This is a genomic window from uncultured Bradyrhizobium sp. (genome assembly GCF_936943645.1).
Taxonomy (GTDB): domain Bacteria; phylum Pseudomonadota; class Alphaproteobacteria; order Rhizobiales; family Xanthobacteraceae; genus Bradyrhizobium.
On record NZ_CAKZJO010000104.1, the window covers coordinates 55,789 to 105,075 of the forward strand.

Consider the following 49,287-nt stretch of genomic DNA (forward strand, 5'->3'; position numbering starts at 1 on the left):
CGTGCAGATCGCCGAGCCCGGTGCGCTGATCGGTTTTGCCGGCGCGCGTGTGATCGAGCAGACCATCCGTGAAAAGCTCCCCGAGGGCTTCCAGCGCGCCGAGTACCTCAAGGATCACGGCATGGTCGACATGGTCGTGCATCGCCACGAACTGCGTCCGACCCTGGCGCGGCTCTGCCGCCTGCTGACCAAGGCACCGGCGCAGGAAGGCGTATCGAAGTCCGTGCAGCCGGTCGCGAGCCCGGCGCAGATCGTCTCGGCCGCCGAGACGGCGCCGGCTGCGCCCCACGCGTGAACGCGTCCCCTGACAGCACCAAGACGCCGCTCGGCGAATTGATCGGGCGGCTGTCGGCCCTGCATCAGAAGCGCATCGATCTGGGGCTGGAGCGGATGCACCGCCTGCTCGAGCGGCTCGGCCATCCCGAACGCAAGCTGCCGCCGGTGATCCATGTCGCCGGTACTAACGGCAAGGGCTCGACGGTCGCCTATCTGCGCGCGACGCTGGAGGCGGCGGGTTTGCGCGCTCACGCCTACACCTCGCCCTATCTCGTCCGCATCAACGAATGTTTTCGCCTTGGCCGCGTCGGCGGCGGCGTGCTCGTGGGTGACGACCAGTTGCGCGCCGCGCTGGAAGAGGTCGAGCGCGTCAATGCCGGCGAGCCGGCAACGGTGTTCGAGCTGAAGACCGCCGCGGCGTTTCTTTTGTTCGCGCAAAACCCGGCCGATGTGGTGCTGCTCGAAGTCGGCCTCGGCGGCCGGCTCGACTCGACCAATGTCGTCGATGCGCCTGCGGCCTGCGTGATCACCCCCGTCAGCATGGACCACATGGATTTCCTCGGGGACACGCTGGCGTCGATCGCGGGCGAGAAGGCCGCGATCATCAAGCGCGGGGTGCCCGTGATCTGCGCCGAGCAATGGCCGGAGGCGATGGCCGTGATCGAGGCGCAGGCCAAGCGCATGCGCGCGCCGCTGTTTGCGGCGAACGAGAGCTGGCACGTCAATGTCGAGCGGGGGCGCCTGGTCTATTCCGACGACCGCGGCCTGATGGACCTTCCGGCGCCGCGTCTGTTCGGCCGCCACCAGTTCGCCAATGCCGGCCTTGCCATCGCAACGCTGCGCGCGATCCCGCATTTCAAGGTGAGCCAGGCCGCGTTCGAGGCCGGCATCGTCGGTGCCGAATGGCTGGCGCGGATGCAGCGCATCACCTCGGGTGAGTTGCTCGCGTGGGGCCCGCAGGGCTCCGAGATCTGGCTCGACGGCGGGCACAATGCCGAGGGCGGCCGCGTCGCGGCCGCTGCGCTCGGCGATCTCGAAGAGCGGGTGTCGCGGCCGCTCGTGGTCGTCGCCGGCATGATGGCCAACAAGGACGCGCAAGCCTTCCTCCTCAATTTCGCCGGCCTGACCCGTCACATCATCGCGGTACCGATCCCCGACACCGAGAACGTGATGCCGGCCGATCGCCTCGCAGACGCCGCGCGGAGCGTCGGCATGCACGTCGAGATCGCACCCGGCATCGAGGCCGCGCTGCGCGCGCTGGCGAAGCTCGCCTACGAGACGCCCCCGCGCATTTTGATCACTGGCTCGCTTTATCTTGCCGGGCATGTGCTCGGCCTCAACGGCACGCCTCCTGCATAGTTTTCGTCCCGGACGCGGTGCAGCGTGCAAGGCTGCCCCGCAGCCGGGACCCTGAGGCCACATAGATGGGCCCCGGCTCTGCAGCGCACCACTACGTGCTGCGCGGCGTCCGGGGCACGAGAGCGAGAATCCCAATGCGTTTTGCCGCCATCGCCGACGTCCACGGAAACTACCTCGCGCTGGAGGCGGTGCTCGCCGACATCCGTGCTACTGATATCACCGACATCGTCAATCTCGGCGACATGCTGAGCGGCCCGCTCGACGCACGCCGCACCATCGAGATGCTGATGCCGCTCGATGCCGTGCACGTGCTCGGCAACCACGATCGCTATCTGCTCGACCGTCCGCCGGAGAAGATGGGGTCGTGGGATCGTCCCGCCCATGCAGCGCTCAACGCCACGCAGCTCGACTGGTTGCGCGCGCAGCCGATGACGCGCGTGTTTCGCGACCAGGTGTTCCTCTGTCACGCCACGCCAGAGAATGACGAAATCTACTGGCTCGACACCGTGCACGCCGACGGCACGGTCGCGCTGTCGCCGCTCGAACGCATCGAGCGGTTTGCGCAAGGCGTCACGCAGTCGCTGATCCTCTGCGCCCACACCCATCTCGCCCGCGCCGTCCGCTTGCGCGACGGCCGATTGATCGTCAATCCCGGCAGCGTCGGCAGCCCCGGCTATCGTGACAAGCACCCGTTCCCGCATGTCGTCGAGGCCGGCACGCCGCACGCGCGTTATGCGATCCTCGAACTGGTGAATGGAAGTTGGCAGGTGACGTTCCGCCATATCACCTATGATCACGAAACGATGGCCGCGCTCGCACGCCGCAACAACCAGCCGGAGCTGGGACACGCGCTGGCGACCGGCTGGATCAAGTAGGGTAAAACAAAACGGCCGGCGATGAGCCGGCCGTTGCAGAATTTGCTCGTCACTGCGCCGCGGATCAGACCGCCGATGTAATCCACTGCTGCAGCTTCGCCTTGGGCGCTGCGCCGACCTGGCGGGAGGCCATCTCGCCGCCCTTGAAAATCATCAGGGTCGGGATCGACATCACGCCGTATTTCGACGCGGTCTTCGGGCTCTCGTCGACGTTCAGCTTCACGATCTTGACCTTGTCGCCCATCGCGCCGGCGATCTCGTCGAGGGCGGGTGCGATCATGCGGCAGGGGCCGCACCATTCGGCCCAGAAATCGACGACGACAGGGCCGTTCGCCTTGAGCACTTCGGCTTCGAAATCGGTGTCAGAAACCTTGCCAACGGCCATTTGAGTACCTCACTCGGTTAAACGAAACGGCGCGATACGGAATCGCGCCCGGGATCATCGTGCCAACCTATGAACGGCCCCTTGCCGGGTCAAGGACGCTCACGCCGAGATGAAGGGATGCCAGCGCCGCGTCCAGCGCGGGGGCTGAAATCTCCATATATTCAAGGGCCTCGGTCCAGAGCAGGACGGCCCGGATGGGCTTTTGGGGATAAAGCCGCGCCAGCACCGCCCGGTACAGCGCAAGCTGCCGGACATAGGCGACAGGCGCTTCAGCCGCGCTCTTGGGCGCCGCCTGATTGGTCTTGAAATCGACGATCAGAACCTCATCCGGGCGAACGACCAGCCGGTCGATCTGCCCCGAAACCAATGCCGGAGGGTGGCCCGGCCGCTCCAGTCGGCCGGCGATGGCGACTTCCGCCCGGCTGCCGCTGGCAAAGACCGGCGCAAACCGCGGTTCGGTGATCAAAGCGAGCACCTTGTCGGCCAGCGCGGCGCGGTCGGCCTCGGCCCAGACCGAAGCATTGCGCGTCATGAAGCCGAGCGCGGCCTCGCGCCGGCGCTCCGGGGCGATCTCAGGCAGGGATTGCAGCAGCCGGTGCACCAGCGTGCCACGCTGCAATGCGAGCGCGCGGGACTGGACCGACTCGCCTGACCGGACGCTGCGCCCCTCCTCGGCCGACTGGCCGGACGGGCGTACGGGATCGTCCTCGACGGCTTCACGCGGGGCCCGCGTTCGCAGCCAGTCCGGCAAAGCGACAGTTGCGTCAACGGACGCCGCTGGCGAGCCCAGCGCCGCCACATCCTCCGGACGGGCGAACCGGGTGACCTTGCCGAGCGGCGTCTCGATGATTTGCTTGTCCAGGCCCGAGCCCGCGAGCCCGGTGTCGACCAGGTCGTACCAGCTCAGCTTGCGAACCGTCCTCATATTGCCCGGCATGCAGCCGCCGACGATCAGCCGGTCGGCCGCGCGCGTCATGGCGACATAGAGCAGGCGGCGATACTCGTCCTCGGTTTCCTCAAGCATGGCTTTGCGCGCGTCCGCGACGGGCTTTGGATCATCCGCCTTGCGCCCGGCCCAGACCACGACCTCGCCGCCATTGCCGCGCGGCACGTGGATCAGCCGCACCCGCTGCGAGTCCGCCGGCGACGACGTCGTGTCGACCATGAACACGACCGAAGCTTCGAGGCCCTTGGCGCCGTGCACGGTCATCACCCGCACCTCGTCGCGCGAGATCTCCATGTCGCGCTTCACCTCGGTGTCGGCCGAGCGCAGCCAGGCCATGAAGCCCTGCAGCGAGGCCGGCGCCTTGCGCTCATAGTTCAGCGCGAGCTCCAGGAATTCGTCGAGCGCGTCGTTGGCCTCATGACCGAGCCGGCGCAGGATGCGCGCGCGCCCGCCGTCGCCGCCGAGCAGCCAGGCGTAGAACGCGAACGGCGTCTCCTCGCGGGCACGCATCTCGCAGGCTTCCAGGCGCCCCAGCACGGTTGCGAACTTCTCGCTTCCGGCGGCGTGCTCGCCGAGCGCGCGGCGCAGCGATCCCTTGCGATCATGGGCGAGCACGAACAGATCGTCGTCATCGAGACCGAACAGCGGGCTCTTCAGCGCCACCGCCAGCGCGAGGTCATCCTGCGGCAGCAGCAGCGCATCCGCGAGGTTCATCAGATCGATGATGCCGATATGCTCGGTCAGCTTCAGTCGGTCGGCGCCCGCGACGGGAACGCCAGCGTGCTTGAGTGCCTGGATGACGGCGTCGAAGGCGTTGCCGCGCCGGCGCACCAGGATCAGCATGTCGCCATAGCGCAGCGGCCTGCGCTCGCCGGCGTGCCCGGTCAGCGTGCCGCTCTCGACCAGCCGCTTGATCTCGGCCTGGATACGGCGGGCAAGCTTGACCTCGGGGCTGGTGGCGGCGACGCCGTCGAACGGCGCGCGCCAGCCTTCGATCTCCTGCCGGTCGTCGGCTTCCGCGAGATCCCACAGCTCGATCACGCTGGGGCCGGCGTCAGTGAGCGCATTGTGCAGGGGATGGCCGATCTCGACCGAATGGATGCTCTTGTAGATCTGGGGATCGCGGAAGACGTGGTCAACCGAGTGCAGGATCGTCGCGCCCGAGCGGAACGAGTAGGTGAAGGCCACGGGATCGAATTTCAGTCCGGCGGCTGTGAACTTGCGGTGCAGCTCGCGCCGGCGCGCGTCGAACTCGTGGGGAGCTGCGCCCTGGAACGAGAAGATCGACTGCTTCTCGTCGCCGACCGCGAAGACCGTGCGGTTCAGTCCCTCGCGCGCGCCTTCGCCAGCCGTGAATTCCGAGATGATGTGCGCAACGATGTCCCATTGCCGTGGGCTGGTGTCCTGGGCTTCGTCGATCAGCACATGGTCGACGCCGCGGTCGAGCTTGTAATGCACCCAGCCCGAGGAGATGCGGTCGAGCATCGCCAGCGTCTTGTCGATGAGGTCGTCATAGTCGAGCAGGCCACGTTCCTGCTTCTCGCGGCGGTAGTTGGCCGCAGCTGCGGTCGCGATGTGCAGCAGGGCCGCAGTGCGGTCGCGCATCGTCACCGCGCGGCGCTTCTCGACCAAGCCACTGACGCGCTGCGCCTCGTTCTCGAACAGGCGCGCGACGGACGGATTGTGCTCGCCGAACTTCTTGGTCAGCACCGCCTTGCGCGGCAGCTTTTCATCAGTGAGGAAGACGGACAGATAGGCATCGACCTGCGCGCTGCCGGAAAACACCTTGGCCTCGCGAAGGCGGGAGGCCTGATCATTATCGGACTTGCTGCCGTCCTCCAGCGCAAAGGCAATGTCGTCCCAGCGCGAGCGTGGCAGGTAGGGCCCATCGAGGATGTCCGTCTCGACGTCCTCGATGTTGTCGCTCGCATCGACACCCAGCGCCACCGCCATCTGTGCCGCCGCGGCTTCGACGTTGCCGGCCCCGTCGGTCCAGGCCATGAAATGATCACGGCTGAGACAGGCCTCGCGCACGACCTCCTTGAAGGTGACGTCGGCGGCGTTCGCCATCGCGGTCAGCAGGGCGCGGCCCGTGACGCTGTCAGGCGCGCGCGCGGCCTCGAGCAGCACCTTCAGATTGGCGCGCTCCATCATGTCGTTCTGATCGCGCTCGTCGATGACGGAGAAGCGCGCGGGGACGTTGGCCTCGAACGGGAACTGCTGGAGCAGGCGTGTGCACAGCGCGTGGATGGTCTGCACCTTGAGCCCGCCCGGCGTCTCCAGCGCGCAGGCGAACAGCTTTCGCGCCTCACGCCGCAGCTTTGCGCCGGGGTGCGGGATGCCGACTGCCCTGATCGCCGCGTCGAGCGCGGTGTCGTCCAGCGTCACCCAATGGCCAAGCGTCGTAAACACGCGCTCGGCCATGTTGGCGGCGGCGGCCTTGGTGAAGGTGATGCAGAGAATTTTCTCGGGCGGCACCCCCGACAGCAGCAGGCGGATCACGCGCTGCACCAGCACGTGCGTCTTGCCCGAGCCGGCATTGGCCGACACGAAGGCCGACGCGGTCGGATCGGATGCACGCGCCTGCCGGGCGCGCACCTCGTCGGGGATGGGGCGCGGGACCTTCACCATTCCTCGATCCCCAATCCGCCGGCCGCGGACCATTCCTTGATCCGGGCGAGGTCGTCATAGGCACCGTAGCGGTTCGTCCACATCGGCAAGTTCAGCGAGGTGTACGGCTGGTTCTCGTCGTCGAAGGCGCGGATCAGCGCTTCCAGCTTGGCCCGTGCTTCGGCGGCTGCCGTGTCCGGTGGCTGCGGCTCGTCGCCCTGCTTGTATTTGAGCTCGAGGATGCGTTCTTCGCCCGGAGGATTGTTGCCACTGAGGCGGACATAGACGAGCTGGCTCACGGAAGAACCTGCATCGATGCCAGGAAAGCCGCCCTCGCGCAGGATCGCCGCCTCCAGCGTCAGCTGTGGTGAGAGGCCCATGCGGACCTGCTTGCCGGTCGGCGGCTGCCCGGTCTTGTAGTCGAGGATGGCGTAGCCGCCGCCCTGGCGCCGCTCGATGCGGTCGGCGCGGGCGGAAAGGCGAAAGCTGCGCTCGTTGTCGAGCCTGATCGAGATCTCGCCGCGGGTCTCCGCATTGATTGCCTCGATCGCCGCGCGGCGCGCCGTCTCCCATTCGCCGAACCAGCGTGCGATGCGCTGGAACCGCGGCCACCACAGCGCCCGCGCCTCCGGACGTTCCATCAGCGGTGCAAAATGCTTTTCACCGATGGCGCGCAGCACGCGAACGGGATCGTCGGGCAGGCGCGTTGCGTAGCTTTCGGTGAACTCGCCGATCGCCTCGTGGATCGCCGAGCCCCGGTCGGCGGCCGAGAGCGGCATGTCGACGGGGTCGAGCGCATCCAGCCGCAAAATGTACTTTGCGTAGATCGTATAGGGATCGCGCAGCCAGTCCTCGATCGCGGTCACCGACATCTTCAATGGCCGCGTCGCGCGCGGCGGCCGCGGCTCGGGCTGCTTGATCGGCTCGACCTTGTCGGGCTGGTCCAGCGCACCCGCGAACTGCACGTACTTTTCGCCGGCGCGAACCGCTGCCTTCCAGAGCTCGTCGCCCGCGACCGCCTCCAGTCGATGCAGGAAGCGCGAAGCCACCGCCGGCGCGCCGCCGGCCTTGGCGGAATGGGTGAGGATCACTTCGCCGCCGCCGAGCAACTGCGCGAAGTCATGGGCGGAGAGGCCGATGCGCCGCTCAGGCAGGTCGAGACCAAGCTCATGCCGCATCGGCCGGCTCAGCCAGGGATCGATCCGCGGCGCCGGCGGCCAGACGCCTTCGATCAGCCCGCCAATGATGATTCGGTCGGCCTGCATCAGGCGTGATTCCAGCGGGCCGTAGATCTGCAGCCGCGCGCCGGGCTTCTCGCGCCGCCGCACCGCGCGATCGCTGAACGCGGTCTGGAAGACGTCGGGATAATCGGGCAGCGGCACCATCAATCCGCTGGTGGTGCCGCCGCGCAGGAGATCGTCGAAGGCGGCAGCGAGCGCAAGGCCTTCGCGCTCCTCGAAAGCGAGCGGGATGCCCTGCTCGTCGCGCGACAGCGCGATCAAGGTCTCGCGATGCCGGTGCGCGAGCTCGGCGAAGTCGTATGGCTTCGACGGCGGCAGGCTCTCGATCGGAATGAGCGCCGTCTGCAAGGCATCGATCAGCGCCTGGATGCGATCGAGGTCCTCGGCCTTGAGCCGTGCGCGCGGCTCGGCGCGGTGCAACGCGGAGGCCTCGCTGCGCCACAGCTTTGCCAGCTCCTCGCGAAACCGGTTGAACTCGCGCAGGAGGCCGGCGGTGCCGGCAGGCGGGCGCGTGCCGCGCAGGACTGCAAGCTCGAGGTCTTCGATCGCCGTCTTCCACGCACCAGGGGCGCGACCAAGCCGGCACAGCGGATGCTTGAGCATCGCCAGCAGCGTTGGCGGCTCCAGTCCTTTCGTTGCTGCCTCCGCCGCAAGGCGCGCGAAGACGCCGGCAGAGGTTTCCATCAGCACGTCGCCGCCGGAATCGTCGAAGCTGAGACCCCATCGGGTCAGCGCAGCCATCACGCGTCGCGCCAGCGCGCGGTCGGGCGTCACCAGCGCGGCGGATTTGTCGAGATGCCGTGCTTCGCGCATCGCGATGGCGATCGCGAGCGCTTCCATCTCAGGATTGGGAGCCTCGACGACCGAAAGGCCGGTCATGCCACCTGATATCTTTGCGGCGACGTCGGGCTGCTTCAGCCGGTCATGCCATTTCTCGGTTGCGCTGGACGGCCGCATCGATTCGGAAGCAAGGAGATCGCGCCCATGCGGTGCAGCTGGCTCCAGGATCTCGACGTCGCCGCGCTTGATGCCGAAGCGCTGGAGCAAGCCGTGCATCGCATATTGCGGATGGTTCGAGGTGGGATTCTCGGTGACGCCCAGCAGGTCCCTGCTGCCGCCGATGATCCGCCAGGCATCCTCATCGAGATCGGTGTCGAGGCCGGGCAGCACCACCGCACCGTGCGGCAGCGCGGCGACCGCGTGCAAGAACTTCGCGGTCGCCGGCATCGAGCCGGTCGACCCGGCCGCGATCACAGGTCCGTGCGGATGCGCGGTCAGCCGTTTGGCTTCCGCCGCGATCAGGAGATCGCGCCGCGCCGCCGGTTCGATCCGGTTGATCTCGGCAAGATGTTGAGGCCAGGCGATGCGCGCGATGCGCAGGAATTCGAGCGAGTGCTGCCAATAGCGATCGAGCATGTCGGGCACGAGGCCATCGAGCGCGTTCCAGTCGACGCCGCGCGTGACCATGTCGTCGATCAGGCGCGCAAGGTCGCCGGCCAGCGCCAGCGTCGAGGCGGGGCCGCCGACCACCAGCGGCGACAGCACCGGGCCCTTGGCCCAGGCGGCGACGAGCTGCGCCAACGTCAGCCGCCGTTCGAGCTCGCCGAGCCGCGGCGGAATCTCGAGCGGCGTCGCGCCGGAGAACTGCTCGGCTTCATCGGCGAAGGCGAGCTCGTCCTCGTCGATGTCGCCGAGCGCGACGATCCGCGGCAGCACGACGGCGTCCCTCTTCATCTCGTCGAGGAAGATCTCGCGAACGACGCGCATCGCGCGCCGCGTCGGCAGGTACAGCGTCGCGTCCGCCAGCCGCGCCGGTTCCTTGCGCGCCTCGAATCCCTCGACCAGCCGTCCGTCCAGCAGGGCCGCAACGACCGTGCGCAGGAACGGAACTGAGATGGGAACGCTGAAGACGCGCATGGACTGCCTGATTCGAAGGATCAAGCAATATAGGGAGGCGGGGTCGAATGGTCATGGGGCGGGGGGAGATAGTCCCCGTTGTTCGTGGGACGCCGCTCTCGTGCCCCGGACGCAGCGCAGCACGCAGTGATGCGCTGCTGAGCCGGGGCCCGGTCTGCTTTCCGCAAGTGAGGATGGAGTGGGTCCCGGCTCTGCGGGGCGGCACTTCGCGCCGCACCGCGTCCGGGACAAGAGAGCGGCCCTACGCCACGCTCTCCAGAAACGCCTCTTCCGCGGCGTGCACGGCATCGGGGGTGCCGACATGCATCCAGACGCCGTCGAGGCGGAGACCGAACAGCCGCTCCTGCTCGTTGGCACGGTCGAACATCTTGGTCAGCGAGAACTCGCCCTGGGGCGCGCCTTCGAAGATCGACGGCGACAGGATCGCTGCGCCCGCATAGACGAACGGAACGACCTCCTTTTCCTTGCGCTTGCGCAGCGCCCCGTCCGGCAGCATGCCGTAATCGCCGCGGCCGCTATAGCCGATGCTGGTCGCCGTCGGCGCCATCAGCAGCAGGATGTCCATGCGCTCAGGGTCGAAATTCTCGGCAAGGCGCGTCAGGTTGGAGCGCACGCCGTCGATCCACAGCGTGTCGGAATTGACATGGTAGAACGGCGCATCGCCGAGCAGCGGCAGCGCCTTGACCACGCCGCCGCCGGTGCCGAGCACCTGGTCGCGTTCGTCGGAAATGGTCACGCGCGGATGCTGGCGCGAGGCGGTGTGTTCGATGATCTGGTCCGGCAGGTAATGCACGTTCACCACGGCGTCGGTCACGCCGGCCTGGCCGAGCTTGTCGAGCACGTGATCGAGCAGCGGCTGGCCGGCGACCGGCACCATCGGCTTCGGCATCTTGTCCGTCAGCGGACGCATGCGCAGACCGAACCCTGCGGCGAGCACCATGGCTTTGGTCGGTTTGACGGACATCCCTTGCTTTCTCAGACCTTTCGCGTTCGCAGCAATCCTAACACGAGGTTGGATCAGCCGCATCGCATCTCAACCGCCTTAGCCAGCCGCCGTGACGGTTGTACGACGGGTGTTGCCCTCATGCCCCGACGGCTGTGGAACGCGCCTTTTTCTTCTTGTCGCCGACTTTCAGGAAATTGACGCCGATCTGGTCGCCATTGACCCAGGCGAGCTCGCAACGCCGGTAGGCCAGCCCGGTTGACGACAGCAGCAGGAAGAACTCCTTCAGATGCAGGCCTTCGACCGAGCCGTCGATGGTCAGCTTGGCGCCGCTGTCGGAGACGTCCTCCATGGTGCATTCGCGCCGCCAGGTCCCGTCGATGCCCATCATCTGGGCCGGGATGCCACGCTCGAAAACAACCCGGCTGTTGCCGCGCTGGTCCGTCTTTACCGCCATCTGCCCGCTCCAGCCCGTAATTTCCCGGCTGCCTCGCCGCCAGAATACCGACGTCTTGGCTAACAGCCGGTAAATCGGGGGCCGAATCAGGCCTGTGGCAAGGTTTGGGGCGGGGGGACGTTGGCGAGATACCAGTCGCGCAGGAAGCTCAGCGCGGGATGGGCCAGCGAGCGCTGCAGATAGGTCCAGATCCGCGGCTGGTGCCGCAGATAATGCGGCTTGCCGTCGCGGCGGTTGAGCCGGGCGAAGGTGCCGAGCAGCCGCGTATTCCGCTGCGCCGACATGATGGCGTAGAGCTCGGCGAAGCCGGCGGCGTCGAACCCCGCATCAGCCGCGCGGCGCGCCTTGATGTAGCGCGACAGCAGCGTCAGCTCGATGTTCTCAGGCACGTCGATCCGGGCGTCCTGCAGCAGCGAGACCACGTCGTAGGATTGCGGACCAAGCACGGTATCCTGGAAATCGATCACGCCGACACGTTCGATCCCGGTGCGATTGCCGAGCCAGATCAGATTGGGCGAGTGATAGTCGCGGATGATCCACGTCCTCGGTGCGGCCAGCGGCTTCTTCAGAAGCTCGCGCCACATCGCGAAGAACTCGGCGCGTGCCGTCTCGCTCAGCGGTGCGTTGCGGTCCGGCAAATACCATTCCGGCATCAATCCGATTTCGATCAGCATCGCCTCGACGTCGAAGACGGGGATATCGTAGGCCTGTCCGTCCAGCGGCAGCGTCTCGGGCAACGTCTTGCCGTGCAGCGCGGCCAGTGCGTCGGTCGCAACCTCGTAGCGCTCGGCGATCGGGCGCGGCGGATCGCCTTCGATCACACCCTCGCTGCCGAAATCCTCCGAGATCAGGAAGCCGTGGTCGAGATCGAAATGATGGATCGCCGGCGCCGAGAGTCCCTGCGCGCGCAAGCCTTCGTCGATGGCGACGAAGGGCTTGATATTCTCGGCGAGATGCACCGCGGCGCTGTAGGATTTTCCGTTGTAGACCGCCGCACCATCGGGCCGTTGCGGAGAATTCATCAGGATGACGACGCCGTCGTCGCGCAGCAGGCGCGCATAGGAGCGCGTCGAGGCATCGCCGGCCATGCGCTTGCGCGTCGCATCCATGCAGCCGGATGCGTCGAGGAATTCGCGCAGTGCCTTCAGCCGCGCGACGGTGGCAGCAGACTTGCCGTAACCGGTGATGTCGGCGGCGCGCGCGTTGGAGCCCAGCGCCGGCCGATGCGTCAGCGCGATGTCGATGCGATCGGCGGGCATGGCCGACGGCGCGCGTTCCGGCCATTCGATCAGGACCAGCGTGGCGTCGGGCAAGGGCGACAGGCCGATCTCCTCGAGCTCGCTTTCGTCCTCGACGCGGTAGAGGTCGGCGTGCAGCACCGGGAAGGGCGGAAGCTCATAGCCCTGCACCAGTGTGAAGGTCGGGCTCGGCACCTCCAGCTCTTCGTCGCCGGCGAGATAGCGGATCAGGCTGCGGGCCGCCGCGGTCTTGCCGGCTCCGAGATCGCCGGTGAGGGTGATGACATCGCCCGGTCCGACCAGCAGCGCGAGATCGGCCATCAATTGCGCAGTGGCCGTCTCGTTGTGGAGCGCGACGGAGAGTTTGGCGGGCTCTGTCATTCGGCGGCGTCGCGATGCGCCGCCTGGTCGGTGGGGAAGTCGCAGATCACGACCGTGCCGCGGCCGACGATCGAATCCACCCGCACCTTGCCGCCATGCAGCTCGACGAAGGAGCGCACCAGCGACAGGCCGAGCCCGGCGCCGCGGTGACGCGAGCCCTGCGAGCGGCTTTCGAACCAGTTGAACACCTTGTCCTTCATGTCGGCAGGTATTCCAGGTCCGGAATCTGTCACGGTGAAGACCACGCTGCGTTCGGTGCGCCGCGCACTGATGCCGACGGTGGAATCCTGTGGAGAAAACCCGACGGCGTTGGCGAGGAGGTTATAGAGCACCTGCACCACGCGCTTCTCGTCGCCGACGAAGCTGCCGACATCGGGGGCGATCTCGACCTTGAGGCGGATGCGGTCGGTGGCGAGCCGGTCCTGGATGCCCTCGGCGGCGAGCTCGATGGTCTTGCTGACGTCCACGGGGCCGAGTTCCAGCTTCATCGCGCCGGCATCGATGGTGGCGAGATCGAGGATGTTGTTGGTGAGCGCCAACAGCGCATTGGTCGATTTGGTGACGTAGTCGAGATACTCGGCCTGTTTCGGCGTCAGCGGGCCGGTCGAGGGATCGCTGAGGAAATGCGCGAAGCCAATGATGGTGGTGAGCGGCGAGCGCAGCTCGTAGGAGACGTGGTGGACGAAATCCACCTTCATCTGGTCGGCCGTCTCCAGCGCCTCGTTGCGCTCGCGCAGCGCGCGCTCGACGTTCTCGGTGTCGGTGATGTCCTGGAACGTCAGCATGGTCGCGCCGTCATGCAGCGGCCGGATCATGCCGTCGAGCACGCTGCCGTCCTTGCGCTCCAGCTTGAGCGGCACGTCGGCGCGGTTCTCGATCGAGGTGATGGCCTCGCGGATCTGGCGCCAGACCGCGGGGTCGTCGAACAGCTGATGGCACCAGCCTTCCACGGTCTGGATGTGGGGCTCGTCGCGCATGGCATCGCTCGACAGCTTCCACATCCGCACGAAGGCCGGATTGAACAGCTGCGCCTTGCCGTTGCTGCCGAACACCGCAACACCTTCGGCGAGGCTGTCCAGGGTCTCGCGCTGGACGCGGATCATGCCGTCGAAGCGGCGCGCGAGCTCGAGGCTTTCGGTGACGTCGTCGAACAGGTAGGTGACGCCGCCTTCCGGGTTCGGCGTGGTGACGACGGAGAGCGCGCGGCCGTCGGGCAGATACCAGGTGTCCTTGGCGGCCTCGACCGCGCGGTAGGCCTCGTGCAGCTTGGCCTTCCACTCCCGGAAGTTCGGCTGCTCCTGCAGCTTGCGCGCGGCGCGGAGCTGGTCGAGCACGCTGGAATCGTCCGGATGGGCGTCGAGGAAGTTGCGGTCGAGGTCCCACAGCCGGCGATAGGAATCATTGTAGAAGGCAAGGCGGCGCTGGCCGTCGAACACGGCAACGCCCGAGGAGAGCTGGTCGAGCGTGCGGCGATGCGCTTCCGCCATCCGCACCAGCGCCGAGCTGAGCGCATCGGCCTCGCTGGCATCGATGGCGACGCCGACGCTGCCGCTGCCGACATTGACGGCGCGCACGTCATAGATGCGCCGCTCGCCGCCGATCACGATCGGCAGCCGCGAGGTGAAGCTCGCGGTATCCTTCAGGCCCCGCTCCATCGCGGTACGGTCGGCGCTGTCGAGCAGCTCGAGCTTGCGCTCCTGTGCATCGGTGACGCTGGCCGCCTCGGTCGCGCGCACATAGGCCGGGTTGGCGAAAGTGAGCGCGCCGTTCTCGGCCTTGGCCCAGATCGGCCACGGCGCGGCGGCGGCAAAGCCGCGCAGCATCTCGGTCTCGTCCGAGAGCGCCCTGTAACGCAGATTGGTCTCGGCGAGGTCGCGCCGGAGCCCGGAGAGTTCGCGAATTCGGACGATGGCCTGGCCGCCGATGGCGCGGCCGATCGCTTCCAGCGTATGGCCATGCGCGGTGGTCAGCGTCAGTTGGAACCCGTCGCCGCGGTCACGCAGCGCGTCGACCGCGTGGTCCATCTGCAATGCCGGTTCCGGCGGCAGCCAGGTTCCGAAGGCAAGCACGCGTTGCGGCGAGGAGTCGCGCGGCAGCACCATGGAGATGTCGCCGGAGATCTGTGCGCGATTGTCGCCGGCCGGCCAGGAAATCAGAATCTGCGGCTCGGCGAACAGCAGCGCGCCGAAGCGGTCGGCCTGCAGCTGCAGTTCCCCGATTCGCGCCCGTAGCCGCGCCTCGTTCTTCGCCGTGCGCACCCTGGTGCGCATCAACAGGATCGCGGCCATCACCGAGAAGCCGAGCAGGGCCAGCGCGGTGGCGAGCACCGCGAGTTCCTGCCGGTTGAAATCCAGCATGATGGAGAGGGTATCGATGAGGTCGGCCGCCTCGGCCGGCGCAGCCGGCAGCAGCGCTGCAAGAGCGCCTCCCAACAAGCCGTTGCGCGCCAACGATGTGCACGACAGCAGCGTCCGACGCATCGACACGATCACGCCTGACATAGTTGCCCCAAGACCGCACGAATTTACGCGCGGCGACCCCCGTCGCGCGCGAATCAAAAGACAATACCCTCACCGTGACTCCGCCGGTAAGAGTCCAGATCGTGAACGTAAAAGCGGTCCCTAAAAAATGCCGGGCGGGTTGTTCCGGCGCACGTCATTCTTCGGGATGATTCGCCCGGGATTGCCGCGTGTTAGCGGCCGGTCGAACCGAAGCCGCCGGCGCCGCGGTCGGTTGCCGACAAGGTGGCGACGGGAACCAGCGCGGCCTGCACCACGGGCGCGATCACCATCTGGGCGATGCGCTCGCCGCGCTTAATCACGAAGGGTGCCGCACCGTGATTGATCAGGATGACCTTGATCTCGCCGCGGTAGTCGGCGTCGACCGTGCCCGGTGAATTCAGCACGGTGATTCCGTGCTTGGCGGCAAGCCCCGAACGTGGCCGCACCTGGGCTTCAAAGCCGGGCGGCAAGGCGATCGCAAGCCCTGTCGGCACCAGCGCATATTGGCCCGGCGCGAGCGTCATCGGCTCGCCCTCCGGCACGGCGGCCATCAGGTCGAGCCCGGCGGCTTCCGCGGTTTGATAGGCCGGGAGTGGCAGGCCTTCGGCATGCGCCAGTTGCTGCAGTTCGACCGTGATTGTCGTGCTCAAGATGCCGGCTCCAGGGATTTGCCGGTCGCGCTCTTTGCGATGTGCGCGACCAGTTCGATGGCGACCTGTTCCTTGGTCATCACCGGCCAGGAATCAACTGCAATCTCGCCGTCCTTGCGGCTTATCAAATGCACGGTATTGCGGTCGCCGCCCATCACGCCGGTGGCGGGAGAGACGTCGTTGGCAACGATCCAGTCGCAGCCCTTGCGCGCGAGCTTGGTCTTGGCGTTGTCGATGAGATGCTCGGTCTCGGCGGCAAAGCCGATCACCAGTGGCGGGCGCTTGTCGGCCAGCCTGGAGATCGTGGCGAGGATGTCGGGGTTCTCGACCAGCTGCAGCGGCGGCATGCTGCCTGCGGTCTTCTTCAGCTTCTGCTCGCCCTCGTTGGCGACACGCCAGTCGGCGACGGCGGCGGCGAAGATCGCGATGTCGGCGGGCAACGCGGCCTGCACCTGCTCAAGCATCTGCCGCGCCGATTCCACGTGCTTCACCGTCACGCCGGCGGGATCGCCGAGGTCGACAGGACCGCTCACCAGAATCACCTCGGCACCCGCGGCCTGCGCGGCCGCGGCAATGGCAAAGCCCTGCTTGCCGGAGGAGCGGTTGGCGATGTAGCGCACCGGATCGATCGGCTCGTGCGTGGGGCCAGCGGTGATCAGCACGCGCTTGCCGGCGAGCGGCTTCGGCATCGGCGGCCGTAGCAGCCGCTCGGCGGCGGTCGCGATCTCGATCGCTTCCGACATGCGGCCGACACCGGCTTCGCCCGCTTCCGCCATCTCGCCGGAATTGGGGCCGATCAGCACGACGCCGTCGCGCTGCAGCTGCGTGACGTTGCGGCGCGTCGCCGCGTTGTTCCACATCAGCGGATTCATCGCCGGCGCCAGCAGGATTTTTCGGTTGGTCGCGAGCAGGATGGCGCTGGCGAGATCGTCGGCATGGCCGTTCGCCATCTTCGCCATCAGGTCGGCGGTGGCCGGCGCCACCACGATCAGGTCGCACTCGCGCGCCAGGCGAATGTGGCCGGCGTCGAACTCGCTCTGGGGATCGAACAGGTCGGTATAGACGCGCTCGTGCGACAGCGCGCTCACCGCCAGCGGCGTCACGAATTGCTGCGCCGCCTTGGTCAGCACGCAGCGGACCTCGATGCGCCGCTCCTTCAGCCTTCGGATCAGGTCGAGCGATTTGTAGGCCGCGATACCGCCGCCGATGATCAGGGTGACGCTGGCCTCGGGAAGGGCGCCGATGCGCTGGGGCGTTGCGGTGGCTGATGGTGTCGGCGGCGCCGAAAACGGCGTCAGCGGCTCCTCGCGGCCCTCGATCAGCTCCCGCAGGATGACCCGGACCTCTTCCTCGACCGACCGGTGATTCTTGGCCGAGCGCAGCCGCAAATAGGTTTTGACGGCGTCGTCGAGCTTGCGGATGGTCAGGCTTGCCATGACGCCCCTCCAGCACGGAATGATAGCGATGCTATCACTCGCATGATTGCAGTGCAATCATAGATTCCGGACGGCGATCAGGATCCCGATGAAGGTCGCGGCAATGATCCAGAGCGCGACGGTGCGCCAGCGGTTCTTGCGGCCCTCGCTGCGGCCCATCGCGGCGATGCTGTCAGGCGACAGCCTGATGCCCTCCCGCGTCATGGTTTCGAGCTGCTCCAGCACTTTCACCGACCGCTCGGCAATCTCGGGCAGGCGCATCAGCACGCGCGCGATGTTTCCGGTCCCGGCGAGTGCGCCCTCCACCCGGCCGATCGGTCCGAGATTGCGCTCGATCCATTCGCGCACCACGGGGTCGGCGACCTTCCAGATGTCGAGCTTCGGGTCGAAGCCGCGTGCCACGCCTTCGACCACCACCATGGTCTTCTGCAGCAGGATCAGCTCGGGCCGCGTCGTCATGTCGAACAGCCCGGTGACCTCGAGCAGCAGTGTCAGGAGCCGCGCCATCGAGATCTCTTCCGCCGTGCGGTTGTGAATCGGCTCGCCGATGGCGCGGATCGCCTGCGCGAAATTCTCCACCGAGTGATGCGCGGGCACGTAGCCCGCCTCGAAATGCACCTCGGCCACGCGGCGATAATCGCGGGTGATGAAGCCGAGCAGAATTTCGGCGAGGAAGCGCCGCTCCTTCATCCCGAGCCGGCCCATGATGCCGAAATCGACCGCGACGAGTCGTCCCGCGTCATCCAGGAACAAATTGCCCGGATGCATGTCGGCATGGAAGAAGCCATCGCGCAGCGCGTGCCGCAGAAAACTCTGGATCACCTTGCGGCCGAGATCGGGCAGGTCGACCTGCGACTCTTCGAGGCGCTTGTGATCGTTCAGCGCGATGCCGTCGATCCACTCCATCGTCAGCACGTTGTGCGTGGTGCGGTCCCAGTCGACCTCAGGCACGCGGAAGTCGGGATCGCCCTGCGTGTTCTCCGCCATCTCCGACAGCGCGGCCGCCTCCAGGCGCAGGTCCATCTCCATCGCGACCGAGCGCGACATGGTGTTGATGACCTCGATCAGGCGCAGCCGCCGCGCCTCCGCCGAATAGGTCTCGGCCTTGTGTGCGACGAAGAAGAAATCGGAGAGATCGCGGCGGAAGCGCGCGGCGACGTTCGGCCGAAGCACCTTGACCGCGACCGATTTGCGGATGCCATCGTGCAAGACTTCGCCGCGATGCACCTGCGCGATCGAGGCGGCCGCGACCGGCGGGCCGAATGTCACGAACACGTCCTTCAGCGGTCGCTCCAGCGACGTCGCGATGGCGGCCTCGGCTTCATCCTGCGGAAACGGCGGCAGGCGGTCCTGGAGGCTTTCGAGGTCGCGCGCCATGATGACGCCGACCACGTCGGGGCGTGTGGCCAGGAATTGTCCGAGCTTGAGATAGGCGGGGCCCATCCGCGTCAGCGCGCGCGAGATCCGCGGGCCGTGCTTGGCGCCGCGTCGCTCGACGAGGCGCGCCAGCTTCAGCGCAAGCTGCCCGGGGGGCGGCACCAGGCTCGGATCGACGGAGCCGAACACGCCTTCGCGCGCGAACACGAACGCGGCGCGGATCAGGCGCGAAATGTGGGTGAAGGCAGAGATCACAAACGCCAGCCCGAATGCAGTGCGACGATGCCGCCGGAGAGCGTCTGCCAGCTGACGCGGGAAAAGCCGGCGTTGCGGATCATGTCGGCGAAGGCGTTCGGCTTTGGAAACTTGCGGATCGATTCGACGAGATATTGATAGGATTCGGCGTCGCCCGTGACCATGCGGCCGAGCGGCGGGATCACCTTGAACGAGAACAGGTCGTAGATCTTGTCGAGGCCGGGCATCTCGACGGTGGAGAATTCCAGGCAGAGGAAGCGGCTGCCGGGTTTGAGCACGCGATAGGCCTCGCGCAGCGCCTTGTCGATCTGCGGCACGTTGCGGATGCCGAACGCGATCGTATATGCGTCAAAGCTGCGGTCGGCGAAGGTGAGCGCCTCGGCGTTGCCCTCGACGAAATCGACCTGGGTCTCGAGATGGCGCTTGGCGGCGCGCTCGCGGCCCACGGCGAGCATGTCGGAATTGATGTCGCAGACGGTGGCATGGAAGCCGGGGCCCGCGGCCTTGGCGGCGCGGAACGAGATGTCGCCGGTGCCGCCGGCAACGTCGAGCAGCGCGAACGGCCGGTCGCCCCTCGGCGGGTCGAGCGCCGTGATCATGATGTCCTTCCAGACCCGGTGCAGTCCACCGGACATCAGGTCGTTCATCAGGTCATAGCGCGACGCCACGCTGTGAAACACGTCGTTCACCAGCGTCTGCTTGTCCCCGAGGGGAACGTCCCTGAAGCCAAAATGCGTGGTTTCGCCCGGCCGATCCATTACTCTACTCCACTGGGCGGACCATAGCGCGCCCGCCGCAATGGCGCTATCACACCGCCCTCATAAGGTGAATGCCTGACCATGCCCGAATTGCCCGAAGTCGAGACCGTCCGCCGCGGCCTTCAGCCTGTCATGGAGGGTGCGAAAATCCTGGTCGCGGAGGCCCGCCGGCCGGATTTGCGCTTTCCGTTCCAGCCGGATTTCGTGGCCCGGCTCAAGGGCCAGGTCGTCACGGGCCTGGGCCGCCGCGCAAAATATCTCATGGCCGATCTCGCCTCGGGTGACGTGCTACTGATGCATCTGGGCATGTCGGGCTCGTTCCGCGTGATCAAGCCGGACAACGGCACGGTGCCCGGTGAGTTTCACTATCCGAAGGGCAAGGATTCGGTACACGACCATGTGCTGTTTCGGATGTCCTCCGGCGCGGACATCGTGTTCAACGATCCCAGGCGTTTCGGTTACATGAAAGTGATCACGCGCAACGCGCTCGACGACGAGCCGCTGCTGCGCGGCCTCGGCCCCGAGCCGCTCGGCAACGAGTTCGACGCCGCGATGCTGGCGCGGTCCTGCGAAGGCAAGACCACGAGCCTGAAGGCAGCGCTGCTCGACCAGCGCGTGGTGGCGGGGCTTGGCAACATCTATGTCTGCGAGGCGCTGCATCGCTCGCATCTGTCGCCGCGCCGGATCGCTGCCACGCTGTCGACGAAGGCCGGACAACGCAAGGGCGTTGCTGGGGGTGAGCCGACCGATCATGCGAAGCGATTGGTCGGCGCGATCCACACCGTGCTGAACGATGCGATCAAGGCCGGCGGCTCCAGCCTGCGTGACCATCGCCAGACCTCGGGCGAGCTCGGTTACTTCCAGCATTCGTTCAAGGTCTATGATCGCGAAGGCGAGACATGCACGACGCCCGCTTGCGGTGGCACGATCAAGCGCTTCACCCAGAATGGCCGCTCGACCTTCTGGTGTCCGAAATGTCAGAAATAGCCGGCCATGCAGACGCCGCAGCTTGAAACCGAACGGCTCATTCTGCGACCGCTCGCACTGTCCGACGTGCCGGCGATCCAGCGCAATTTCGACAATTGGAACATCATCCGGCATCTCGCGGCCGTCGTGCCCTGGCCCTATCCGGCCGATGGTGCCGAGACCTTCGTCAGGATGCAGCTCGACAAGATCTCAGCCGGCGAGGAGCTGCACCATTGGGTCCTGGTGCTGAAGGGCGGCGCTGGCGAGGCGATCGGAAACATCCATTTCCGTCCCTACGCCGACGGCGCCAAAGGCAATCGCGGCTTCTGGCTCGCCGAGCCCTATTGGCGGCGCGGATTGATGACGGAAGCCATCACCGCAGTGAACGACTTTGCCTTCGTCACGCTCGGCCTCGATCATTTCCACGTCTGCAATGCGGCCACGAACCAAGCCTCGCGCAGGGTCAAGCAGAAGACCGGTGCGGAGTTCGTCGGCTTCATCGAGCTCGCCCATCACGGCGGGCAGACGAAGTCCGAGAAATGGATCGTGCGGCGAGAGGCCTGGCTGCGCGATAGGACGTGAGTGCGATCGATAGCTCGTTATCGTCATGGCCGGGCTTGTCCCGGCCATCCACGTTCTTCTCCGCCGCCAAGACGTGGATGCCCGGGTCAAGCCCGGGCATGACGGATGGATAGAAGTAAAGAAACGCGAAGCGAAGCAATCCGGCCGGGCTGGTGGCCGGATTGCTTCGTCGCTGGGGCCCTTCCGGATGGTGAAGGGCCGACGGACGTCTGAGCGATTGCCCCGCTCAGGACGCCAGGGTCGTGGTCTCGTCCGCCGCAAGCTCGGCGGCGGCGTGCAGCATGCCGTCGGCAACCGACATCACCTGGTCGATCAGGACATTGGTCGTGGCTTCGAGCTCGAGCCGGGTCTCGATCCAGCGCCAGAGGCCGCGGATCTCGTCCGCCGACTTGCCGTTCGGTGCGAACTCGCTGACGGCAAGGCCATTGGCGAGTGAGTCCTGGTGGTCGTTGCGCATCACGATCAGCGGGCGCGCGAGCACCTCGGCCAGGTCGAGCGAAGCTTCCTCGGCGAGCGCGCCTGCGGCATTGTCGATGCGCTGGCCGCGGATCGGGGTCTGGTTCAGCACGAAGCTGTAGGGCCGCTTCCAGGCGCGCGCGACGCTGAGCGTCGAGACCGTCGCCTCGATGTCGGCAACGCTCGGGCGGGCCGGGATCAGGCAGAGATCGGAATGACGGATCGCCGCGGTGGTGGCGGCGGACAGGCCGGCAGCAGTGTCGACGATCGCGAGCTGCAAGCCGCTGTCGGCCAGCATCTTCAGACGCGGCTCGATGTCGGCGGCATGATAGATCGGCTCGACGACGACATCGTCGTTGCTGCGGCGGCGTGCCCAGTTGGACAGGGTGCCCTGCGGGTCGGTCTCGATCAGGCGGACGGTGAAGCCGGCCTGCTTGGCTGCCAGCGCGAGGCCGATGGCGAGCGTGCTCTTGCCGCTGCCGCCCTTTTGGGTGGCCAGAACGATCGTGTGCATTTGAAGATCAATCCTTTGGAGTTTCGGGTCAGGAATACGCCACGCGAACGTGCATCGATCTCGATGCTGAGCTCTTCTCGCTCAGGACGTGCCGGCCCGATCCAAAGGGGATCGCGGAGGTCCGAATCAACGGTCATGATGATGGCGGAATAGGGAATGCCAGCTAATCCGTACCATTACTGGACCAGTAGTCGTACGTATGATGTGCTCGCTGCCGTGCATGGAAAGGGCAGCGAGATGAGCAGCAACTGGCGCGACCGGACGGCAACCAATTTTGATTGCCAGAAGATGCCGGCGGTCTCGAGCCGCGGCATGGTGGTCAGCAACCATCCGCTGGCTTCCAGCGCCGGCGCCGAGATGCTGGCGGCCGGCGGCAACGCCATCGATGCCGTGATCGCCACCCTGTTCACGCTGACCGTGGTCGAGCCGATGATGGTCGGCATCATCGGCGGCGGCATGGCCCATATCCGACTGGCGGACGGCAGCCATCGCATTATCGATGGCCAGAGCACCGTGCCCGCGGCGGTTCGCGACACAACCTACACCTCGAAGCCCGGCTCGGCGCATGACGTGTTCGACACCGTCGGAAACGAGAATCTCACCGGACCGAAGGCGGTGGCGACGCCCGGCTCGCTCAAGGCCTGGTGTGAGACGCTGCGAAGGTTCGGCACCATGAGCCTCGCCGACGTCCTGCAACCCGCGATCAAGCACGCCGCACGCGGCTATGCCGCGACGCCGTACCTGCACGAATGCATCAGCGAGAGCGCCGCCGAGATGCTCAAGGACAAGCCGATCGCGGCGATCTACTTGCCGAACGGTGAGCCGCTCAAGGTCGGCGCGCGGGTGGTGCAGGCCGAATATGCCGAGACCCTGCGCTATATCGCCGACCACGGCGAGGCCGCGCTCTACGAGGGACCGCTCGGCGACATCCTCGCCGATTACATGGAGAAGGCCGGCGGCTTTATCCGTCGCAACGATCTCACGGCTTACAGGACGGTCGAGCGGCAGCCGATCCGCGCCGACTATCGCGGCTGGACCATTTTAGGCCCGCCGCCGCCGGCCGCTTCCGGCGTGCACATCGCGCAGATGCTCAATATTCTCGAGGGCTACGACATCGGCGGCCTCGGCTTCGGCACATCAGAGACAATTCACTATCTCGCCGAGGTGCTGAAGATTGCGTTCGCCGATCGCGCCGCGGCCAGCGGTGATCCCGATTATGTCGGCGTCCCCGTGGAGAAGCTGACCTCGAAAGCCTATGCCGAGGAGCGCCGCCGCGCCATCGATCCCGCGCGGGCGCAGATGTGGGGCGCCGGCGTGTCGCAGCTCGAAGGCGCGCACACCACGCACATGACGGCGGCGGATAGCTTCGGCAACGTGGTCGCGACCACGCAGACCATCAACAATCTGTTCGGCGCCAAGATCATGATCCCGGGCCTCGGGGCCATCGCCAACAACTACATGAACCTGTTCGATCCGCGCCCGGGCCACGCGCTGTCGCTGGCGCCGGGCAAGCGCGTCACGACCTCGATGTCGCCGATGATGGCGCTGAATGGCGGCAAGCTGCGCTTTGCGCTGGGCCTGCCCGGAGGAAAACGCATCTTCCCGAGTGCGATGCAGGCGCTGGTCAACCTGATCGATCACGGCATGAGCCTGCAGGAGGCCGTCGAGGCGCCCAGGGTCTGGACGGAGGGCAATGCGCTCGAGGTCGAGCAGACGGTGCCGGAGAGCGTGCGCGCAAAGCTCGCGGCGCTCGGCCACACGGTGCAGCCCGTCGCGACCGTCGCCGGCGGCATGAACGGGATCGCCTTCCACGATGACGGCACCATGACCGGGGCCGCCTGCTGGCGTGCCGACGGCACGCCCGTCGGCATTTCCGGGGGCCTTGCGAACAGCGGGATCAGGTTCAGGCTAGGTTAGTCTCGTGCCCCGGACGCAGCGCAGGACCTCTTCGGTGATGCGCTGCAGAGCCGAGGCCCAGAAGTGTCGTGCACTCGATTGTGATGACATGGGTCCCGGCTCTGCGCAGCAACGCTGCGCGTCCGGGACACGAGCGTGATGTTGTCGTCGCGCAGGCTATTTCCGCACACAGATCACGCGCACGACGGCGGCTTTCGCGTCGGCCGATGTGCCGTTCGCGGTGACGCCATTCGCCTTCAGGAAATCACGCACCGTCTCCGCCGGGACCATCACGGCTTGCGACGTTGGCGCCGATGCCGTTGGCCCTGCCACCATGGCCGGCTTGAGCAGCGCGATGCCGGCGAACTTGCCATCGCCGTCGATGGCCGAGCCGCCGGAGAATCCGACCGCCGGCGGCGGCGACAGCGTGGAATCGCCCGAAGTGACCGGCACCAGCCCAGCCCTGACGACCGACACGCCGGCCGCACCGCCCTGACTCTGCGGATCGGCGATGCCGACGACATCCACGTTCGTCCTGGCTGCGCCGCCAGCGAGGCTGAGCGGCTTGAGGCCGCGCGCGCCGTAGATGCGCAGAAGCGCGAGACCGCGCTCCTTGTCCTCGGCGAGGCGGTCGGCGCTGCCATGGCCGGCGACCGTGATCGCGAGACAGCCGTCGGTGACGAGGCGGTCGGCCAGAATCGCGCCGTCCTCGCTGACGACGATTCCGGTGCCGTATTCGACGGTCTTGCGCGGCGGCGGCCCGGCCTGCGGGCCCGCGGGGAATGGATTGAACGCGCTCGACATCGCGATCACGACCGGCTCGACCGTGTTCTCGGTCGCCTGGTCGTAAAGGATCGTCATGGTACGCACTTCATCGCCCTTGAAGGTGCCGCGCACATAGAATTTCTTCAGGCCCTGCAAGCCCGACAGCACGAAGAAGTCGGGCTTCACCACGGTGTAGTCGACCTTGCGCCCGGAGGGCTCCTTCTCCAGCTCCGCGAGCTTTGCCGCGGTCGGGTTCGCCTCCTTGCGGCGGCTGAGCAGGATCTGCACGGTTCCCGTCGGTGAGGTCCATTTCGAGCCGTTGGCGTCGCTCGCCTGCTGCGGCACGAGCTTGGAGGGGATGCCGAGCCGCGCGCCGCTGGTCGGCTCCGTCACGATCTTCCAGCCGACGCCGTCCTGCTTCTTCCGCGCCGTCTCGGCGAGCGCGGCGCGCTCCTGCGGATTGAGCACGCCGGTCGGCTTGCCGCCCTTGGCCTTCTGGTACTCCTTGATGGCATTGACCATGCGATCACTGACGTCGCCGGTGATGGCGCCGTTGTACTGGCCGACCCAGGCGAGGTCGGATTGCAGCGCCAGCCGTCCGGCCTTTGCCATCGCATCCGCCGTCGCCGCCGGCGTTTGCATGGCCGGTGGCTGGATCGGCACGGTCTGCACCGTCTTCGGCTTGGCGCCGGCGACCGGCGAGGTCGTCATCTGGGCGTTCGCGCCCGTGGCAGCGGCAAACACCAGGGTTGCCGCAAGCATCGATCTCATGACAAATCCAACCAGCCCATTGAACGCGATGCCATTGAAGCACATCTCGTTGGTCGCGAACAATCTCGGGGTGGTTCAGGAGTAGATCAGGTGCTGAGCCCGGATGAACTCGAACGTTATGCCCGCCATATCGTGCTGCGCGATGTCGGCGGCCCGGGCCAGGCCGCGTTGAAGCGGGCCTCCGTGCTGGTGATCGGCGCCGGCGGCCTCGGCGCGCCCGCGCTGATGTATCTGGCCGCAGCCGGCGTCGGCACGCTCGGCGTGGTCGATGACGACGTGGTGTCGCTGTCCAATCTCCAGCGCCAGGTGATTCACACCACGCCCGATATCGGCCGGCACAAGGTCGAGAGCGCCGCCGAGCGGATCGCGGCGCTCAACCCGCATGTCCGATTCGTCGGCCACGCCACCTGGCTCAATGCCGACAATGCGCTCGGCCTGATCGGCGACTACGATCTCGTGCTCGACGGCTCCGACAATTTCTCGACGCGCTATCTGGCTTCGGACGCCTGCTTCTTCGCCAAGCGGCCGCTGATTACCGCTGCGCTCGGCACCTTCGACGGCTCGCTGACTACCATTCGCGCGCATGAGAAAAACGAGCAGGGCGAATTCAACCCGACCTATCGCTGCCTGTTTCCGGAGGCGCCGCCGCCCGGCACGGTCCCGGCCTGCGCGGAAGCCGGCGTCATGGGTGCGCTGGCGGGCGTGCTCGGCTCGATGATGGCGCTGGAGGCGATCCGCGAGATCGTCGGTTTCGGCGAGGGCCTCGTCGGCCGCCTCCTGATGATCGATGCGCGCGCGATGCGCTTCGAGACGCTGCGCTATGCGCGCGACCCCGCCAATCCGCTCAACGGCGACGGGCCTGTGGTCGCCGACCTCAGCGCCCATCGCAGCTGATTGCGGCGGCTACGCCGAGACCTGCTTCTCGCTGTCGAGATGCGCCATCTGCTCGGCCGCATAGCGCGTGCCGGACGCGACGTTCGGCGGAAAGGCCTTTGCCAGCGCTGCGAGATGCGTCGACGTCAATGTCACCTTCGTTGCGCCGAGCGCTTCGGTGAGACGGTTGCGGGTGCGGGCGCCGACCAGCGGCACGATCGCCTTGTCCTGTGCGGACACCCAGGCGATCGCGACCTGTGCCGGCGTTGCGCCGATCTCCGCGGCGATGATGCGCAGCTGATCCACCAGCGCCAGATTGGCATCGAGATTTGCGCCCTGGAAGCGCGGCGTCATCAGCCGGTAGTCGCGGCCGGCCTTGCCGGATTCCTTCGACCAATGGCCGCTGATCAGGCCGCGCGCGAGTACGCCGTAAGCCGTGATGCCGATGCCGAGCTCGCGGCAGGTCTTGAGGATGTCCCGCTCGATGCCGCGCTCGATCAGCGAATACTCGATCTGAAGATCGGCGATCGGATGCACCGCATGCGCGCGGCGGAGCGTGTCGGAGCCGACCTCGGACAGGCCGATATGCCTGACGTAGCCGGCCTTCACGAGATCGGCGAGGACGCCGATCGTCTCTTCGATGGGGACGTTGGGGTCGAGGCGTGCAGGGCGATAGATGTCGACGTAGTCGGTGCCGAGCCGTTGCAGCGAATACGCCAGGAAGTTCCTGGTCGCGGCCGGCCTCGTGTCCATCCCCGCAAACTCGCCGGCCGGTCCGCGCAGCGCGCCGTACTTCACACTGATCTGCACTTTATCGCGGCCGACGTCCTTCAGTGCTTCGCGCACCAGCATTTCGTTGTGACCCATGGCGTAGAAATCGCCGGTGTCGAGCAGCGTGATGCCGGCATCGAGTGCCGCATGCACCGTGGCGATGGCCTCGTCCCGATCGGCGGGACCGTAGACCTCGGACATGCCCATGCAGCCAAGGCCAAGGGCTGAGACGATGGGGCCGGTCGAACCGAGTTTGCGCTGTTCCATGTTGGCTCTCCTTGGAGAAGCGGCGGATGGCGCCGCGTGACGAGGCCAGATATGCGCCCGGGCGATTGCGCCGATAAGCTGGACAATCGAGAATGGCTTGTTCACAGTAATGAACAATGTCCGATCCCGATCTGCGCGATCTCGACGCCTTCGTGGCGGTTGCCCGCACCCGCAATTTCCGGCGCGCGGCGGTCGACATGCGCGTGTCCGTGTCGAGCCTCAGCCAGCGGCTGCGCGACCTCGAGGAGCGCCTCGGCGTCCGCCTGATGAACCGCACCACCCGCAGCGTCGCGCTGACCGAAGCGGGCGAGCTGCTGCTGTCCCGCGTCGCCCCGGCGCTCCGCGATGTCGGCGATGCCCTGGACCAGGTCCGCGGCCTGCGCGAGGTCGCCTCAGGCCGGCTGCGCATCAACGCGCCGCCGCCGGCGGTCGATCTCGTGCTCGCCCCGATGGCCGGTCCGTTCCTGGCCGCGCATCCGCAGGTCGATCTCGACATCGTCTCCGAGAGCGGCTTCGTCGACATCGTCAGCGCCGGCTTCGACGCCGGCGTGCGCTATGGCGAGCATCTCGCGCAGGACATGGTGGCGATCCCGCTGAGCGGCCCACAGCACTATGTCGTCGTCGCCTCGCCCGATTACATCGCGCGCCGCGGACGACCAAAACATCCGAAGGATCTGCTCGACCATGATTGCATCCGCGCCCGCTACTCGAGCGGCGTGATGCACGATCTGGAATTCGAGAAGGCCGGCCAGATCGTCAAGGTCGATCCGCCCGCAAAGCTGATCTCGACCAACATGAACCTTGCGATGCGCGCTGCGCTCGACGGCGTCGGCATCTGGGCGACGCTCGATGGTTATGTTGGCGAAGCCCTGAAGTCAGGCGCGCTGGTCAGCCTGATGGAAGATTGGTGCGAGCCGTTCCCGGGCCCGTTCCTGTACTATCCGAGCCGGCGCCAGACGCCGCCCGCGCTGCGCGCGTTCATCGATTTCGTCGCGGACTGGCGCAAGCGAAATACTGCGCGAAACTAGACCGTCACAGCGAGACGCCGAGGCCTCAGAGCATGCTCGGCAGCACGCGATCCGGCGGCTTGTGTGCGTCGAGGAAGGTGCGGATGTTGATGATCACCTTCTCGCCCATCTCGACGCGGCCTTCGATCGTGGCCGAGCCCATATGCGGCATCAAGGTCACCTTGCCGGCCTTGGCGAGCCGCACCAGCTTCGGGTTCACCGCGGGCTCGTGCTCGTAGACGTCGAGGCCGGCGCCGGCGATCTCGCCGCCTTCGATCAGCTTGATCAGCGTGTCTTCGTCCGTCACCTCGCCGCGCGCGGTGTTGACGATGTAGGCGTCTTTCCGGATCAGCTTCAGCCGCCGCGCCGAGAGCAGATGATAGGTCGCCGGCGTGTGCGGACAGTTCACCGAGATGATGTCCATCCGCGCCAGCATCTGGTCGAGGCTTTCCCAATAGGTCGCGCCAAGCTCTTCGGCGATCTTGGGCGCGACGGGACGCCGGTTGTGATAGTGGATCTGCAGGCCGAAGGCGCGGGCGCGGCGCGCCACCGCCTGGCCAATGCGACCCATGCCGATGATGCCGAGCCGCTTGCCGCCGATGCGGTGACCGAGCATCCAGGTCGGCGACCAGCCGGCCCACGGCTTTCCTTCGGTGAGGATCGAGGCGCCTTCGATCATCCGGCGCGGCACGGCCAGGATCAGCGCCATGGTCATGTCGGCTGTGTCCTCGGTCAGGACCTTTGGCGTGTTGGTGACGGTGATGCCGCGGGCATGCGCGGCCTCGACGTCGATATTGTCGACGCCGTTGCCGAAATTGGCGATCAGCCGCAGCTTGCAGTCGGGCTGGTTGACGATGTCGGCGCTGATATGGTCGGTGACGGTGGGAACCAGAACCTCGGCGGTGCGCGCGGCTTCCGCGAGCTGCTCGGCCGACATCGGCGTGTCCTCGAGATTGATCCGCGCGTCGAACAATTCGCGCATCCGCGTCTCGATCGAATCCGGCAGCTTGCGCGTCACGACGACGAGGGGCTTTTTCTTCACCGACATGTCCTGCTCTCATGAGGCGTCGCAGGCCGCCTCTGTCGCCAAAGGCCGGTCGTTGAGGTCTCATTAACCCGGTTGTTCGACACTGCCCTTGCCGTGTCCGTCCCCGGCGTTTCCTTCAAGCTCTCCCGATACTTCCGGCCGGAAAATCGGGGCAAACTGGTTGTTCAAGTGCCCGTCCTCTCTAGCAGAAGGCCGGGCCAAGACAAGAACCACGGGTTTAAGGCTTTGGGAACACCCGCGTGGGGCGGGAGAGGGCTGACGCGGCAGGTTTTGGATTTTGGAGTGAGGACCCGGCTCGGCCGGGTCGTCGACGGGAGACGGGTTGATGGCGTTGGGGCGTTTTTGTTCGGTGATGGCGCTCGTTTGCACCTGGTTGAGCGCCTCGGTCGGCCCCTCGCATTCGGCCAAGGACAGCACCCCGCAGACCGCCAGCGGCCTGCCGGTGCCGCGCTACGTCAGCCTCAAATCGGATCACGTCAACGTCCGCGCCGGCCCGACCAAGGACAATGACGTGGCCTGGGTCTATACCCGCGCCGGCCTGCCGGTCGAAATTACCGCCGAGTTCGAGAACTGGCGCCGGGTGCGCGATTCCGAGGGCGCCGAAGGCTGGGTCTATCACTCGCTGCTGTCCGGGCGACGTACTGCGGTCGTCACCATGAAGCACAAGGACGATCTCGCCCCGATCTACGATCGGGCTGATCTCGACAGTGCGGTGGCAGCAAAGCTCCAGGCCGGGGTCGTCACGCAGGTGAAGAAGTGCACCGCAAACTGGTGCCGCGTCACCGGCAACGGCTTCGACGGCTGGATCCAGCAGGAACGCCTTTGGGGCGTTTATTCGGACGAGCAGGTCAACTGACGCGCGCCCGTCGTCCCCGCGAACGCGGGGACCCATAACCACAGCGTTTAATTGTCTTGGAAGGTCTTAACCAGCGTGGCTCATTGAGAGATCACGCGATATGGGTCCCCGCGTTCGCGGGGACGACACCAGAGCGTGACCCTCAGCGCTTCTTGCGCAGGCGCACGACCATGTCGATGCGGGAGATCTCGTAGCCCTCGGGCACCTCCGGCATCTTGGACAGCGCCAGATGCGGATCCTCGATATCGACCAGCTCATGGCTGTTCTCGAGGTAGTAGTGGTGGTGGGTGGTGACGTTGGTGTCGAAATAGGTCTTGGTGCCGTCAACGCTGACCTGCCGGAGCAGGCCGGCATCAGTGAGCTGGTTCAACGTGTTGTAGACGGTCGCCAGCGACACCGGAACCTTGGCCAGGGTCGCTTCCTCGTAGAGCATTTCAGCCGTCAGGTGACGTGCACCCTTCCCGAACAGCAGCCAGCCGAGCGCCATCCGCTGGCGCGTCGGACGGAGCCCGGCGGACTGGAGCATTTCGTTGACGTCGTGCCAGGGGCAACCGGTCAAAGCCGGCTGGCGGCCGGACAGGAGGGCCGCGGCGTGGACGTCGTCGTCGTGATGGGGCGCGGTATTCTCGCTCATTTCCAGATTTCAGGCACGCGTGAACAATATCTCTCCGCAATATAAGAAGAGAAAGATGCAGATGCAAGTTTCTCGCAACTAGAGAGGTTCTAATCAGGCTTGAAGGTTCTAGTGAGTCTTGGAACCGAGCCCGGATCGCGTCATTTTACCTTCATGGATGCGCTTTGCCACCCGAAATGGCCTGTGTTAGAGAGCGCGCGGTTCCGCTTAGCCGATTTTGGCGCAGCCGGGCATGGAGGCCCGGTCGGCAGTCCATCCGGGGCATGCGGGAGCCGCGCCTGACGGTGGCAATCGGCGTTGCTCTCCGACCGAGACGGGGCCCATTTTCGCCAAAAAACGCCGCTCAATCGGAATTTAAACAGAGGCTCGTGCATGCTGAACAGGCGCAACGGTTACGAATACGAAGATCTGCTGGCCTGTGCTCGCGGCGAGATGTTCGGCCCGGGTAATGCCCAGCTGCCGTTACCGCCGATGCTGATGTTCGATCGCATCACCGAGATCAACGACGATGGCGGCGAGTTCGGCAAGGGGCTGGTGCGCGCCGAGCTCGACGTGAAGCCCGACCTCTGGTTCTTCGGCTGCCACTTCAAGAACGATCCGGTGATGCCCGGCTGCCTCGGCCTCGACGCGCTGTGGCAAATGGTCGGCTTCTATCTGGGCTGGACCGGAGGCGAAGGTCGCGGTCGCGCACTCGGCTTGAACGAGCTGAAGTTCAGCGGCCAGGTACTGCCCGAGGCGCGCAAGGTTGTGTACAACGTCGATATCAAACGCGTGATGCGTTCAAAGCTTGTGCTCGGTATCGCCGACGGGTGGCTTTCGGTCGATGACCAGATTATTTATCGCGCCAAGGACCTGAAGGTCGGCCTATTCAAGCAGGGCACGAGCCTGGGCTAACGCGCATCACCACGAAGACAACGAGCAAGAAGACAACGAGCAGGGCGAGGCTGTCATGAGGCGGGTTGTGGTCACCGGGATGGGCATCGTCTCGTCGATCGGAAACAACACCCAGGAAGTGCTTGCGAGCCTTCACGAGGCGAAGTCGGGCATTTCTCGGGCTGAGAAATATGCCGAGCTCGGCTTTCGTTCGCAGGTGCAAGGCGCGCCGACGCTCGATCCCGCAACCGTGGTCGACCGCCGGGCGATGCGCTTCCTCGGACAGGGCGCGGCGTGGAATCACATCGCGATGGAGCAGGCGATCCAGGACTCCGGTCTGTCGCCGGAGGAAGTCTCCAACATCCGCACCGGCATCATCATGGGCTCCGGCGGTCCCTCGGCACGCACCATCGTCGAATCCGCCGACATCACCCGCACCAAGGGCCCGAAGCGCGTCGGTCCGTTTGCAGTGCCGAAGGCGATGTCGTCCACGGCCTCAGCGACGCTTGCGACCTGGTTCAAGATCAAGGGCGTGAACTATTCGATCTCCTCGGCCTGCGCGACGTCGAACCATTGCGTCGGCAATGCGTATGAGACGATCCAGATCGGCAAGCAGGACGTCATCTTCGCCGGCGGCTGCGAAGAGCTGGACTGGTCGCTGTCGGTGCTGTTCGACGCCATGGGCGCGATGTCCTCGAAGTACAACGACACGCCGGCCACGGCCTCGCGTCCCTACGACGTCAACCGCGACGGCTTCGTGATCGCCGGCGGCGCCGGCGTGCTGGTGCTGGAAGAGCTCGAGCATGCCAAGGCGCGCGGGGCCCGGATCTACGGCGAGATCGTCGGTTACGGCGCGACCTCGGACGGCTACGACATGGTGGCGCCCTCGGGCGAAGGCGCCGAGCGCTGCATGCGCATGGCGATGTCGACGGTGAAGACCAAGGTCGACTACATCAACCCGCACGCCACCTCGACCCCGGCCGGCGATCCCCCGGAGATCGACGCGCTCCGCCGCGTGTTCGGTGCCGGCGAAAAGTGCCCGCCGATCTCGGCGACCAAGGCGCTGACCGGCCATTCACTGGGCGCGACCGGCGTGCAGGAGGCGATCTACTCGCTGCTGATGATGAACAACGGTTTCATCTGCGAGAGCGCGCACATCCAGGAGCTCGACCCTGTGTTCGCCGACATGCCGATCGTGCGCAAGCGCATCGACAACGTCAAGATCGGCACCGTGCTGTCGAATTCGTTCGGCTTCGGCGGCACCAACGCAACGCTGGTGTTCAGCCGGATGGACGTGTGAGTCTGGCACGCTGTCATGCCCCGGCTTGACCGGGGCATCCAGTACGCTGCGGCCTCTCGACCTAGCACAGCTGTGTCGGAATACTGGATGCCCCGCCTTCGCGGGGCATGACCTCGGAATAGTGGAGTTACGAGGCAATGGAAGGTTTGATGAAGGGCAAACGCGGTCTGATCATGGGCATCGCCAATGATCATTCGATCGCCTGGGGCATGGCCAAGACGCTGCATGCGCACGGTGCCGAGCTGGCCTTCACCTTCCAGGGCGAGGCCCTCGGCAAGCGCGTCAAGCCGCTGGCGGAGCAGCTCGGCGTGGACGTGGTGCTGCCCTGCGACGTCGAGGACATCGCAACCGTCGATGCCACCTTCGACGTCTTGCGCGAAAAATGGGGCAAGCTCGATTTCGTCATCCATGCGATCGGCTTTGCCGACAAGAACGAGCTGAAGGGCCGTTACGCCGACACCAGCCGCGAGAATTTTTCGCGTACCATGGTGATCTCCTGCTTCTCGTTCACGGAAGTGGCAAAACGCGCCGCCGAGCTGATGACCGACGGCGGCAGCATGATCACGCTGACCTTCGGTGCCTCCGAACGATCGATGCCGAACTACAACGTGATGGGCGTGGCCAAGGCGGCGCTGGAAGCTTCCGTGCGCTATCTCGCCTCCGATTTCGGACCGCGCGGCATTCGCGTCAACGCGATCTCCGCAGGTCCCATCCGCACGCTCGCGGGCTCGGGCATCGGCGAGGCGCGCGCGATGTTCGCCTTCATGCAGAAGCATTCGCCGCTGCGCCGCGGCGTCACGCTCGACGAGCTCGGCGGCTCGGCGCTGTATCTCTTGTCGGACCTGTCCGGCGGCGTCACCGGCGAGATCCACTATGTCGATTCCGGCTACAACATCGTGCTGATGCCGCGGCCGGACGATTTGAAGGCGGAATAGGTGACGGCCGCGTAGCCCGTCCTGCGGGACTGCCGCCTGAGGCACGCCAAGCCTCGCATCCCACAATCATGGGGCAGACTCTCGCGAAGGGATCGTGTTCAATCCCGCCCGGTGGCGCCGCAGGGTCATGGCCCGCGGTTCGGGAGGGACGATCTTGCCGAGTGTGCATGCGAGGTGTCGCGCGAGCGCGCTGGCGTCCGTTGCGGGCGCGGTGCTGCTGTGCGGCGGTTCGCATGCCCTGGCACAATCGGCGATCTGGGACACGACCCTTTCCAACACAAGCTGGTACGTCCCGACAGCGCAGCTACTCGCCTATGCGTCGCCGAAGACCGGCTTCGCCAACCCGATCCCGATCGGCGACCAGACCCTGTGGTCGCTCGCGACCGCGACCAACGGCTCGTTCACGGGAACGAGCGTTGCGCAGCTCAAGATCGGCCCCGCGCTTCTGACCGATACCTCGACGATCCAGGGCTTTGTCACCACCGCGGGCCAGATCACGATGCTGTTCACGCCGACCTCGGGCGGCGCCGCGACGGTGGGTCTCGGCCACATGAGGACTGTCGGCGGCGTGACGTCGATGGAGATGCAGATGATCACGGGCGACAGCGTGCTCGTGACTCATTGGGCGTACATGCTTCCCTACGATCCCGCCATCTTCACGCCGCCCGCTTCGCAACCCGTGCCCGCCAACTCTGTCCCGCAATGGGCCTGGACTTCAGGCACGCCGTGGCGGATTTCCAGCAATGCCTTGTTCGGCACCTCCGCGCCCGGCCGCTTCGTCATCACGAATTACCAGAACGGATATTTCTGGGGCGCGGGCATCGCGCCCGCAGGCAGCAGCGCTGCCAATTTCACGCTGCTCGGATCCGTGACGCCGGAGGGCAACGTGCTCTTCAACATGCTCTCGAAAGGCACGCTTGCCAGCCTCTATGGCGCAGCCAGCGGCGATGCCTCGGGCGCGCAGATGCTCGTCAGCACCTATGATCTCTCGGGCAATCCGACCGGAGGCATCGCCTATCTCTCCCTGGTGCGCCCCTATGCCGAGACGCTTCAGGCGCAGAACAGCCGCGCGGGCTTGGGGGCGGCCGACATGCTCTATCGGCTGTCGGCGACGTCGCTTGGCTGGAGCGGCAGCATGGCCGCCGGCTTCACGGCGCTCGACAATCTCGGCGGGGCCGGTCTCGTCAACGCGGTCAACCAGACCCTGCCTGTTCTCTCGGGCGCGGCATCGCAGGCGACCTACGCCACACAGCGCGTATTCCAGCAGACGATGACCGGGCGCTTGGACGACATGCTCGGGCTGAATGCCGGCGTCACCCCCGAGCGACATGTCTGGATGAAGCCGCTCGGCGGCAGCACCCGGCAGGGCAGCGTCGATGGCGTCTCCGGCTATAACGCTTCAGGCGGCGGCATTGCGATCGGTGCGGATACGACGATCTCCCCGCGCGCGATGCTCGGCGGCCTGTTCGCCTATTCGCGTCAAGCCATCACCGGCAGCGACGCCGCCGTCCCGAACCGGCTGGCCGTCGATTCCTATTCTGCAGGCCTCTACGGTGCCTATGCACTCGGCCATGGCATTCGCCTCGATGGCCAGCTCGACGGCGCGTTCAATGACAATGGCGAGAGCCGCTCGCTCACCTTCATCAACGGCGTCGCTGGAGCCGGTTATCGCTCCTACAGCGGCCATACGGGCGTCGGCATCAGCAAGCTGATCCCGGTCGACCCCGGACTTTCGATCGCGCCGTCGCTGCGGCTGGACTATGGACAGGTTCGCTCGCCCGCCTATCAGGAGGGCGGCGCGGGCGGCTTCAGCCTCAACGTGGATGCGCAAACCTATCGCGAGCTGACGGTGACGGCAGGGCTGAAGAGCGCGTACCGGATCACGAAGCAGGTCCATCTCACCGGTGAGGCCGGCGTCGGCTACAACACGATGAACCAGGGGCTGCAGATCAAGTCGGCGTTTGCCGGCGGTGGCGATAGTTTCGTCACCAACGGTCTTGCGCTATCGCCCTGGATCTACGCGACCGCGCTGGGGCTTGTTGCGACCGACGGCAAGGGTGTCGATCTCGGCCTCCGCTACGGTGTTGCCGCGACATCCTCCGGACTGCTTCAGCAGTCCGGGCTCGCCGTCCTCAAGATCAGGCTTTAGACCGCGGAGCGCTTCATCCGGCTGCGATCTTCTCCGCGCGCTGGAGTGCCGGGCGCGCGATGCATCGCGCCAGATAGGCGTCGAAGGCCGGGCGCGATGGCACCATCTTGAACAGGCGCACCGCGAAATTCAGGCCGGAGCCGACCACGACGTCGGCGGCGGAAAAATCCTCGCCGAGAATCCACGGTCCCTTGGCGAGCGCGGCCTCCAGCACGTCGAACACCTGCGTCGCGCTGCCCCAGGCCGCGGTCGAGGTCGGGATCTCGATCTTGGTGAAGATCTGGATGATGGCAGGCTCGATGCAGCCCGGTGAGAAGAACAGCCATTGCAGATAGCGCGCGCGGCGCGGGTCGGTCACATCAGGCGCGAGCTTCGTCTCGGGGTAGCGATCGGCGATGTAGGCGCAGATCGCCGCGGCCTCGCCAAGGGCTGCATCGCCGTCGGTCAGCGCCGGCACTTTCCCCATCGGGTTGACCTTGAGGAAGTCCGGCGCTTTCTGCGCCCCGGTCGAGATGTCGGTCAGCACGCGCTCATAGGGAAGGCCGCTCTCCTCCATCAGCCAGAGCGTCGTGAACGAGCGCGAGCGGGGAGACCAATACAGCTCGATCATGGCGCGGAACCTTTCGGAGGCGAGAGGCGAACAGCAGGCAATTCATGCCGCGTTTGCCGCGCATTCGCAACGCACTACGCCTAGCTAGAAGCCAACCAGCGTCAGCGACATATGGGTCAACGTTGTTCAGTGCCGCCTTGGCGTGCTGCTGGTCGACGTCCAAGCAAAAGTGGCAACGTCTTGTCGAGGCTCCCCGCCAGCATGGCGCGCACGCCGTCGCGCAGTGCAGGATTGCCGGCGGCATCTTCAGGGCGCGTTGGAAACGATTCTGCGGGCAATTCGCGATAAGGACCGCCGACGAGCTTGCCCAAGAACCTCTGCACCGCCAGCGAATGATCCAGGTTAATCAGTGCAGAGCTCTGTCTGACGATGGCAAAGTCGCGCCCGTCAAAGATACGGATAAACGCCAGGGCGTGGAGAAAGATGCGACGCCCGAGCACCACATCCTGGTTGAGGATGCCGAAGCCGCGGACCGTGTAGCTTGATGACCCGATCGGACTGATTGCATTGAGGATCTGGATGTAGTGTCGGCAGTTCGTTCCTTTCGCGGTCTCGCGCATGTATCCGCTCAGCTCCGCGTTAGGATCGCGGACCAGCCTGTCTTTCAACGTGTCCTTTGACGCGTCGCGCGGAGGAAATTTCGCCGGGTTGTCGGGGATTCTCAGAACGGACGCGCCGGCCGGGATCGCGGCGCGAGTCCGCGCGAAGATCAGATCGCTCAGTCCCCAGCCTGGGATCGGGACCACCGTCTTCTTGTTCTGAAATATGGTCAGGCCGGTCGTCTGCACGGTGAACTCATCGCCGGTGGTGACGACGACACCGAAGTCGCACGAGCCGCCGGCCGCGGGAGCGGGCTTGCCCGTCGCTTCACGCCGCGTGGTCAGCCTGCCATTGGCTTGTTTGACGGTTGTTTGTGCCGTCTCCGGTTGGACTTGTGCCCGCGCCTGAGTTGAAAAACACCACAGGATGATCGTAATGACGAGCAGCCGCGCAATGATGTTGAACGCGGCTGTGTTCGCAGGCGCAGCCAAACTTGATCCTTTGGCGCGTCGTGTCGGCAAAGTCGCTTACTCGCCCTTGATGTATGCGGGCAAAACCTTGTCCAGCTTTGCCGTGATCAGGCTGCGCGCGCTGTCGCGCAGGGTCGCGTTGTTCGCCGCCTGCTCGGGTGTCTTGGGAAACTCGAGATCGTTGAGAATGCGATTATTGTCGTTCTTGTTCGAAAAACTCGATGCAAGCACATCTCCGAAATTCCGGGAGGGCGCCCGGTGGATTTCAAAGGTACGCCCGTCAAATACGTTCAGGAGAAAATAGGCGACCACGACGCCTCTTCCGGCAGGGCTCGCCCAATTCTTGTAGACCCCGACGCCTTCGATTGACTGATTGGTGCCGTCGACTGTAACGCGGGATTTCGTGGCGACGATGTAACGTTCGCAATTGGTGCTGCCGGCGATCTGACGCACCAGGGCTGTCAGGTCGTTGCGGTCATTGCGGAACAGCTTTGCTTCGGGGTGATAATACGGTTTGAAGGCGCCATTGGCGTAAGCGATTTTTCGGACCGCGATGCCGGGAGCCGCGGCACGAACCCGCCCGACCAGGAGATCATCGAGGCCCCACGCATCGATCGGCGCCTCCAAATACTCGTTGCCGAACATCGTAAGGCCGACATGTTGCACCGAGAAATAGTCTCCAATCGCGGAAATGACGCCGATCTGGCACGGGCCGCTCTGCGCCGCGACCGGCTGTTGTGCAGCCGGTTTGGCTTTCGGCGCGGCCTTCTTGACCGCCGGTTTGGCGGGAGGCGCGGCGGGTGTTGGAGGAGTTTGCGCGACTGCCGAGGTCCAAATGGACGAGAGCACGATCAGCGAGACAGCAATGCGGAGCATGAATTCCGGGAGGTCAGAGTCAGGAGGTGATCGTTCCCGCTACATTAGGTGGGGATCGTGACAACCGCAAGCTGCACCCGCGTGTTGCTGCCTATCCGGTCGGCCGTTGCCGCTTCCATCGGTAGTACTTCATCATGAAGCCGTTCGACGGTTCGATCTCTTCCTTCTCGAACACAAAACCTTCACGCTCGTACCAATGCCAGGCCTTTTCGTTCTCGCGCACGCAACGCAGGTACATCTCGTCGGGCATTTTCGTGCGCGTGAAAGCGAGCAGCTTTCGTCCGAGCGATTGGCCCTGATAGGCGGGGCCGACGAACAGCATGTCGAGATAGAGTCTTGGCACATGCAGCGCCAGCATGGCGGCGATGGTGCCGCGATCGTCGGCGACGAACAGGCTCCAGCCATCCGCGATCTCGCGCCGGATGCGTGCGCGCAGGTCTGCCAGCAGGGCGTCGCTGGCCTCGCCGAGGCCGGTCGAGACCCAGCTCTCCATCCAGACACGGCCGACCTCGTCATATTCGTCGGGGCGCGCAGGGCGGATGGTGATGGGCTGCGGCATCGGCGGCTCAGGCGCGGTTGCGCGCGGCCTGCCGCGGGCGAGCCTTGCCGGCCGACAGGCATACCACCTCGGAGATCTGCAGCAGCTGCCGCGCCAGCGGGCTGGTCTTGCGCCAGACCATGCCGATGGTGCGCGAGGGCTCGGGGTCGCGGAAGCGCGACAGCGAGACCGAGGCGGAGCGCGTCTCCACCGGCACCGCCATTTCAGGGATCAGCGTCACGCCGATGCCGGCGCTGACCATCTGCACCAGCGTCGACAGCGAATTGGCATCCAGCATCTCGCGCGGCGGCGCCGACTGCATGTTGCAGAACGACAGCGCCTGATCGCGGAAGCAGTGGCCTTCTTCGAGCAGCAGCAGCCGCATCTCGCGCATCATCTCGCGCGAGGGCACCGGCGTGCCTTCGTCGGATCCCGGACGTACCAGCAGGAATTTCTCGTCGAACAGGGCAACTTCGGTGAGCGAGGGCTCGGACACCGGCAGCGCCACGATCGCGGTGTCGAGGCGGCCTTCCACCAGTTCCTGGATCAGCCGGGGCGTCATGGTCTCGCGCACGCGGATGTCTAGCTCGGGATGCATGCGCGTCAGATTCTTGGTGATCTTCGGCAGCAGATACGGCGCGATGGTCGGGATCATGCCGATGCGCAGGCGGCCCGCGAAACGGTCCTGCGAGGCGCGGGCGAAATCACCGAGCTCATCGACCGAGCGCAAAATGTCGCGGACCCGCTGGGACAGTTCCTCGCCGAACCGGGTCAGCGCCACCTGGCGCGCGCTGCGCTCCAGCAGCAGGCCGCCCAGCGCCTCCTCCAACTCCTTGATCTGCATCGACAAGGCCGGCTGCGAGATCGAGCAGGCCTCCGCCGCGCGGCCGAAATGACCATGACGGGCCAAGGCATCGAAATACCGGAGCTGCCGCAGGGTGACGTTGAGCATCAGGAAATCTTATTGCAGCGATCACTAAAGTCAACTTCCCCTGATCGAACGCGGCGCTTAGAGTGGTTCTACCTGGTCAAAAGGCGCGAGTTCGACGCCACCAGAGGAGGTATTCATGGACGACTCTTCGAAGTGCCCGTTTTCGGGCGGAAAACCCACGCGCGTGAACCGTGACTGGTGGCCGACGCAGCTCGACATCGAGGTGCTGCACAAGAATTCCGCCCTGTCCGATCCCATGGGCAAGGGCTTCGACTACGCCAAGGAATTCAAGTCGCTCGATCTGAACGCGGTCATCAAGGACCTGACCGCGCTGATGACCGATTCGCAGGAATGGTGGCCCGCCGACTTCGGTCACTATGGCGGCCTCATGATTCGCATGGCCTGGCATAGCGCGGGCACGTATCGCACCACCGACGGTCGTGGCGGCGCCGGTGCCGGTCAGCAGCGTTTCGCGCCGCTCAACAGCTGGCCCGACAACGCCAACCTCGACAAGGCCCGCCGTCTGCTCTGGCCGATCAAGCAGAAGTACGGCCGCAAGATCTCTTGGGCCGATTTGATGGTTCTCGCCGGCAACGTCGCGCTGGAATCGATGGGCTTCAAGACCTTCGGTTTCGCCGGCGGTCGCGCCGACGTGTGGGAGCCGGAAGAGCTCTATTGGGGTCCGGAAGGCACTTGGCTCGGCGATGAGCGCTACAGCGGTGAGCGTCAGCTCGCCGAGCCGCTCGGCGCCGTGCAGATGGGCCTCATCTACGTCAATCCGGAAGGTCCGAACGGCAAGCCGGATCCGGTCGCCGCGGCCAAGGACATCCGCGAGACCTTCGCCCGCATGGCGATGAACGACGAGGAAACCGTCGCGCTGATCGCCGGCGGCCACTCGTTCGGCAAGACCCACGGCGCGGGTGATCCGTCGCTGGTCGGTCCGGAGCCGGAAGCCGGTGCGCTGGAAGACCAGGGTCTCGGCTGGAAGAGCAAGCACGCATCGGGTCACTCCGGTGATTCGATCACCAGCGGTCTCGAGGTGACGTGGACCACGACGCCGACGAAGTGGAGCAACAACTTCTTCGAGAACCTGTTCAACTACGAATGGGAGCTGACGAAGAGTCCGGGCGGCGCGCAGCAGTGGACGGCCAAGGGCGCCGACGCGATCATTCCCGATGCCTTCGACAAGTCGAAGAAGCACCGGCCGACGATGCTGACGACCGACCTCTCGCTGCGCTTCGATCCGGCCTACGAGAAGATCTCGCGCCGCTTCCTGGAGAATCCCGCCCAGTTCGCGGACGCCTTTGCCCGCGCCTGGTTCAAGCTCACCCATCGCGACATGGGTCCGATCCAGCGCTATCTCGGCCCGCTGGTGCCGAAGGAGACGCTGATCTGGCAGGATCCAATTCCGGCCGTGAATCACGAGCTCGCCAGCGATCAGGACATCGCCGCGCTGAAGACCAAGATCCTGGCTTCGGGCCTGTCGGTGTCCGAGCTGGTCTCGACCGCCTGGGCGTCGGCCTCGACGTTCCGCGGCTCGGACAAGCGCGGCGGCGCCAACGGCGCCCGCATTCGCCTGGCCCCGCAGAAGGATTGGGAGGTGAACCAGCCGGCTCAGCTCTCCAAGGTCCTCGGCAAGCTCGAAGCGATCCAGAAGGACTTCAACGCGTCCTCGGGCGCCAAGAAGGTCTCGTTGGCCGACCTCATCGTCCTCGGCGGCACCGCCGCGGTCGAGAAGGCGGCGAAGGATGCCGGCGTCGAGGTCAAGGTCGGCTTCACGCCGGGCCGCATGGATGCTTCGCAGGAGCAGACCGACGCGGAGTCCTTCGCGCCGCTCGAGCCGCGGGCCGATGGCTTCCGCAACTATGTCAGCAAGCGGCATCAGTTCCTGCAGCAGGAAGAAGCCCTCGTCGACCGCGCGCAGCTGCTCAGGCTCACCGGGCCTGAGCTCACCGCGCTGGTCGGCGGCCTGCGCGTGCTCGGCGCCAATGCGAACGGATCGAAGCACGGTGTCCTCACCGCCAAGGTGGGTACGCTCTCCAACGACTTCTTCGCCAATCTGCTCGACATGAGCGTGCAATGGGTGCCGGTTGCCGACGGCAGCTATGAAGCGCGCGACCGCAAGACCAATGCGGTGAAGTGGACCGGCACGCGTGCCGATCTGATCTTCGGTGCGCACTCGCAGCTCCGCGCCTTCGCCGAGGTCTACGCCTCGTCGGATGCCAAGCAGCAATTCGTGCAGGACTTCGCCAAGGCCTGGACCAAGGTGATGAACCTCGACCGCTACGACATCGTGGCCTGAGGTCGACTGATCTCACCTCGGGCACGGTGCATCCTCTCCCGCTTGCGGGGGAGGGGCGCGCTTTCCGGAGGCGAACACAAACAAAAAGGGCGGCCTTGCGGCCGCCCTTCGTGTTTCTGATGCAGTCGGCGATTACTCGCCGGCCGCTTCGCGTGGGGCCTTCTCGCCCTCGCCGCCCTTGCCTTCGAGGTCTTCGCCGGTGGTCTGGTCGACCACCTTCATCGACAGGCGGGTCTTGCCGCGATCGTCGAAGCCGAGCAGCTTGACCTTGACCTTGTCGCCTTCCTTGACGACGTCGGAGGTCTTCTGCACGCGGTTGGCCGCGAGCTGGCTGATGTGAACGAGGCCGTCCTTGGAGCCGAAGAAGTTCACGAAGGCGCCGAACTCCATCACCTTGACGACGGTGCCGTCATAGATCTGGCCGACTTCCGGATCGGACGCGATCGACTTGATCCACTTGATCGCGGCCTTCATCGCCTCGCCGTCGGAGGAGGCGACCTTCACGGTGCCGTCGTCCTCGATGTTGACCTTGGCGCCGGTCTTCTCGACGATCTCGCGGATCACCTTGCCGCCGGTGCCGATCACTTCGCGGATCTTGTCGGTGGCGATCTTGAAGGTCTCGATGCGCGGCGCGTATTCGCCGAGCTCGGCGCGGGCGTTGGTGAGCGCCTTGGCCATCTCTCCGAGGATGTGGATACGACCGTCCTTGGCCTGGGCGAGCGCCACCTTCATGATCTCTTCGGTGATGCCCTCGATCTTGATGTCCATCTGGAGCGAGGTGATGCCCGCTTCCGTACCGGCCACCTTGAAGTCCATGTCGCCGAGATGGTCCTCGTCGCCGAGGATGTCCGAGAGAACCGCAAAGCGCTTGTCCTCAAGGATCAGGCCCATCGCGATGCCCGCGGTCGGACGCTTCAACGGCACGCCGGCATCCATCAACGCGAGCGAGGCGCCGCAGACCGAAGCCATCGAGGACGAGCCGTTCGACTCGGTGATCTCCGAGACCACGCGGATCGTATAGGGGAACTCGTGATGCGGCGGCAGCACCGGGTGGATCGCACGCCAGGCAAGCTTGCCGTGGCCGATCTCGCGGCGCTTGGTGCCGCCGAGGCGGCCGGTCTCACCGACCGAATAGGGAGGGAAGTTGTAGTGCAGCAGGAACGTCTCTTTGTACGTTCCCGACAGCGCGTCGATGTACTGCTCGTCCTCGCCGGTGCCGAGCGTGGTGACGACCAGGCCCTGCGTTTCACCGCGGGTGAACAGCGCCGAGCCGTGGGCGCGCGGCAGCACGCCGACTTCGGCGACGATGTTGCGCACGGTCTTGCTGTCGCGACCGTCGATGCGCTTGCCGGTGTCGAGGATGTTCCAGCGAACGATCTTCGCCTCGAGCTCCTTGAACACGGCGCTGATGCGCAGCTTGTCGTATTTCGGCTCCTGCCCTTCGGGGAAGTAGTGGGCGATCACCTTCTCCTTGACCTTGCCGACCGCGGCGTAGCGATCCTGCTTGACCGGAATGGCGTAGGCGGCGCGCAGCTCCTGCTCGACGATGCCGAGCATTTCCTTCTCGAGCGCGGCATTGTCGATGACGGTGACTTCGCGCGGCTCCTTGGCGGCCTTCTCGGCCAGCTCGATGATGGCGTTGATCACCGGCTGGAAGTGGCGGTGACCGAACATCACGGCGCCGAGCATGACCTCTTCGTTCAGCTCCTTGGCTTCCGATTCGACCATCAGCACGGCGTCGGCGGTGCCGGCGACGACGAGGTCGAGCTGGGTGTCGACCATCTCGTCGAGCGTCGGGTTGAGGATGAACTCGTCATTGGCGAAGCCGACGCGGGCGGCGCCGATCGGGCCCTTGAAGGGGGCGCCGGACAGGGTCAGCGCAGCGGACGAAGCCACCAGCGCGACGATATCAGGATCGTTCTCCATGTCGTGCGACAGCACGGTGGCGATCACCTGGGTCTCGTTGCGCCAGCCGTCGACGAACAGCGGACGGATCGGACGGTCGATCAGGCGGGAGACCAGCGTCTCCTTCTCGGTCGGACGACCTTCGCGCTTGAAATAGCCGCCGGGAATGCGGCCAGCCGCGTAGGTCTTCTCCTGGTAGTCGACGGTCAGCGGCAGGAAGTCGACGCCCTCGCGCGGCGCCTTCGCCGCGACGACGGTGGCGAGCACGACGGTCTCGCCATAGGTGGCGACGACGGCGCCATCGGCCTGACGGGCGATCTTGCCGGTTTCCAGCTTGAGAGTGCGTCCACCCCAGTCGATCTCGACCGAATGCTTATTGAACATAGATGTCTTCTTTCATGGGTTCTCGAAAGAAGGACGGCTCGAAAAACAAAAACCATGCGCAAGATTGCGGGGCGCTGATCGAAGCGGGTGATCAGCGTCCTGCGATCCTGCCATGGTTTTTGGATTTCGGATGGCGTCCATCCTTTCGGGTCATACGGGCGCCTTGCCCGTTGTGCCCAGCCGCCGGATTGCTGCTGGACTGTCAGTCGGCACGAATGCGAACACCGAACCTTCGGTCTTCGCTCATCATGCCCCGGATCCGAATCGTCAACGATCCGCATCCGGCGTGCGCGCAGCTTCGATCAAAAAGCTTTAAATAAGCGCTCTCGCTCGAAACCACGCACGAAAACGCGCGCCAGTGGCGCGCGTGGGAACACTTAGCGACGAATGTTGTGCTTCTCGAGCAGCGCCTTGTAACGCGCCTCGTCCCGCTTCTTCAGGTAGTCGAGCAGCGAGCGGCGGGTCGAGACCAGCTTCAAGAGGCCACGACGCGAATGGTTGTCCTTCACGTGGGTCTTGAAATGGTTGGTCAGGTTGTTGATGCGCTCCGACAGGATCGCGACCTGAACCTCCGGCGAGCCGGTGTCGCCGGCCTTGGTGGCATTCGTCTTGATGACTTCCGCTTTGCGTTCTGCGGCAATCGACATCGTCAATTTCTCTCGTTGCGACCGGTTGAGGCAGTCAAGCCGGTCAGGTTGAACACACGCTTGGGGATGATTTCGCCATTGCCAACTTCAGCAAGCGCCAAAAGACGGCCTGCCACCGTGACATAGACTGTGCCGCTACAAGTGGGCGCATCCCGTCCGCGCAACAAAACGGCCTGGCCCCGGTGGAGCCTTGCCGCATCAGCCCGAGTGACGGCCAGTGCCGGGATGTCGTCCAGCGCGGTCTCAACGGGCATAAGCGCGTCCGCGAGGCTACCCTCGCCGGACGCGGCTCTATCGCACAAAGCCTCCAGCTGATCCAGCGGAATCATGTCGTTTTCGCCAAATGGGCCGACCAGTGTCCGCCGGAGCGCGCAAATATGGCCGTAAGTGCCGAGAATCCGGCCCATATCGCGGGCCAGGGCGCGGACATAGGTGCCCTTGCCGCACTCGGCCTCGAATACGGCGTGGTCGTTATCCGGTTGATCTACAAGGGTTAAATGGTGAATCTCGACCGGACGGGGCGCCAGCTCCACGACCTCGCCATCGCGGGCGAGGTCGTAGGCGCGCTCGCCCTGAACCTTGATCGCGGAATAGCGCGGCGGGATCTGCTCGATCACCCCGGTAAAGCGAGGCAGGAGAGCCAGGATGGCCTCCCGGGTCGGGCGCTGGTCGGAGGTCGCCGTCGCGCGGCCCTCGATGTCGTCGGTATCGCGCTCCTCGCCCCAGCACACCGTGAACTGGTAGCGCTTGCGGCCGTCCATGACGAAGGGAACGGTTTTGGTCGCTTCTCCGAGCGCGATCGGCAGCCCGCCCGAGGCGAGCGGATCGAGCGTGCCGGCGTGGCCGGCGCGCTTGGCGTTGAACAGGCGCTTGAGCACCGCAACCGCCTGCGTCGAGGTCATGCCGATCGGCTTGTCGAGCACGACCCAGCCATGGACGTCGCGCCGGTCGCGGCGAACCTGGTTGCCCTTCTGCTGCTTGGCGCGCGGATCGTTGTTGACGCGGCGCGGCTCCTGATGCGGCTGTGAATTGCCGCCGACTTCCGCAAAATTATTGTTCTGCACGTCGCGCTGGTCGGCCTGTTCGCCGGTGATCGTGTCGTGAGCCGGGTCCATCGTCATCGTTCTTCTTCCCGATCCGTTTCCGGATCCTGTTCCAGATCTTTCTGCACCGCAGGTGTTCGCAAAAGCTTCTCGATCCGTTCCGCTTCGTCGAATCGTTCGTCGACGCGGAAGCGAATGTCAGGTGCAAATTTCAGGTTAACGCGCCGCGCGACTTCGCCGCGCAGGAACTTCTTGTTGCGTTCGAGCGCAGCAATGACGATGTCGGTGTCGCGGCCACCGAGCGGCATCACATAGACTGTCGCGAGCTTCAGGTCGGGCGACATCCGCACCTCCGGCACGGTGATGATGTGACCTTCGAGGTCCGCATCATGCACATTGCCTTGCGCCAGAATATCGGCCATCGCGTGGCGAACCTGCTCGCCGACGCGCAACTGACGTTGCGAGCCTCCGCCGGGGACGGAACTCTTCTTCTGATGATGGCGTGGCATTCTCGAAAATCACCTCGTCATGCCCGTGTTCGAGGCACGGGCATTGCCATTTGTCCTGTTGAAACGAAGAGGGGTGGATGGCCGGAAAAATCCGGCCATCGCACTCCCGCAATTTCAGTTCAAAAAGATCCGAACGCTTCGGTAAGATTTGGACTTACAGGGAGCGCTGGATCGTCTCCACGCGGTAACATTCGATGACATCGCCCGCGCGCATGTCGTGGTAGTTCTCGAAGGCCATGCCGCATTCCTGACCGGACTGGACTTCCTTCACTTCGTCCTTGAAGCGCTTCAGCGTCGACAGCTTGCCTTCGTGCACGACGACGTTGTCGCGGATCAGGCGCACATTGGCGCCGCGTTCCACGGTGCCGTCGGTGACGCGGCAGCCGGCGACCTTGCCGACCTTGGAGATGTTGAAGATCTCCAGGATCTCGGCATTGCCCAGCATGGTTTCGCGCAAGGTCGGCGCGAGCAGGCCGCTCATCGCCTTCTTCACGTCGTCCACGAGGTCGTAGATGATGTTGTAGTAGCGGATCTCGATGCCGTTGCGCTTGGCGGCCGCAGCGGCCTCCTTGTTGGCGCGAACCGAGAAGCCGATGATCGCGGCATTGAAACCTTCCGCGAGCGTCACGTCGGATTCCGAGATACCGCCGACGCCGGCATGCAGGATGCGGGCGGCGACTTCGTCGGTGCCGAGCTTCTCCAGCGAGCCGAGGATCGCTTCCAGCGAGCCCTGCACGTCGGCCTTGACGATCAGCGGGAATTCCTTGCGGCCCGCCGTCTTCAACTGCGACATCATCTGCTCGAGCGAGCCGCGCATGCCGGAGATCGAGGCAGCCGCGTTCTCGCGCTTCTGGTGCGCGCGGTAGCTCGTGACCTGGCGGGCGCGGGCTTCGTTCTCGACCACGGCGAGACGATCGCCGGCTTCCGGCGGACCGTTGAAGCCGAGCACTTCGACCGGCACCGAGGGACCGGCTTCCTGCACGGTCTCGCCCTGATCCGAGATCAGCGCACGGACGCGGCCCATTTCGGCGCCGGCGACGATGATGTCGCCGACCCGCAGCGTGCCGCGCTGGACCAGCACGGTCGCCACCGGACCACGGCCGCGATCGAGCTTGGCTTCGATCACGGTGCCTTCGGCCGGACGCTCCGAATTGGTCTTCAGGTCGAGGATTTCGGCCTGGAGCGCGATCATCTCGAGCAGCTTGTCGAGGTTGGTCTTGTTCTTGGCGGACACTTCGACGTCGACGACGTCGCCGCCGAACGATTCGACCTGCACCTCGTGCTGGAGCAGCTCGGTGCGCACGCGCTCGGGCTTGGCGTCGGGCTTGTCGATCTTGTTGATGGCAACGATGATCGGCACCCGCGCCGCCTTGGCGTGGTTGATGGCCTCGATCGTCTGCGGCATCACGCCGTCATCGGCCGCGACCACCAGCACGACGATGTCGGTGACCTTGGCGCCGCGGGCGCGCATCGCGGTGAACGCGGCGTGGCCGGGCGTGTCGATGAAGGTGATCTTCTTGCCGCTCTCGGGCGAGACGACCTGATAGGCGCCGATATGCTGGGTGATGCCGCCGGCCTCGCCGGAGACCACGTTGGCATGACGGAGCGCGTCGAGCAGCGAGGTCTTGCCGTGGTCGACGTGACCCATCACGGTCACGACGGGCGAACGCGTCTCGGTATCGGTGGAATCGTCGACCTGGTCGAACAGACCTTCTTCGACGTCCGAGGCGGCAACGCGCTTGACGGTGTGACCGAGCTCTTCGGCGATCAGCTGCGCAGTGTCGGCGTCGATCACGTCGGTGATCTTGTGCATCGCGCCCTGCTTCATCAGCATGCGGATGACGTCGACCGCGCGCTCGGCCATGCGGTTGGCGAGCTCCTGGATGGTGATCGCTTCCGGAATGACCACCTCGCGGATGAGCTTTTCCTTCGGCTCGTTGGAGGCGTGGCCCTTCAGACGCTGGGTGCGGCGGCGGAACGAGGCGATCGAACGCTCGCGCACCTCGTCGGCATTGAGCGCGGTGACGACCGTGAGGCGGCCGCGCTCCTTCTGCGGGCCGGGCTTGTGGGTGGTCTTGGGGGCTGCCGCAGGACGCGCAGCGCCGCCGGGACCGCGGCGGATCTGACGCGGACCATCGTCCTCGTCCGGTCCGGCTGCAACCGCGGGCGCGCGGCCCAGCGGGCCGCCGGCCGGCCGTTGCGTGGTGGTTCCAGGGCGCGCAGTCGTCGTTCCCGGGCGTGCCGTCGCGGCGCCGGGCCGCGGC

Annotated in this window: 40 protein-coding genes (1 of these 40 only partly in view); 14 read left to right on the forward strand and 26 right to left on the reverse strand. The window is 65.7% G+C overall.

Annotated elements, in window-relative coordinates; all coding sequences use genetic code 11:
• The 3 genes from accD to Q0743_RS30670 form a co-directional block, all read left to right on the forward strand.
• A protein-coding gene (accD, locus tag Q0743_RS30660; protein WP_298245160.1) for an acetyl-CoA carboxylase, carboxyltransferase subunit beta crosses the window boundary here: on the forward strand, positions 1-295 show its end. It extends 647 nt beyond the left edge of the window; only the last 295 of its 942 coding nucleotides appear in the window; its start codon lies beyond the left edge, outside the window; the stop codon is at positions 293-295.
• Complete coding sequence (locus Q0743_RS30665) at positions 292-1,635, forward strand: folylpolyglutamate synthase/dihydrofolate synthase family protein (protein WP_298245161.1); 1,344 nt, start codon at positions 292-294, stop codon at positions 1,633-1,635. The genes accD and Q0743_RS30665 overlap by 4 nt, the downstream gene beginning before the upstream one ends.
• 134 nt (positions 1,636-1,769) lie before the next feature.
• A complete protein-coding gene (locus Q0743_RS30670) occupies positions 1,770-2,510 on the forward strand; it encodes a metallophosphoesterase family protein (protein ID WP_298245162.1) in 741 nt (246 codons plus the stop codon).
• 64 nt (positions 2,511-2,574) lie between these two features.
• Here the strand turns inward: Q0743_RS30670 and trxA are convergent, their stop codons facing one another.
• From trxA to ubiE, 11 genes are all read right to left on the reverse strand, one after another.
• Positions 2,575-2,895, reverse strand: coding sequence for a thioredoxin (trxA, locus tag Q0743_RS30675; RefSeq protein WP_007598398.1), 321 nt, complete (start codon positions 2,893-2,895; stop codon positions 2,575-2,577).
• Between the two features lie 67 nt (positions 2,896-2,962).
• Entirely contained in the window at positions 2,963-6,472 is a 3,510-nt protein-coding gene (gene addA, locus Q0743_RS30680; RefSeq protein WP_298245163.1) for a double-strand break repair helicase AddA, read from the reverse strand.
• The gene (gene addB / locus Q0743_RS30685; RefSeq protein WP_298245164.1) at positions 6,466-9,609 is read right to left on the reverse strand and encodes a double-strand break repair protein AddB; all 3,144 of its coding nucleotides are present in this window, start codon (positions 9,607-9,609) and stop codon (positions 6,466-6,468) included. The genes addA and addB overlap by 7 nt, the downstream gene beginning before the upstream one ends.
• Positions 9,610-9,850: 241 nt before the next feature.
• Complete coding sequence (locus Q0743_RS30690; RefSeq protein WP_298245165.1) at positions 9,851-10,573, reverse strand: nucleotidyltransferase family protein; 723 nt, start codon at positions 10,571-10,573, stop codon at positions 9,851-9,853.
• Positions 10,574-10,691: 118 nt separating this feature from the next.
• A complete protein-coding gene (locus Q0743_RS30695; RefSeq protein WP_063198916.1) occupies positions 10,692-11,009 on the reverse strand; it encodes a PilZ domain-containing protein in 318 nt (105 codons plus the stop codon).
• Between the two features lie 86 nt (positions 11,010-11,095).
• The gene (tsaE, locus tag Q0743_RS30700; protein WP_298245166.1) at positions 11,096-12,628 is read right to left on the reverse strand and encodes a tRNA (adenosine(37)-N6)-threonylcarbamoyltransferase complex ATPase subunit type 1 TsaE; all 1,533 of its coding nucleotides are present in this window, start codon (positions 12,626-12,628) and stop codon (positions 11,096-11,098) included.
• On the reverse strand, positions 12,625-15,129 hold the full coding sequence (locus Q0743_RS30705) for a PAS domain-containing sensor histidine kinase (RefSeq protein WP_298245167.1): 2,505 nt from the start codon (positions 15,127-15,129) through the stop codon (positions 12,625-12,627). The genes tsaE and Q0743_RS30705 overlap by 4 nt, the downstream gene beginning before the upstream one ends.
• 191 nt (positions 15,130-15,320) lie before the next feature.
• Positions 15,321-15,779 (reverse strand): dUTP diphosphatase, encoded by a 459-nt coding sequence (gene dut, locus Q0743_RS30710; protein ID WP_298245168.1) that lies wholly within the window; start codon positions 15,777-15,779, stop codon positions 15,321-15,323.
• Entirely contained in the window at positions 15,776-17,215 is a 1,440-nt protein-coding gene (gene coaBC / locus Q0743_RS30715) for a bifunctional phosphopantothenoylcysteine decarboxylase/phosphopantothenate--cysteine ligase CoaBC (RefSeq protein WP_298245169.1), read from the reverse strand. Before coaBC ends, dut begins: the two co-directional genes overlap by 4 nt.
• A 57-nt stretch (positions 17,216-17,272) precedes the next feature.
• Positions 17,273-18,847 carry a 2-polyprenylphenol 6-hydroxylase gene (ubiB, locus tag Q0743_RS30720; RefSeq protein ID WP_298245170.1) on the reverse strand — a complete coding sequence of 525 codons (1,575 nt, stop codon included), beginning with the start codon at positions 18,845-18,847 and terminating at the stop codon, positions 17,273-17,275.
• Complete coding sequence (gene ubiE / locus Q0743_RS30725) at positions 18,844-19,605, reverse strand: bifunctional demethylmenaquinone methyltransferase/2-methoxy-6-polyprenyl-1,4-benzoquinol methylase UbiE (RefSeq protein WP_298245171.1); 762 nt, start codon at positions 19,603-19,605, stop codon at positions 18,844-18,846. Before ubiE ends, ubiB begins: the two co-directional genes overlap by 4 nt.
• Before the next feature lie 81 nt (positions 19,606-19,686).
• On the opposite strand from ubiE, the gene mutM reads away from it, so the two are divergent.
• Together mutM and Q0743_RS30735 are read left to right on the forward strand one after the other, a co-directional pair.
• On the forward strand, positions 19,687-20,592 hold the full coding sequence (gene mutM, locus Q0743_RS30730; RefSeq protein WP_298245172.1) for a bifunctional DNA-formamidopyrimidine glycosylase/DNA-(apurinic or apyrimidinic site) lyase: 906 nt from the start codon (positions 19,687-19,689) through the stop codon (positions 20,590-20,592).
• Between the two features lie 6 nt (positions 20,593-20,598).
• On the forward strand, positions 20,599-21,153 hold the full coding sequence (locus tag Q0743_RS30735) for a GNAT family N-acetyltransferase (protein ID WP_298245173.1): 555 nt from the start codon (positions 20,599-20,601) through the stop codon (positions 21,151-21,153).
• A gap of 226 nt (positions 21,154-21,379) precedes the next feature.
• Here the strand turns inward: Q0743_RS30735 and Q0743_RS30740 are convergent, their stop codons facing one another.
• Positions 21,380-22,123 carry a ParA family protein gene (locus Q0743_RS30740; RefSeq protein ID WP_298245174.1) on the reverse strand — a complete coding sequence of 248 codons (744 nt, stop codon included), beginning with the start codon at positions 22,121-22,123 and terminating at the stop codon, positions 21,380-21,382.
• A 237-nt stretch (positions 22,124-22,360) separates the two neighbouring features.
• Here Q0743_RS30740 and ggt point away from each other — a divergent pair, with 237 nt between their 5' ends.
• Positions 22,361-24,040, forward strand: coding sequence for a gamma-glutamyltransferase (gene ggt / locus Q0743_RS30745; RefSeq protein ID WP_298245175.1), 1,680 nt, complete (start codon positions 22,361-22,363; stop codon positions 24,038-24,040).
• A 156-nt stretch (positions 24,041-24,196) separates the two neighbouring features.
• On the opposite strand, the gene Q0743_RS30750 is transcribed toward ggt, so the two are convergent.
• The gene (locus Q0743_RS30750; RefSeq protein WP_298245176.1) at positions 24,197-25,555 is read right to left on the reverse strand and encodes a peptidoglycan-binding protein; all 1,359 of its coding nucleotides are present in this window, start codon (positions 25,553-25,555) and stop codon (positions 24,197-24,199) included.
• Positions 25,556-25,645: 90 nt separating this feature from the next.
• Here Q0743_RS30750 and Q0743_RS30755 point away from each other — a divergent pair, with 90 nt between their 5' ends.
• A complete protein-coding gene (locus Q0743_RS30755; RefSeq protein WP_298245177.1) occupies positions 25,646-26,449 on the forward strand; it encodes a molybdopterin-synthase adenylyltransferase MoeB in 804 nt (267 codons plus the stop codon).
• 9 nt (positions 26,450-26,458) lie between these two features.
• Here Q0743_RS30755 and Q0743_RS30760 read toward each other — a convergent pair whose 3' ends face one another.
• Positions 26,459-27,466 (reverse strand): aldo/keto reductase, encoded by a 1,008-nt coding sequence (locus Q0743_RS30760; protein ID WP_298245178.1) that lies wholly within the window; start codon positions 27,464-27,466, stop codon positions 26,459-26,461.
• Positions 27,467-27,582: 116 nt separating this feature from the next.
• Between Q0743_RS30760 and Q0743_RS30765 the strand changes: the two genes are divergently transcribed.
• The gene (locus tag Q0743_RS30765; protein ID WP_298245179.1) at positions 27,583-28,494 is read left to right on the forward strand and encodes a LysR family transcriptional regulator; all 912 of its coding nucleotides are present in this window, start codon (positions 27,583-27,585) and stop codon (positions 28,492-28,494) included.
• 25 nt (positions 28,495-28,519) lie between these two features.
• On the opposite strand, the gene Q0743_RS30770 is transcribed toward Q0743_RS30765, so the two are convergent.
• Positions 28,520-29,521: a D-glycerate dehydrogenase gene (locus Q0743_RS30770; protein ID WP_298245180.1), complete on the reverse strand. Its 1,002-nt coding sequence runs from the start codon at positions 29,519-29,521 to the stop codon at positions 28,520-28,522.
• Between the two features lie 325 nt (positions 29,522-29,846).
• Here Q0743_RS30770 and Q0743_RS30775 point away from each other — a divergent pair, with 325 nt between their 5' ends.
• Positions 29,847-30,377, forward strand: coding sequence for an SH3 domain-containing protein (locus tag Q0743_RS30775; RefSeq protein WP_298245181.1), 531 nt, complete (start codon positions 29,847-29,849; stop codon positions 30,375-30,377).
• Between the two features lie 142 nt (positions 30,378-30,519).
• Here Q0743_RS30775 and irrA read toward each other — a convergent pair whose 3' ends face one another.
• On the reverse strand, positions 30,520-31,011 hold the full coding sequence (gene irrA, locus Q0743_RS30780; protein ID WP_027546833.1) for an iron response transcriptional regulator IrrA: 492 nt from the start codon (positions 31,009-31,011) through the stop codon (positions 30,520-30,522).
• 372 nt (positions 31,012-31,383) lie between these two features.
• On the opposite strand from irrA, the gene fabA reads away from it, so the two are divergent.
• The 4 genes from fabA to Q0743_RS30800 all read left to right on the forward strand — a co-directional run bounded on the left by fabA (position 31,384) and on the right by Q0743_RS30800 (position 36,268).
• Positions 31,384-31,905, forward strand: a complete 522-nt coding sequence (fabA, locus tag Q0743_RS30785) for a bifunctional 3-hydroxydecanoyl-ACP dehydratase/trans-2-decenoyl-ACP isomerase (RefSeq protein ID WP_097663360.1) — start codon at positions 31,384-31,386, stop codon at positions 31,903-31,905.
• A gap of 55 nt (positions 31,906-31,960) precedes the next feature.
• On the forward strand, positions 31,961-33,184 hold the full coding sequence (gene fabB, locus Q0743_RS30790; RefSeq protein ID WP_298245182.1) for a beta-ketoacyl-ACP synthase I: 1,224 nt from the start codon (positions 31,961-31,963) through the stop codon (positions 33,182-33,184).
• A gap of 137 nt (positions 33,185-33,321) precedes the next feature.
• The gene (gene fabI / locus Q0743_RS30795) at positions 33,322-34,119 is read left to right on the forward strand and encodes an enoyl-ACP reductase FabI (protein WP_298245183.1); all 798 of its coding nucleotides are present in this window, start codon (positions 33,322-33,324) and stop codon (positions 34,117-34,119) included.
• A gap of 163 nt (positions 34,120-34,282) precedes the next feature.
• Positions 34,283-36,268 (forward strand): autotransporter outer membrane beta-barrel domain-containing protein, encoded by a 1,986-nt coding sequence (locus Q0743_RS30800; RefSeq protein ID WP_298245195.1) that lies wholly within the window; start codon positions 34,283-34,285, stop codon positions 36,266-36,268.
• Between the two features lie 13 nt (positions 36,269-36,281).
• Here Q0743_RS30800 and Q0743_RS30805 read toward each other — a convergent pair whose 3' ends face one another.
• The 5 genes from Q0743_RS30805 to Q0743_RS30825 form a co-directional block, all read right to left on the reverse strand.
• Positions 36,282-36,878, reverse strand: a complete 597-nt coding sequence (locus tag Q0743_RS30805) for a glutathione S-transferase family protein (protein ID WP_298245184.1) — start codon at positions 36,876-36,878, stop codon at positions 36,282-36,284.
• 116 nt (positions 36,879-36,994) lie between these two features.
• Positions 36,995-37,909 carry a hypothetical protein gene (locus Q0743_RS30810; RefSeq protein WP_298245185.1) on the reverse strand — a complete coding sequence of 305 codons (915 nt, stop codon included), beginning with the start codon at positions 37,907-37,909 and terminating at the stop codon, positions 36,995-36,997.
• Between the two features lie 36 nt (positions 37,910-37,945).
• Positions 37,946-38,554, reverse strand: a complete 609-nt coding sequence (locus Q0743_RS30815; protein ID WP_298245186.1) for a hypothetical protein — start codon at positions 38,552-38,554, stop codon at positions 37,946-37,948.
• A gap of 301 nt (positions 38,555-38,855) precedes the next feature.
• Positions 38,856-39,323 carry a GNAT family N-acetyltransferase gene (locus tag Q0743_RS30820; RefSeq protein WP_298245187.1) on the reverse strand — a complete coding sequence of 156 codons (468 nt, stop codon included), beginning with the start codon at positions 39,321-39,323 and terminating at the stop codon, positions 38,856-38,858.
• A 7-nt stretch (positions 39,324-39,330) separates the two neighbouring features.
• On the reverse strand, positions 39,331-40,254 hold the full coding sequence (locus Q0743_RS30825) for a hydrogen peroxide-inducible genes activator (protein ID WP_298245188.1): 924 nt from the start codon (positions 40,252-40,254) through the stop codon (positions 39,331-39,333).
• Between the two features lie 115 nt (positions 40,255-40,369).
• Here Q0743_RS30825 and katG point away from each other — a divergent pair, with 115 nt between their 5' ends.
• Positions 40,370-42,535, forward strand: a complete 2,166-nt coding sequence (katG, locus tag Q0743_RS30830) for a catalase/peroxidase HPI (RefSeq protein ID WP_298245189.1) — start codon at positions 40,370-40,372, stop codon at positions 42,533-42,535.
• A gap of 132 nt (positions 42,536-42,667) precedes the next feature.
• Here katG and pnp read toward each other — a convergent pair whose 3' ends face one another.
• From pnp to infB, 5 genes are all read right to left on the reverse strand, one after another.
• The gene (gene pnp, locus Q0743_RS30835; RefSeq protein ID WP_298245190.1) at positions 42,668-44,824 is read right to left on the reverse strand and encodes a polyribonucleotide nucleotidyltransferase; all 2,157 of its coding nucleotides are present in this window, start codon (positions 44,822-44,824) and stop codon (positions 42,668-42,670) included.
• 377 nt (positions 44,825-45,201) lie between these two features.
• Positions 45,202-45,471: a 30S ribosomal protein S15 gene (gene rpsO / locus Q0743_RS30840; protein WP_018644188.1), complete on the reverse strand. Its 270-nt coding sequence runs from the start codon at positions 45,469-45,471 to the stop codon at positions 45,202-45,204.
• Positions 45,472-45,473: 2 nt separating this feature from the next.
• Positions 45,474-46,592 (reverse strand): tRNA pseudouridine(55) synthase TruB, encoded by a 1,119-nt coding sequence (gene truB, locus Q0743_RS30845; RefSeq protein WP_298245191.1) that lies wholly within the window; start codon positions 46,590-46,592, stop codon positions 45,474-45,476.
• Entirely contained in the window at positions 46,589-47,023 is a 435-nt protein-coding gene (gene rbfA, locus Q0743_RS30850; RefSeq protein WP_298245192.1) for a 30S ribosome-binding factor RbfA, read from the reverse strand. Before rbfA ends, truB begins: the two co-directional genes overlap by 4 nt.
• Before the next feature lie 154 nt (positions 47,024-47,177).
• The coding region (gene infB, locus Q0743_RS30855; RefSeq protein WP_298245193.1) for a translation initiation factor IF-2 at positions 47,178-49,287 on the reverse strand (2,110 nt) is incomplete at its 5' end.

Excerpts from the sequence above, each read along its gene's own strand:
- truB (WP_298245191.1), bottom strand. The coding sequence starts at position 46,592 with ATGACGATGGACCCGGCTCACGACACGATCACCGGCGAACAGGCCGAC.
- rpsO (WP_018644188.1), bottom strand. The coding sequence starts at position 45,471 with ATGTCGATTGCCGCAGAACGCAAAGCGGAAGTCATCAAGACGAATGCC.
- fabB (WP_298245182.1), top strand. The coding sequence starts at position 31,961 with ATGAGGCGGGTTGTGGTCACCGGGATGGGCATCGTCTCGTCGATCGGA.
- Q0743_RS30765 (WP_298245179.1), top strand. The coding sequence starts at position 27,583 with ATGTCCGATCCCGATCTGCGCGATCTCGACGCCTTCGTGGCGGTTGCC.
- Q0743_RS30695 (WP_063198916.1), bottom strand. The coding sequence starts at position 11,009 with ATGGCGGTAAAGACGGACCAGCGCGGCAACAGCCGGGTTGTTTTCGAG.
- Q0743_RS30805 (WP_298245184.1), bottom strand. The coding sequence starts at position 36,878 with ATGATCGAGCTGTATTGGTCTCCCCGCTCGCGCTCGTTCACGACGCTC.
- Q0743_RS30735 (WP_298245173.1), top strand. The coding sequence starts at position 20,599 with ATGCAGACGCCGCAGCTTGAAACCGAACGGCTCATTCTGCGACCGCTC.
- Q0743_RS30770 (WP_298245180.1), bottom strand. The coding sequence starts at position 29,521 with ATGTCGGTGAAGAAAAAGCCCCTCGTCGTCGTGACGCGCAAGCTGCCG.
- katG (WP_298245189.1), top strand. The coding sequence starts at position 40,370 with ATGGACGACTCTTCGAAGTGCCCGTTTTCGGGCGGAAAACCCACGCGC.
- fabI (WP_298245183.1), top strand. The coding sequence starts at position 33,322 with ATGGAAGGTTTGATGAAGGGCAAACGCGGTCTGATCATGGGCATCGCC.
- Q0743_RS30820 (WP_298245187.1), bottom strand. The coding sequence starts at position 39,323 with ATGCCGCAGCCCATCACCATCCGCCCTGCGCGCCCCGACGAATATGAC.
- addB (WP_298245164.1), bottom strand. The coding sequence starts at position 9,609 with ATGCGCGTCTTCAGCGTTCCCATCTCAGTTCCGTTCCTGCGCACGGTC.
- Q0743_RS30670 (WP_298245162.1), top strand. The coding sequence starts at position 1,770 with ATGCGTTTTGCCGCCATCGCCGACGTCCACGGAAACTACCTCGCGCTG.
- Q0743_RS30825 (WP_298245188.1), bottom strand. The coding sequence starts at position 40,254 with ATGCTCAACGTCACCCTGCGGCAGCTCCGGTATTTCGATGCCTTGGCC.
- Q0743_RS30690 (WP_298245165.1), bottom strand. The coding sequence starts at position 10,573 with ATGTCCGTCAAACCGACCAAAGCCATGGTGCTCGCCGCAGGGTTCGGT.
- coaBC (WP_298245169.1), bottom strand. The coding sequence starts at position 17,215 with ATGGCAAGCCTGACCATCCGCAAGCTCGACGACGCCGTCAAAACCTAT.
- Q0743_RS30705 (WP_298245167.1), bottom strand. The coding sequence starts at position 15,129 with ATGTCAGGCGTGATCGTGTCGATGCGTCGGACGCTGCTGTCGTGCACA.
- irrA (WP_027546833.1), bottom strand. The coding sequence starts at position 31,011 with ATGAGCGAGAATACCGCGCCCCATCACGACGACGACGTCCACGCCGCG.
- Q0743_RS30775 (WP_298245181.1), top strand. The coding sequence starts at position 29,847 with ATGGCGTTGGGGCGTTTTTGTTCGGTGATGGCGCTCGTTTGCACCTGG.
- trxA (WP_007598398.1), bottom strand. The coding sequence starts at position 2,895 with ATGGCCGTTGGCAAGGTTTCTGACACCGATTTCGAAGCCGAAGTGCTC.
- Q0743_RS30750 (WP_298245176.1), bottom strand. The coding sequence starts at position 25,555 with ATGAGATCGATGCTTGCGGCAACCCTGGTGTTTGCCGCTGCCACGGGC.
- Q0743_RS30760 (WP_298245178.1), bottom strand. The coding sequence starts at position 27,466 with ATGGAACAGCGCAAACTCGGTTCGACCGGCCCCATCGTCTCAGCCCTT.
- rbfA (WP_298245192.1), bottom strand. The coding sequence starts at position 47,023 with ATGCCACGCCATCATCAGAAGAAGAGTTCCGTCCCCGGCGGAGGCTCG.
- addA (WP_298245163.1), bottom strand. The coding sequence starts at position 6,472 with ATGGTGAAGGTCCCGCGCCCCATCCCCGACGAGGTGCGCGCCCGGCAG.
- Q0743_RS30740 (WP_298245174.1), bottom strand. The coding sequence starts at position 22,123 with ATGCACACGATCGTTCTGGCCACCCAAAAGGGCGGCAGCGGCAAGAGC.
- tsaE (WP_298245166.1), bottom strand. The coding sequence starts at position 12,628 with ATGACAGAGCCCGCCAAACTCTCCGTCGCGCTCCACAACGAGACGGCC.
- pnp (WP_298245190.1), bottom strand. The coding sequence starts at position 44,824 with ATGTTCAATAAGCATTCGGTCGAGATCGACTGGGGTGGACGCACTCTC.
- ggt (WP_298245175.1), top strand. The coding sequence starts at position 22,361 with ATGAGCAGCAACTGGCGCGACCGGACGGCAACCAATTTTGATTGCCAG.
- fabA (WP_097663360.1), top strand. The coding sequence starts at position 31,384 with ATGCTGAACAGGCGCAACGGTTACGAATACGAAGATCTGCTGGCCTGT.
- ubiE (WP_298245171.1), bottom strand. The coding sequence starts at position 19,605 with ATGGATCGGCCGGGCGAAACCACGCATTTTGGCTTCAGGGACGTTCCC.
- mutM (WP_298245172.1), top strand. The coding sequence starts at position 19,687 with ATGCCCGAATTGCCCGAAGTCGAGACCGTCCGCCGCGGCCTTCAGCCT.